General features: G+C 71.2%; 49 protein-coding genes, 1 pseudogene and 1 riboswitch (1 of these 51 cut by a window edge). Of the genes and pseudogenes, 25 read left to right on the top strand and 25 right to left on the bottom strand.

The window, feature by feature from the left end:
• The 3 genes in view from VF106_RS07115 to VF106_RS07105 are tightly spaced (at most 8 nt apart) and all read left to right on the top strand, a layout consistent with a single transcriptional unit that may run on beyond the window.
• Positions 1-399 carry the end of an AAA family ATPase gene (locus tag VF106_RS07115; RefSeq protein WP_330838775.1) on the top strand. Its footprint begins 588 nt before the window's first position, so the window shows 399 of its 987 coding nt (coding positions 589-987); the start codon falls outside the window, past its left edge; its stop codon occupies positions 397-399.
• 8 nt (positions 400-407) lie between these two features.
• Positions 408-1,544, top strand: a complete 1,137-nt coding sequence (locus tag VF106_RS07110; protein ID WP_330838774.1) for a DUF58 domain-containing protein — start codon at positions 408-410, stop codon at positions 1,542-1,544.
• Positions 1,541-3,604 carry a transglutaminase TgpA family protein gene (locus tag VF106_RS07105; RefSeq protein ID WP_330838773.1) on the top strand — a complete coding sequence of 688 codons (2,064 nt, stop codon included), beginning with the start codon at positions 1,541-1,543 and terminating at the stop codon, positions 3,602-3,604. Before VF106_RS07110 ends, VF106_RS07105 begins: the two co-directional genes overlap by 4 nt.
• A 170-nt stretch (positions 3,605-3,774) precedes the next feature.
• Here VF106_RS07105 and VF106_RS07100 read toward each other — a convergent pair whose 3' ends face one another.
• Positions 3,775-5,475, bottom strand: a complete 1,701-nt coding sequence (locus VF106_RS07100) for a serine/threonine-protein kinase (protein ID WP_330838772.1) — start codon at positions 5,473-5,475, stop codon at positions 3,775-3,777.
• 117 nt (positions 5,476-5,592) lie between these two features.
• Between VF106_RS07100 and VF106_RS07095 the strand changes: the two genes are divergently transcribed.
• The 3 genes from VF106_RS07095 to VF106_RS07085 are packed head-to-tail and all read left to right on the top strand — an operon-like array spanning position 5,593 to position 8,897.
• The gene (locus VF106_RS07095; RefSeq protein WP_330838771.1) at positions 5,593-6,243 is read left to right on the top strand and encodes a PadR family transcriptional regulator; all 651 of its coding nucleotides are present in this window, start codon (positions 5,593-5,595) and stop codon (positions 6,241-6,243) included.
• Complete coding sequence (locus VF106_RS07090; RefSeq protein ID WP_330838770.1) at positions 6,236-7,432, top strand: FAD-dependent oxidoreductase; 1,197 nt, start codon at positions 6,236-6,238, stop codon at positions 7,430-7,432. The genes VF106_RS07095 and VF106_RS07090 overlap by 8 nt, the downstream gene beginning before the upstream one ends.
• Positions 7,433-7,436: 4 nt before the next feature.
• The gene (locus VF106_RS07085; RefSeq protein WP_330838769.1) at positions 7,437-8,897 is read left to right on the top strand and encodes a DUF7782 domain-containing protein; all 1,461 of its coding nucleotides are present in this window, start codon (positions 7,437-7,439) and stop codon (positions 8,895-8,897) included.
• A 498-nt stretch (positions 8,898-9,395) separates the two neighbouring features.
• On the opposite strand, the gene ligD is transcribed toward VF106_RS07085, so the two are convergent.
• Positions 9,396-10,406: a non-homologous end-joining DNA ligase gene (gene ligD / locus VF106_RS07080; RefSeq protein WP_330838768.1), complete on the bottom strand. Its 1,011-nt coding sequence runs from the start codon at positions 10,404-10,406 to the stop codon at positions 9,396-9,398.
• Positions 10,407-10,501: 95 nt separating this feature from the next.
• On the opposite strand from ligD, the gene VF106_RS07075 reads away from it, so the two are divergent.
• Positions 10,502-10,768 (top strand): hypothetical protein, encoded by a 267-nt coding sequence (locus VF106_RS07075; RefSeq protein WP_330838767.1) that lies wholly within the window; start codon positions 10,502-10,504, stop codon positions 10,766-10,768.
• Positions 10,769-10,828: 60 nt separating this feature from the next.
• Here VF106_RS07075 and VF106_RS07070 read toward each other — a convergent pair whose 3' ends face one another.
• Both VF106_RS07070 and VF106_RS07065 read right to left on the bottom strand, forming a co-directional pair.
• Positions 10,829-11,764 carry a pectate lyase family protein gene (locus VF106_RS07070; protein WP_330838766.1) on the bottom strand — a complete coding sequence of 312 codons (936 nt, stop codon included), beginning with the start codon at positions 11,762-11,764 and terminating at the stop codon, positions 10,829-10,831.
• Positions 11,765-11,816: 52 nt separating this feature from the next.
• Positions 11,817-15,842 (bottom strand): rhamnogalacturonan lyase family protein, encoded by a 4,026-nt coding sequence (locus tag VF106_RS07065; protein ID WP_330838765.1) that lies wholly within the window; start codon positions 15,840-15,842, stop codon positions 11,817-11,819.
• Positions 15,843-16,248: 406 nt separating this feature from the next.
• On the opposite strand from VF106_RS07065, the gene VF106_RS07060 reads away from it, so the two are divergent.
• From VF106_RS07060 to VF106_RS07050, 3 genes are all read left to right on the top strand, one after another.
• On the top strand, positions 16,249-17,097 hold the full coding sequence (locus VF106_RS07060; protein WP_330838764.1) for a family 16 glycosylhydrolase: 849 nt from the start codon (positions 16,249-16,251) through the stop codon (positions 17,095-17,097).
• 20 nt (positions 17,098-17,117) lie between these two features.
• Positions 17,118-17,894 carry an SMI1/KNR4 family protein gene (locus VF106_RS07055; protein WP_330838763.1) on the top strand — a complete coding sequence of 259 codons (777 nt, stop codon included), beginning with the start codon at positions 17,118-17,120 and terminating at the stop codon, positions 17,892-17,894.
• A gap of 96 nt (positions 17,895-17,990) precedes the next feature.
• Positions 17,991-19,292 (top strand): cation:proton antiporter domain-containing protein, encoded by a 1,302-nt coding sequence (locus VF106_RS07050; protein ID WP_330838762.1) that lies wholly within the window; start codon positions 17,991-17,993, stop codon positions 19,290-19,292.
• On the opposite strand, the gene VF106_RS07045 is transcribed toward VF106_RS07050, so the two are convergent.
• On the bottom strand, positions 19,243-19,824 hold the full coding sequence (locus VF106_RS07045; protein ID WP_330838761.1) for a histidine phosphatase family protein: 582 nt from the start codon (positions 19,822-19,824) through the stop codon (positions 19,243-19,245). The two genes, VF106_RS07050 and VF106_RS07045, sit on opposite strands and share 50 nt — an antisense overlap.
• 161 nt (positions 19,825-19,985) lie before the next feature.
• Between VF106_RS07045 and VF106_RS07040 the strand changes: the two genes are divergently transcribed.
• The gene (locus tag VF106_RS07040; RefSeq protein WP_330838760.1) at positions 19,986-20,198 is read left to right on the top strand and encodes a CbtB domain-containing protein; all 213 of its coding nucleotides are present in this window, start codon (positions 19,986-19,988) and stop codon (positions 20,196-20,198) included.
• Positions 20,199-20,201: 3 nt separating this feature from the next.
• Positions 20,202-20,816, top strand: a pseudogene (locus tag VF106_RS07035) (CbtA family protein); the annotation flags it as partial.
• Here VF106_RS07035 and VF106_RS07030 read toward each other — a convergent pair.
• The 3 genes from VF106_RS07030 to VF106_RS07020 form a co-directional block, all read right to left on the bottom strand.
• Positions 20,786-22,174 carry a cobyrinic acid a,c-diamide synthase CobB gene (locus VF106_RS07030; RefSeq protein ID WP_330838759.1) on the bottom strand — a complete coding sequence of 463 codons (1,389 nt, stop codon included), beginning with the start codon at positions 22,172-22,174 and terminating at the stop codon, positions 20,786-20,788. The pseudogene VF106_RS07035 and the gene VF106_RS07030 overlap by 31 nt on opposite strands.
• 79 nt (positions 22,175-22,253) lie before the next feature.
• The gene (gene cobO / locus VF106_RS07025) at positions 22,254-22,868 is read right to left on the bottom strand and encodes a cob(I)yrinic acid a,c-diamide adenosyltransferase (RefSeq protein WP_330838758.1); all 615 of its coding nucleotides are present in this window, start codon (positions 22,866-22,868) and stop codon (positions 22,254-22,256) included.
• The gene (locus VF106_RS07020) at positions 22,868-24,811 is read right to left on the bottom strand and encodes a putative cobaltochelatase (RefSeq protein WP_330838757.1); all 1,944 of its coding nucleotides are present in this window, start codon (positions 24,809-24,811) and stop codon (positions 22,868-22,870) included. Before VF106_RS07020 ends, cobO begins: the two co-directional genes overlap by 1 nt.
• Before the next feature lie 29 nt (positions 24,812-24,840).
• A riboswitch (cobalamin riboswitch) is annotated at positions 24,841-24,992 on the bottom strand.
• 12 nt (positions 24,993-25,004) lie between these two features.
• Here VF106_RS07020 and cbiE point away from each other — a divergent pair.
• Positions 25,005-26,201 (top strand): precorrin-6y C5,15-methyltransferase (decarboxylating) subunit CbiE, encoded by a 1,197-nt coding sequence (cbiE, locus tag VF106_RS07015; protein ID WP_330838756.1) that lies wholly within the window; start codon positions 25,005-25,007, stop codon positions 26,199-26,201.
• Positions 26,198-26,959, top strand: coding sequence for a precorrin-4 C(11)-methyltransferase (cobM, locus tag VF106_RS07010; RefSeq protein WP_330838755.1), 762 nt, complete (start codon positions 26,198-26,200; stop codon positions 26,957-26,959). The genes cbiE and cobM overlap by 4 nt, the downstream gene beginning before the upstream one ends.
• On the opposite strand, the gene VF106_RS07005 is transcribed toward cobM, so the two are convergent.
• The gene (locus VF106_RS07005) at positions 26,883-27,953 is read right to left on the bottom strand and encodes a cobalt-precorrin-5B (C(1))-methyltransferase (RefSeq protein ID WP_330838754.1); all 1,071 of its coding nucleotides are present in this window, start codon (positions 27,951-27,953) and stop codon (positions 26,883-26,885) included. The two genes, cobM and VF106_RS07005, sit on opposite strands and share 77 nt — an antisense overlap.
• A 181-nt stretch (positions 27,954-28,134) precedes the next feature.
• Between VF106_RS07005 and VF106_RS07000 the strand changes: the two genes are divergently transcribed.
• Entirely contained in the window at positions 28,135-28,863 is a 729-nt protein-coding gene (locus tag VF106_RS07000; protein ID WP_330838753.1) for a cobalt-precorrin-6A reductase, read from the top strand.
• Here the strand turns inward: VF106_RS07000 and VF106_RS06995 are convergent.
• The 3 genes from VF106_RS06995 to VF106_RS06985 form a co-directional block, all read right to left on the bottom strand.
• Positions 28,835-30,340 (bottom strand): precorrin-2 C(20)-methyltransferase, encoded by a 1,506-nt coding sequence (locus tag VF106_RS06995; RefSeq protein WP_330838752.1) that lies wholly within the window; start codon positions 30,338-30,340, stop codon positions 28,835-28,837. The genes VF106_RS07000 and VF106_RS06995 overlap by 29 nt on opposite strands.
• Entirely contained in the window at positions 30,337-30,954 is a 618-nt protein-coding gene (locus VF106_RS06990; protein ID WP_330838751.1) for a precorrin-8X methylmutase, read from the bottom strand. The genes VF106_RS06995 and VF106_RS06990 overlap by 4 nt, the downstream gene beginning before the upstream one ends.
• 115 nt (positions 30,955-31,069) lie before the next feature.
• A complete protein-coding gene (locus VF106_RS06985; RefSeq protein WP_330838750.1) occupies positions 31,070-32,197 on the bottom strand; it encodes a ferredoxin-like domain-containing protein in 1,128 nt (375 codons plus the stop codon).
• Between the two features lie 24 nt (positions 32,198-32,221).
• Between VF106_RS06985 and cobN the strand changes: the two genes are divergently transcribed.
• Complete coding sequence (gene cobN, locus VF106_RS06980) at positions 32,222-35,788, top strand: cobaltochelatase subunit CobN (protein ID WP_330838749.1); 3,567 nt, start codon at positions 32,222-32,224, stop codon at positions 35,786-35,788.
• A 12-nt stretch (positions 35,789-35,800) separates the two neighbouring features.
• On the opposite strand, the gene VF106_RS06975 is transcribed toward cobN, so the two are convergent.
• Positions 35,801-36,382 carry an O-methyltransferase gene (locus VF106_RS06975; RefSeq protein ID WP_330838748.1) on the bottom strand — a complete coding sequence of 194 codons (582 nt, stop codon included), beginning with the start codon at positions 36,380-36,382 and terminating at the stop codon, positions 35,801-35,803.
• Between the two features lie 34 nt (positions 36,383-36,416).
• On the opposite strand from VF106_RS06975, the gene VF106_RS06970 reads away from it, so the two are divergent.
• Positions 36,417-36,737, top strand: coding sequence for a hypothetical protein (locus VF106_RS06970; protein ID WP_330838747.1), 321 nt, complete (start codon positions 36,417-36,419; stop codon positions 36,735-36,737).
• 29 nt (positions 36,738-36,766) lie between these two features.
• Here the strand turns inward: VF106_RS06970 and VF106_RS06965 are convergent, their stop codons facing one another.
• From VF106_RS06965 to VF106_RS06955, 3 genes are all read right to left on the bottom strand, one after another.
• The gene (locus VF106_RS06965) at positions 36,767-38,572 is read right to left on the bottom strand and encodes an ABC transporter ATP-binding protein (RefSeq protein WP_330838746.1); all 1,806 of its coding nucleotides are present in this window, start codon (positions 38,570-38,572) and stop codon (positions 36,767-36,769) included.
• A gap of 106 nt (positions 38,573-38,678) precedes the next feature.
• Complete coding sequence (gene pcaB, locus VF106_RS06960) at positions 38,679-40,004, bottom strand: 3-carboxy-cis,cis-muconate cycloisomerase (protein ID WP_414638888.1); 1,326 nt, start codon at positions 40,002-40,004, stop codon at positions 38,679-38,681.
• Positions 40,005-40,055: 51 nt separating this feature from the next.
• The gene (locus VF106_RS06955; RefSeq protein ID WP_330838744.1) at positions 40,056-42,107 is read right to left on the bottom strand and encodes an amylo-alpha-1,6-glucosidase; all 2,052 of its coding nucleotides are present in this window, start codon (positions 42,105-42,107) and stop codon (positions 40,056-40,058) included.
• 173 nt (positions 42,108-42,280) lie between these two features.
• On the opposite strand from VF106_RS06955, the gene VF106_RS06950 reads away from it, so the two are divergent.
• On the top strand, positions 42,281-43,357 hold the full coding sequence (locus VF106_RS06950; protein ID WP_330838743.1) for a sugar ABC transporter substrate-binding protein: 1,077 nt from the start codon (positions 42,281-42,283) through the stop codon (positions 43,355-43,357).
• A 47-nt stretch (positions 43,358-43,404) separates the two neighbouring features.
• Here VF106_RS06950 and VF106_RS06945 read toward each other — a convergent pair whose 3' ends face one another.
• A complete protein-coding gene (locus VF106_RS06945) occupies positions 43,405-44,424 on the bottom strand; it encodes a hypothetical protein (RefSeq protein WP_330838742.1) in 1,020 nt (339 codons plus the stop codon).
• Between the two features lie 331 nt (positions 44,425-44,755).
• On the opposite strand from VF106_RS06945, the gene VF106_RS06940 reads away from it, so the two are divergent.
• The 4 genes from VF106_RS06940 to VF106_RS06925 are packed head-to-tail and all read left to right on the top strand — an operon-like array spanning position 44,756 to position 49,400.
• Positions 44,756-45,874: a serine/threonine-protein kinase gene (locus tag VF106_RS06940; RefSeq protein WP_330838741.1), complete on the top strand. Its 1,119-nt coding sequence runs from the start codon at positions 44,756-44,758 to the stop codon at positions 45,872-45,874.
• A gap of 42 nt (positions 45,875-45,916) precedes the next feature.
• On the top strand, positions 45,917-46,711 hold the full coding sequence (locus VF106_RS06935; RefSeq protein WP_330838740.1) for an FHA domain-containing protein: 795 nt from the start codon (positions 45,917-45,919) through the stop codon (positions 46,709-46,711).
• Complete coding sequence (locus VF106_RS06930; RefSeq protein ID WP_330838739.1) at positions 46,711-47,811, top strand: hypothetical protein; 1,101 nt, start codon at positions 46,711-46,713, stop codon at positions 47,809-47,811. Before VF106_RS06935 ends, VF106_RS06930 begins: the two co-directional genes overlap by 1 nt.
• Positions 47,808-49,400, top strand: coding sequence for a substrate-binding domain-containing protein (locus VF106_RS06925; protein WP_330838738.1), 1,593 nt, complete (start codon positions 47,808-47,810; stop codon positions 49,398-49,400). The genes VF106_RS06930 and VF106_RS06925 overlap by 4 nt, the downstream gene beginning before the upstream one ends.
• Before the next feature lie 18 nt (positions 49,401-49,418).
• Here VF106_RS06925 and VF106_RS06920 read toward each other — a convergent pair whose 3' ends face one another.
• The 3 genes from VF106_RS06920 to VF106_RS06910 form a co-directional block, all read right to left on the bottom strand.
• Complete coding sequence (locus tag VF106_RS06920) at positions 49,419-49,901, bottom strand: GNAT family N-acetyltransferase (protein ID WP_330838737.1); 483 nt, start codon at positions 49,899-49,901, stop codon at positions 49,419-49,421.
• 5 nt (positions 49,902-49,906) lie between these two features.
• Complete coding sequence (locus VF106_RS06915; protein WP_330838736.1) at positions 49,907-51,007, bottom strand: WD40/YVTN/BNR-like repeat-containing protein; 1,101 nt, start codon at positions 51,005-51,007, stop codon at positions 49,907-49,909.
• An 83-nt stretch (positions 51,008-51,090) separates the two neighbouring features.
• Complete coding sequence (locus VF106_RS06910) at positions 51,091-51,666, bottom strand: TetR/AcrR family transcriptional regulator (protein ID WP_330838735.1); 576 nt, start codon at positions 51,664-51,666, stop codon at positions 51,091-51,093.
• Between the two features lie 97 nt (positions 51,667-51,763).
• Between VF106_RS06910 and VF106_RS06905 the strand changes: the two genes are divergently transcribed.
• Positions 51,764-52,474 carry an SDR family NAD(P)-dependent oxidoreductase gene (locus tag VF106_RS06905; protein WP_330838734.1) on the top strand — a complete coding sequence of 237 codons (711 nt, stop codon included), beginning with the start codon at positions 51,764-51,766 and terminating at the stop codon, positions 52,472-52,474.
• A gap of 3 nt (positions 52,475-52,477) precedes the next feature.
• On the opposite strand, the gene VF106_RS06900 is transcribed toward VF106_RS06905, so the two are convergent.
• Complete coding sequence (locus tag VF106_RS06900; RefSeq protein ID WP_330838733.1) at positions 52,478-53,008, bottom strand: GntR family transcriptional regulator; 531 nt, start codon at positions 53,006-53,008, stop codon at positions 52,478-52,480.
• A 74-nt stretch (positions 53,009-53,082) separates the two neighbouring features.
• Between VF106_RS06900 and VF106_RS06895 the strand changes: the two genes are divergently transcribed.
• Positions 53,083-53,325 carry an MDR/zinc-dependent alcohol dehydrogenase-like family protein gene (locus tag VF106_RS06895; protein ID WP_330838732.1) on the top strand — a complete coding sequence of 81 codons (243 nt, stop codon included), beginning with the start codon at positions 53,083-53,085 and terminating at the stop codon, positions 53,323-53,325.
• Here the strand turns inward: VF106_RS06895 and VF106_RS06890 are convergent.
• From VF106_RS06890 to VF106_RS06875, 4 genes are read right to left on the bottom strand one after another with little or no spacing between them, the layout of a single operon-like run.
• On the bottom strand, positions 53,315-54,505 hold the full coding sequence (locus VF106_RS06890; RefSeq protein WP_414638887.1) for an ABC transporter permease: 1,191 nt from the start codon (positions 54,503-54,505) through the stop codon (positions 53,315-53,317). The genes VF106_RS06895 and VF106_RS06890 overlap by 11 nt on opposite strands.
• On the bottom strand, positions 54,498-55,175 hold the full coding sequence (locus VF106_RS06885) for an ABC transporter ATP-binding protein (protein ID WP_330838730.1): 678 nt from the start codon (positions 55,173-55,175) through the stop codon (positions 54,498-54,500). The genes VF106_RS06890 and VF106_RS06885 overlap by 8 nt, the downstream gene beginning before the upstream one ends.
• Positions 55,172-56,230, bottom strand: coding sequence for a peptidoglycan-binding protein (locus VF106_RS06880; protein ID WP_330838729.1), 1,059 nt, complete (start codon positions 56,228-56,230; stop codon positions 55,172-55,174). Before VF106_RS06880 ends, VF106_RS06885 begins: the two co-directional genes overlap by 4 nt.
• Positions 56,227-56,742, bottom strand: coding sequence for a hypothetical protein (locus VF106_RS06875; protein ID WP_330838728.1), 516 nt, complete (start codon positions 56,740-56,742; stop codon positions 56,227-56,229). The genes VF106_RS06880 and VF106_RS06875 overlap by 4 nt, the downstream gene beginning before the upstream one ends.
• An 82-nt stretch (positions 56,743-56,824) precedes the next feature.
• Here VF106_RS06875 and VF106_RS06870 point away from each other — a divergent pair.
• Positions 56,825-57,253 (top strand): response regulator transcription factor (locus VF106_RS06870; RefSeq protein WP_330838727.1); only part of this gene is annotated, 429 nt, incomplete at its 3' end.

Here is a 57,253-nt window from a genome sequence, read left to right as displayed (position 1 = left end):
TTGCGACCCGGCAGCAGCGCCGGCCGGGTCGGACAGGTGCCAACCGTGACCAGTCCGGCCGTCGTGGCCCAATACGGTCGACTTCTCTCCACACTGCATGTGGCCGAGCCGATCCTGCGTTACATCAGTGACCTGGGCATCGCGACGCGCGAGAACCCGAAGCTGCGACTCGGTGCCAGCACCCGCGGCCTGCGGGCGCTGGTGCGGGCCGTGCAGGTCTACGCCGCCGCGCAGGGCCGGCACTTCGTGGTGCCCAGCGACGTCCAGCGCCTCGTCGGCCCGGTCCTCGCTCACCGGTTGGTGCTCACCAGGGAGGCGTTGCTGGCCGGCGCGACCACCGAGGACGTGGTGGCGGAGGTCGTCGACCGCGTGCCGGTGCCGCGCCCACAGGGACAGTGAGCGGCCGCGTGCGCCTCACCCCGCGCGGGGTGAGCGCCCTCGTGCTCGGCATGCTGCTGACCGGGCTCGGGCTGTGGTGGCGATATCCCGGTTTGACGGGGTTCGGCGCCGCGCTCGTGCTCATGGTCGTGGCGGCCGTCGCGACGGTGATCGTGCCGGCGCCCGTGCGGGCGGCACGCACCGTCCGGCCCCGCACCGTGCACCGGCTCGGCCGGTGCGCCGGCACCCTGGTGCTGACCAGCACGAGTCGTCGTTTCCCTGTCCGGCTCGACGCCGTGGACCTGATCGGTGGCACCCCGATCGGGATCGACGTGCCGGTGCTGCGGCCCGGTGCGGAGTCGTCGGTCGAGTATCCGGTTCCGACCACACGCCGGGGTGTCCTGCCGATCGGGCCGCTCGAACTGCGGCGCCCGGGGTTGGCCGGGCTGGCCGGCTCCCGGGTGTCGCTCGGGGACGTGACCGACGTGCGGGTGGTGCCGAGGGTGCTGCCGGTACGCGGGCTGCCGTCCGGGGTGCGGCGTGGACACGTCGGCGCCGACGAGCGGGTCGAGCGTGGCGGCACCGACCTGGTGGGGCTGCGGGAGTACGTGCCGGGTGACGACCTTCGCCGGCTGCACTGGGCGACGAGCGCCAAGACCGGTGTGCTGATGGTGCGGGAGGACGCCGATCCGGCCCGCCCGCACCTCGCGGTCCTGCTCGACGACCGCGCGGGCAGCCACCCGGACGAGGACGGGTTCGAGGACGCCGTCGAGACGGCCGCGTCGCTACTGACGGCCGCGGTCGCGGGCGGACACCCGGTGCGGTTGATGTCGGCGTCCGGCGGGGTCGACGTGGAGGTGCCCGCCGGTGTGCTCGAGGACGACTCCGCGCTGGCCGCGCTGGCCGACATCCAGCCGGTGTCCGATGTGGACGCGATGCTGTCGGTGCCGCAACGGGATCTGGACGTCGTGGCGGTGATCTCCGGCGGCGGCGCGGACCAGGCGTCGCTCCTGCTGGAGGCCGGCCGCGCGTCCGTCGGCGTGGTCCTGGTCGTCGACCGGGAGGCGGACACACCGTCGACGCACGCCGTCGGCGGCGCGCTGATCCTGACCGGACCGCGGGTGGAGGACCTCGTTTCGTTGTGGGACACGGTGGTGGCGCGATGAGCGAGCTTGCGAGCGAATCATCGGCCGTGAAGGTGCCATGGTCGATCGTCGTGCTCGTGGTCGGGGCTGTCCAGCTCGCCGCCGGCTGGGCGGACATGACGGCCGCCGCGGTCTTCGGCGGCGCGGTCCTTCTCACCTATGGCGTCGTGTTCGGTGCGAAGGCGGTGCGGGTGCCGGCGAGCTTCATCGTGCTGGCCGTGCTCACCGCCTCGGTCGTTGGCGCCTACTACGCGGCACCGGCGTCCGGGCCGATGCAGGCGGTGATCGACTCCGTGCCGCGGCTGCTGACCGCGCCACGGCCCGCGCCGGTCACCGCGGGACTGCTGGTGCCCGGTGTGCTCCTGGTCGTCGTCGTGGCGCTGGTGAGTGCACTTTCCATGCAGGGTAAGGGAAAGGCGCTGGTGGTTCCCGCGGCCGGCGGGGCGGTGCTGTACGTGGCGGCGGCGTTGCTGACGGCGGGCCGGGCGGACCCGCGCGGGTTCGGCGCGCTGGCACTGCTCGCGGTGACCGGCCTCGGCTGGGTGGTCATCGACCGCGGTCGGCGGCGCGCACCCGTTGTGCCGCAAGCCGTTCTGGTCACGGCGCTGGCCGCCGCCGCGCTGGCGGCCACGCTGCTGCCCGCCGGAAGGCCGTTCGAGCCGCGTGAGCTGGTGGAGCCGCCGGTGAACGACCTGCCGGTGACGAGCCCACTGCCGCAGCTGGCGTCGTGGGCGGCGGCCGGCGACACCGAGCTGTTCCGCTTGATCGGCAAGGAAACACCGATGCGGCTGGTGGCGCTCGCCGACTACAACGGCGCCACCTGGCAGGCATCCACCTTGTACGGTCCACTCGGCACGGTCGCGGCGGCGGACCTGCCCTCCGGCGCCCGGCAGGTCTCGACCGAGGTCGAGGTCACGATCGGCAAGCTGACCGGACCGTGGCTCCCGGCCCCCGGCCGGCCGACGGCGACGGACGTCGCCGACGCCGTGGTCGACGTGAGCTCCGGGTCGATGGTCCTGCCGAGCGGCGCCCGGCAGGGCTTCACCTACAGCGTCAAGTCCACTGTGGACGCTCCGGAGGATGCCGACCTGCTCGCCGCGACCGTGCCGACCGATGGCGCGGCGCAGAAGTACCTCGCACTGCCGAAACTGCCGTTCTCGCTGGCCGAGTACGCCCGCCGCACCGTCGCCGACGCGCGTACCCCGTTCGAGAAGGCGGTGGCCATCGAGGAGGTGGTCCGCGCGGGGCGGCAGCCGGACGCCGAGGCTCCGGTCGGGTCGTCGTACGCGCGGCTGGAGGAGTTCCTGTTCGGCGCGCCGGGCACGTCCGGGGCGCAGGAGGGCACCGCGGAGCAGTTCGCGTCGGCGTACGCCGTGCTGGGGAGGGCGGTCGGGCTGCCGACCCGCGTGGTGGTCGGGTTCCAGCCTGTGCGGCCGGGTCCGGACGGCACGGCGGTGGTGCGTGCCGTGGACGCGACGGCGTGGCCGGAGGTGTACTTCGCCGGATGGGGCTGGGTGCCGTTCGACCCGGTGTCGGGCACGGACGACGGGGCCGGCTCGGCGTCCCGGCGCGAGGTGATCAACCGCCTCGCCACCCCGACGCCCACTCCGTCCACACCGGCCGCGAGCGGGCCACCGCTGCCGTCGACGCCCCGGACGCCTGACGCGGCCGCGGCGCCCCCGGTGCCCGCCTCGAAGCCGTGGTACCTGGTGCTGTTCGCGTTGCCGATACTCGTGTTCGGACTGTTGGGCGGGTTGCGTGCCGGTCGGCGGGCGCGGCTGCGCCGGGCCGGGGCGACCGGGGCGTGGGCGTACGTGCTGGACTCGTTGCTGCTGGCCGGTCGCACGCCGGTGCGTAGCTCGCCGGCGCCGGAGATCGCCGGAGAGCTGGCGAATCCGGCCGCGACGCGGCTCGCCGTGCTCGCGGACCGGGCGGCCTTCGCACCCGAACCCGCGCCGGGCGAGCTGGGACGCACCGCGTGGCCGCTCGCGCTACAGGTCCGCGCCGCTCTGCGGCGGCGGGTTCCCTGGTACCGCAGGCTTTTCTGGGCCGTGGACCCGCGCCCACTCTGGCGCCGCTGACGCGGTGGGGCGGCCTCCGGCCCCCGGTTGCCAGCGTACCGGGGGGCACCGACATTTTCGGGGGCCGTGCGCGGGGGCTGTGGACAACCGCGGAAGCCCTGCTCCAGCATGACGCGCGGGCCGGCCCTGTCCGCTGTCGCGCGTTGTTCCGGCTCGGTGGGAGTGCCCGGTCAGCGGTCCGTGCAGACGGACTCCGACGCGCCGCGTTGGATGTCCGGGCGGTCGAGGCCGATGCCGATGATCTGGAAGCAGTACTGGTCGGCGCTCGGGTCGAGGTCGTTCACCGTGTAGGTCGTCTCGTCGACCACCGTCGCCAGCGCGACCCGTTCGGTGTCGGTCACGTCCACGACGACGAACTGGGCGTTGCCCTCGGTCGGGTCCGTCCACGTCAGCGTGATGCTGTCGCCGTCGTCCCGCAGCGGGGCGAGGGTGGGCGCGAAGGCGGGGTCGCTGCCCGTGGGGGGCGGCGGGGTCGTCGTCTGCGGCGGTGGCGCCGCCGTCGTGGTCGTGGTCGTCGCGGTGGTGGTTTTCGGCGGCTCCGCCTGGTTGTCCTGGCGTTCGAGGAAGGTCGGGACCAGCAGGCCTATCGCGCCGCCGAGGAGCACCGCGGCGATGCCGATCCCCAGCATCCGCCGGCCTTTCCGCCGCCGTTTCGGGCGGGCGATGGTCGTGGTCGGGTCCGGGTCGTGGTGCGGCTGCGGCGGGTACCAGGGCGCCGGCGCGGGCAGGATCGCGACCGGCGGCGGCTCCTCCGGTTGGTACGTGGGTTGGTAGTTCGCCGGTGTGGGGCCGAAGTCCGGGATGGACTGCCGGTCCGAGATGCGCACGGTCAGCCCGGCCAGGTGGCTGTTCGGCCCGGCGATCGTGAGGTCGCGGTCCGCTGTGGACGGCTGGGGCGGCGGGGGAGGTTCGGGTGGCGGCGCGGTTGGGCGCGGACCGAAGTCCGCGATCGGTGGGGCCGGTGTCCAGCCCGGCCCTCCGGTCCGCACCGCGGCCAGAGCCGCACGCAGGGCGCCCGCGTCCGGGAACCGGTCCTCGCGGTTCTTGCTCAGGCAGCGAGTGATGATCGCGACGAGGTCGTCGGGCACGTCGGAGCGGCGGATCGGGCGCGGCTCGTTCGACCGGACCCGGTCCAGGTAGGACAGCACCGTGTCCTCGTCCGGGTTGTCCGACGAGAACGGGGGTGCGCCGTCCAGCAACGTGAACAAGGTCGAACCCAGCGACCACTGGTCGTCCGCGGGGGAGGGGTCGGTGCCATTGATCATCTGGGGTGCGGCGTGGCGGTAGCTGACCATCTGCAGTGACGTGGTGTGCCCGGCGTCGGTCATCCTGGCGATCCCGAAGTCGGCGAGCACGTACGACGTCGGCAGCACGAGGATGTTCTGCGGTTTGACGTCCCGGTGCAGGAACCCTTGCACGTGCGCGAAAGCGAGCGCGTCGGCCACCGCGGTCCCGGCGGCGACCGTGTCCTCGACGGGCAGCGGGCCGCGTTCCTTCAGCCGGTCCTGCAGCGACCCGTTGTCGTAGTACTCCATGACGATGCACGGCCGGCCGTCCGGCGTGGTGCCGGTGTCGATCACCGTGACGATGTGCGGGTGCTGGCGACCGAGCCGCACGGTGATTTCCAGCTCTCGGCGGAACCGGGCCAGCCGCGAGGGATCGCTGACGTTGATCACCTTGACCGCCACGAACCGGTCGAGACCGTCCTGCCGCGCCCGGTAGACGGTGCCCTCACCGCCCTGGGCGATCTGCTGGAAGTCGCTGTAACCGGGCAGCCGCATCACACCGGTTTGTTCGTCACGCGAGGGCTGGTCGGTTTGCTCGCCGGGTCTTGGTCCCCACGCGCGAAGTTCGGCGTCCGGGTCGGTCACCGGCCCAGTCTAGGGATGCTCGTCCATCCGTCGAGGCCGACCGTCGAAAACGACCGTTGCGGCCGATGCTCGCGTACGTATACTCGCCTGCAAGTAATCGCGAACGAGGAGAGATCGATGCCGCGGAAAGTGGCGAACCTGCTGGCACTCGCCGTGCTCGGCACCGTGGTCCAGCGCCCCATGCACCCTTACGAGATCGCGTCGTTCCTGCGTGCCCGCGGCAAGGGCGCCGACATGGAGATCAAGTGGGGATCGCTCTACACCGTGGTGCGCAACCTGGCCAAGCACGAGTTCATCGAGGTCGTCGACAGTCAACGGGCGGGAGCGCGGCCGGAACGCACGATCTACCGGATCACCGACGCCGGCCGCGCCGAGCTGCGGGACTGGACCCGCGAGCTCGTGGCCACGGCACCGCCCGAGCACCCGCGCTTCAAGGCCGGGCTGTCCATGTTGTCCGTGCTGCCGCCGGAGGAGGCCGCGGCCGCCCTGCGGGAGCGGCTCGACGAGCTGGACCAGGCGACTGCCGCGCAGCGTGCCCTGCTGGCCGAGCACGCGGACGTACCCAGGCTGTTCCTGGTCGAGATCGAGTACGAGCTGGCCGTCCGCGAGGCCGAGGTGACCTGGGTGCGCGGGCTGCTGGCCGAGTTGACCACGGAGACCTTCCCCGGCCTGGCGGCCTGGCGGACATGGCACGCCACCGGGGAGATCGCACCAGAGCACGCCGAACTGGCGGAACGAGGAGCACACAGGGAGGAACCAGATGAGTAGGACAAGAAGCGCGCTGGTGATCGGCGGCGGGGTGGCGGGCCCGGTCGCGGCGCTGGCACTGCGCAAGGCCGGCATCGACGCGACCGTGTACGAGGCGTACCCGAGCACGGCGGACGGGATCGGCGGCACGCTCGCGATCGCGCCCAACGGTCTGGCCGCGCTCGACCTGGTCGGTGCCCGCGAGGCCGCCACGGCCGGCGGGTTACCCATCACCAGAACCGCGATGTCCTTCGGCGGCAAGGAAGTCGAGTTACCGAGGCTGGACGGCCTGCCGCCCATGCGGCTCGTCCACCGCGCGGACCTGTACCGGGCGCTGTACGACGTCGCGGTGGCCGAGGGCATCCGGTTCGAACATGGCAAACGGCTGGTGGCGTTCGATGACGACGGCAGCGCCAGCTTCGCCGACGGCACCACCGCGACGGCCGATGTGTTGGTCGGCGCGGACGGCGTGCACTCGACCGTGCGACGCCTGATCGACCCGGCCGCCCCCGGCGCCGGCTACACGGGCATGGTGGGCTTCGAGTCCGTCGTCGACCGGCCGGTGCCCACCGAGGTCGGCACCATGTACTTCGCGTTCGGCAGGCGGGCGTACTACCTGTACTGGCGGCGCCCGGACGGTCGTACCGGCTTCGGTGCCAACCTGCCGTGGGAGCGGCCGATGAGCCTGACCGAGGCCAGAGCGGTGCCGGCCGACGACTGGCTCCGCCGGCTGCGGGAGGTCTACGCCGACGATCCCGGTGGCGACCTGGTCCGGGCCATCACCCCCGACCAGCTCACGGTGACAGGGTCGTTGCACATCATGCCGAGCGTGCCGCGCTGGCACCGCGGCCGTGCCGTGCTGGTCGGCGACGCCGTGCACGCGCCGTCCAACAGCTCGGGGCAGGGCGCCTCGCTCGCCATCGAGAGCGCGGTCGAGCTGGCCCGCTGCCTGCGTGACCTGCCGGACGCCGCCTCGGCGTTCGCCGCGTACGAGCGGCTGCGCCGGTCCAGAGTGGAACGGATTGCCGCCAACGCGGCGAAGGTCAACCGCGCGAAGGCACCCGGCCGGCTCGCCAGGGCCGCGATGCCGCTGTTGATGCGGGTGCTGATGAAGACGGCCATGCGCCCGGAGAAGGCGTTCGGCCCGGTGCAGCGACACCGCATCGACTGGGCGGTGCCGGTTGCCGATGCGGCGGTACCGACCGCGTGAAAGCATGCCGTCCGTGGTCCCTGATCTTTCGGACGATCTGTGCGCGCGCCTCCGCGACGCGTTTCTCACCGCCGGCTACACCGCCGACGGCGTCGTCGAGGTGCTCGGTGCGCAGGCCCATGCCGCGCTCGGGCGGGGTGAGCCGGAGCCGGCCCGCCGCGCCAGCCTGGACGCCGGCCCGGTCGGCACGCTGATCCGGCTGTTCCTGCTCGGCGACGTCGAGCCCGAGACCGCCATCCACCGGGCGCTCGGTCCGGTGGGCCTCGACGAGGCGATCGCCGCGCGGATCGTCACGCCGGACGGGCGCGCCGGCCTGGACATCCGGCCGTACGAGGCCAACTGGTGGGTCGTGGCGGACCTCGACGCCGACCTGCGGGGTGGCGCCGTACCCGCGGACCACGTGCTCGGCGTCGGGCACGCGTCGATCAACCTCGCCCGCGCGACGACCCGCCGGCCCGTCGGCACGCTGCTCGACCTCGGCACCGGATGTGGCGTCCAGGCTTTGCACGCGAGCACCCACGCGTCGACGATCACCGCCACCGACGTGTCCGCGAGGGCGCTCGCACTCGCGCGGGCCACGTTCCGGCTCAACGAGCTGGACGTCGAGCTGGCCCGCGGTGAGTGGTTCGAGCCGGTCCAGGGGCGCCGGTTCGACCAGGTGGTGTGCAACCCGCCGTTCGTCGTCGGGCCGGCGCGGGTCGACTACACCTACCGCGACTCGGGCCTCGCGGGCGACGGTGCCAGCGCGATGATCGTGCGGGAGCTGCCGTCCTATCTCAACGAGGGCGGGGTGGGACAGCTGCTCGCGTCGTGGCTGCACCGCCGCGGCGAGGACTGGGCCGACCGGGTGCGGTCGTGGCTCCCGGGCGGGGTGGACGCCTGGTTCGTGCAGCGGGACATCGCCGACCCCGGGCTGTACGTCGGCACCTGGCTGCGGGACGCGGGCATCGACCCGCGCTCGGCGGAGGGCCGGACGAAGGCGAACGCGTGGCTGGACTGGTTCGCGGCGAACGACGTCGAGGGCGTCGGTTTCGGCTACGTCACGCTGCGCCGCACCGACGGGGACACCGAGGTGGTGTGCGAGGACCTGCGGCACGCCTACGACGACCCGCTGGGCCCGGAGGCCGGGCGGTGGCTCGACAACGTGGCATGGCTGCGCGACCACGACAAGGAACTGCTGGCGACTCGCTTCGCCGTGCCGCCGACGGTGGTGCTGGAGGAGGTGTCGTCCCCGGGCGAGGACGGCTGGGCACCCGTGGTGCGGCGGCTGCACCGCATGGACGGCCCCGGCTGGCAACACGAGGTGGACGAACCGACGGCGAAGCTCCTCGCCGGCTGCCAGGGCGCGCTCCCACTCGAGGACCTGATCGCGTTGCTGGAGTACGCGTACGGCGAGATCGACGTCGACGCCGCACTGCCCGTCATTCGCGACCTCGTGCTGCACGGGATGCTGACGCCCGCCTAGCCGCTGCGGACGGCGTGGTCGGCGCAGATGCCGACGTCCTGCGACGGGGGTTTGGCCCCGCCATCGCGCCGCGCTGCTTCCGGTGCAGCACAAGGCAACCGGCCGGGTGCTCGTGCCGGGTGTGATCGCGCGGCTCGGGGCGGCCCGCCACCGCGGGTTCGGCCAGGCTGAGCCGGTCGCGGTAGGTCCAACCTTGCCGTGCGGCTCCTCCTCGTGAGGAAGCCCGCGACGGTGTACGCGCGCACACAGCTCCACGGCAGGTGGGCGGCGAATCCGCGATCGTTGATCAACGCCAACACAGATGGTTGCGTAGGCATCCCCCACCCATACCCGGGGGGCCACCCCGAGGCCATCGTACCAAGCGACACAGACAAAACCCCTGGTCGCGAGGACCTGTGGACAACTTTCGGTGGCCAGTGCGGGCGAATGGGACATTCGCACCTTGCCGTGCACCGGGGCGCGCGCGACGCTGCCGGCTCTGCGGCGCGGCGTGGGTGATTACTCGTGCCTGGCTCTGCTGGGTTGGACCCGAGGTGGTTCGCCCGGCATCTTTGGGTAGACCGGTGGCCATGGGGCGTCCGGTAGGCCGTCCGCTCGGTCGTGTTCGTGGAGGTCGAGCAGGGGCGCGAGGTCCTGGGCGGTCATGGCGGCCCACGCGTCGCCGCGTTCGGACAGGCGGGTCGGTACCGTTTCGATGGTCAGCTCGCGTGGCTCGATGGTCGCCAGTTCGTCCCATGTGAACGGTGTGGAGACCTGGGCGTGTGGGTTGGCCCGGACGCTCCACGCGCCGAACACGGTCTTGTGCGGTGCGTTCTGGTTGAAGTCGATGAAGACGCGGCTGCCGCGTTCCTCCTTCCACCAGGCGGCGGTCAGCAGGTCGGGCCGGCGTCGCTCCAGCGCGCGGGCCACCGCCACCGCCGCGGCACGCACCGTGTAGCCGTCCCAGTGGGGGAGCAGGCGGGCGTAGACGTGGATGCCTCTGTTGCCGGTGGTCTTGGGGAGGCTCGCCACGCCCAGCTCGTCGAGGAGGGCCTTCGTCTCGGCGGCCGCCTCCTGGATCATGGGGAACGTGACGCCCGGGCTCGGGTCCAGGTCGATGCGGAGCTCGTCGGCGTGTGCGGGGTCGGCGGCCGTGTTGGGCCACACGTGGAAGCCGAGGCACCCCATGTTGACCGCCCAGAGCACGTGGGCGAGGTCGACGGCCACGAGTGCGTTGGACGTGGTGCCGTTCGGCGTGGACACGACGGTCGTGGTGAGCCACGGGTCGGCCTTCGTGGGGGTCACGCGTTTCTGGAAGAACGACGACCCCGTCACCCCGTTGGGGAAGCGCTGCAGCAGGACCGGCCGGCCACCCATCGCCGCCATCAGCGGCTCGGCGACCGCCAGGTAGTACCGGGCGAGGTCCAGTTTGGTGTTACCGCGCTCGGGGAAGAACACCTTGCCCGGGTTGGTGATCCGGACCGAATGCCCGGCCACCTCCAGGACCTCGACGTCGTCACCTTTGGCCACGAGGTGACCGTACTCCCCGGGTATGACAATCGCGTGGGATGACGGCCGCCGGTCGGCGGTCCTCCACGCCGGACGAAGGTCCTACCGTCGGGTGCGTGTTGAGACGAGTGACCGCCGGCCTCGCGGCCGCCGGGTTCCTGCTCGCCGGCGCGACGCCGGCCGCGGCGGAGAGCTACACCAACCAGTTCCGCGGCGACGGGTCGAGCGACTTCGGGCTCGCCTGGATGCACGCCCGGTGGCAGGCCGAGGACAAGGCGATCGCCGACGGCTTCACCGATCCGGACAACCAGTGCGAGGAGATCTTCTCCTTCGGTGACTACTACACGGCCATGGTCATCTGGGACTGCACCCGCGAGGTGTGACACACCGCGTGGACGGCTCCCCGAGTGCAGGGTCGGGAGCCGCCCACGCGGTCGCGCCGGTCAGGCGACCTTGCCGGCTCCGGCGCCGTTCGTGACGCTGCCCTTGACGCTGCCCGAGGACTCGAGCGAGTACGAGTACGGGATGCCGTTCACGCCGCTGCCGTTGTTCGCGCAGGCGCCCGAGTTGACCAACGTGTTGTTGCGCTGCACCAGCCGGCCGGCGGGCGAGTCGCCCTGGCCGAGGTCACACGCGCGGTTGGTGTTCTCGAAGTAGTTGCCCTCGACGAGAACGCCGGCCTCCATCGTGGACGCGACACCGTACGAGGTGACGCCCTGGTAGTAGTTGTTGTACACGTGTACCGGGTTGCCGAACCGCACGCGCGGGTGACGCTGGGTGCTGCCGGCGAACCAGTTGTGGTGGTAGCTGACCCGCAGGTGCCCGCGGTCCTGGCTGCCGTTGTCGTCGCTGTGTCCGAGCAGGAACGACTTGTCGTGGTTCTGGACCTTGTTCCACGACACCGTGATGAAGTCCGAGCCTCGCTTGATGTCGAGCGCGCCGTCACTGCTGTCGTAGAAGGTGTTGTGGTCGATCCAGATCCGCGTCGAGCCGTCCTGGACGTTGACCAGGTCGTCGCTCCCACCGCGGAAGTTCAGGTTCTGGATGATCACGTTGCTCGCGCCGTCGATGTCCAGACCGCCGCCGCCCTGGATGCCGGAGTTGGCGCCGACGCCGATGATCGTCTTGTTCGACGTGACGTCCTGCATGCCGGTGAACGACACCATGCCCTGGACCCGGATGACGGCGGAACCGCTCGCCTTCATCGCGTTGACCAGTGCCGAGCCGGTGGTCACGGTGATCGGCGATGCGTTGCCGCCACCGGTGGTGCCGGCGCCGAAGCCGGTCGGCGAACCAACCGCCGCCGCGGTGCCCGCCGTGGCCATGGTGAGCGCCGATGCCGCTGCCACCGTGGCCAACCCGGCCAGCCCTCGTTTCATGATTTTCCTACGCATGACGGGTGTCTCTCTGTTAGCAGGGGATCCTCGTTGATCAACCGATCGCGAAGCTCGGGTGCGGCGGTTGGTTGTACGCCGTGTTCTGCCACGCGATCGCCACCCGGTACTGCCGGTCCTGCATCAGTGATGGGCGGCTGATGTTCGTGCTGTCAGTCGTCGAATAGATCCGCAGTGCGCGGTTGTCCGACGTCCGCCAGATCACCTCCTCTCGCCAGTCGCCGAGGATGTCGGCGGAGAGTGCCGGGGTTGCCTTCGTTCCGTTGTTCGACGCGACGCCCGAACCCGTCAGCAGCCGGGTGTCCGCGCTCGTGCCGTACTTGTCGATGTGGGTGCCGTCCAACAGCTCGCGCTGGGCGTCGCCGTCCCACCAGATCACGAAGTTGGTGGAGCCGGGTTTGCGTGCGGCGACCTGGTTTCCGTTAGCAGCGCCGCGAAGTCCGGCCACGGCCGACGACCAGGCCTCGGCACCCGGGCTGCCGTTCCAGATGTCCGCGGCCACGCCACGGCCGTTGTCACAGCCGCAGGACGGTGCGCTCCAGATGATCTGGCCGGTGCGCGCGTCACCCATCCAGTGGGCCGGGTTCGACCCCGACTCCGACGGCTTGAACACCTCGAGGCCGGCGCGGGACGGGACGAGATCGCCGACGTGGTAGGCGTCGCCGTGCTGGGTGTTGTTCTGCCACAGGCCGAAGCCGTTGTCGTCGACCGCCATCGAGCCGTACATGATCTCGTCGCGGCCGTCACCGTCGACGTCCGCTATGGACAGTTGGTGGTTGCCCTTGCCCGTCCAGGCCGAGCCGTTGGTGGAGGAGTTGGAGTCGAACGTCCACCGCCGGGTCAGCTGGCCGTTGCGGAAGTCCCACGCGGCGATCACCGACCGGGTGTAGTAGCCGCGGGCCATGATGATGCTGGGCCGCGAACCGTCCACATAGGCCGTGCCGGCTAGGAACCGGTCGACGCGGTTGCCGTAGTTGTCGCCCCAGGACGACACGGTCCCGCGGGCGGGCACGTAGTCGGCGGTGGCCAGCACGGCGCCGTCCGTGCCGCGGAACACCGAGAGGAACTCGGGCCCGGCGAGGACGTAGCCGGAGGAGTTGCGGTGGTCGGCGCTCGCGTTGCCGATCACCTGGCCGGTGCCGGATCGGGTGCCGTCCGCGGTCTTCGTCGCCACCTCGGCCCGGCCGTCACCGTCGTAGTCGAACACCTGGAACTGCGTGTAGTGCGCGCCCGCCCGGATGTTGCGGCCGAGGTCGATGCGCCACAGCCGGGTGCCGTTCAGCCTGTACGCGTCGAGGTAGACGTTGCCGGTGTAGCCGGACTGCGAGTTGTCCTTGGCGTTGCTGGGATCCCACTTCAGGACGATCTCGTACTGGCCGTCGCCGTCGAGGTCGCCGACGCTCGCGTCGTTGGCGCTGTACGTGTAGCTCTCCCCGGACGGTGTGGTGCCGCCGGCCGGGATCTGCAGCGGCACGTCCATCGAGGTGGCGAACGGCGCCACCTCGTCGGCCGCCGCGGATCTCTGCTCGACGCCGTTCACCACCGGCCGCACGGAGTAGGTCGCCTTCTCGGCCGCGCCATCGTCGAGCCAGCTCGTCACGCCGGTGACCTGGGTGACCCGCGTGCCGTCGCGGTAGACGTTGAAGGCGACGCCGGTCGGGTCGGAGGTGAGCAGCCGCCAGCTGACGAAGTTCCCCTTGTCCGACCGCACACTGATCAGCCCTCGGTCGAGCTTCTCGGTGGTGGCGTTGGCGTTCGCGGCCGTCGCGGTGGTGCCGGTCCGGTCGCCGACGATGATGCCTCGGCCGTTGGTGCCCAGGTACACCCGCCCGTAGACGCGTGGGTCACCGGTGATGGCGTCGCCCGCGTTGCCGTACTGGTGCGCGTCGTCGTTGACCCGCACCCAGGTGACGCCGGTGTCGTCCGACCGGTACACACCGGTCACGCCGCCGACGGTCGCCATCGCGTACAGCGCGGGGTAGGTCCGCCCCGGCGCGGCGGCGCCGAAGCCCACGCTGACCGCCTTGGTGACCGAGGACACCTTGGTGAAGCTCGCGCCGGAGTTCGTGGAGTGGAAGATGCCGGTGTCGCCGGCGAGCCAGACGTCACCGTCCCTGCCCGCCACGGCCTTGAACTTCGCGGTCGCCGGCAGGCCGGTGGCCGCGGTCTGGGTGAAGGTCTGACCGCCGTTGGTGCTGACGTAGAACCGGCCGCCGTTGAAGCCGTAGAACTTGCTGGCGTTCACCCGGTCGGACTCCACAATGGACTCGGTGGGCAAGCCCTGTGACTGCGTCCAGGTGTTGCCGAAGCCGACGGAGAAGTGGACGGGCTGGCCGCGCGGCGCCCACACGAAGCGGCTGCCGTCGGCCGCGGCCGCCACGGTCCCGCCCTCGTTGATGCCGCCGGGTTCGGTGCCCTGGAACCAGTTCGCGCCGCCGTCGGTCGAGAACGCGACGTGGCTGTCGTTCGGCCGGTCCGCGTCGTTGAAGTTGCCCGCCCTGACCATCACGCCCGGGCTGCGTTCCGCGAAGTCCAGGCTCGTGGTCGAGGTGAACACGGGTTGCGTGAACATCTTCGACGGCACCGCGTTGAGGTTGTCGTGCCGGAAACCGCCGATGTCACCGAGTCCGGAGATCAGCGGCGCCCCGGACGGCGGGCTGATCAGGTCCAGCACCGCGGTCTCCTCGAGCCCGGCGGCCATCGGCCGGATGGTGATCTGCTGGTTCGAGTCCCACGCGGTCAGGTTGGTGGTGCCGTAGACGGTGGCGCCGGTGCCGTACATGAGGCGGTTGGAGTTGTGCGGGTCGATCTCCACCGACTCGTTCATCCAGCCCAGCTTCGGCGTCACCTCAGGGGGTTGCGGGTTGGTGCCGAAGTTCAGCCACGGCGACGTCGAGATGTTCATGCTGTAGCGGAAGGAGCGGTTGGGGTAGGAGCTCCAGTCCCAGATCCGGGTCCACGTCGTGCCGCCGTCGGTGCTGCGGAAGAAGATCGCGTCCGGCCACCACGACACCTGCGTGGCCACCATGATCGTGTTCGGGTTCCGCCGGTCGATCGTCAGTCCGCTGTAGCCGAAGTAGTCGTCACCACTGCTCGACGGGATCGGGCTGATCTGCGTCCACGCCCCGGTCGTCGTGTTGTACTTCCACACGTCGCCCTTGCTGCCGTCGTACGGCCCGCCGGTGTCGCTGGTCGCGATGTACAGCTGGTGGTTGACCTCGTCCAGCACACCCTTGTGCGCCATGTAGCCCGTCGGCTGGCCCGCGATCCGGGTCCACGTGGCACCCGCGTCCGTGCTGCGGTACACGGTGTTCTGCAGGTCGGCGACGCCGGCGTAGATGGCGCGGGTCGGGCTGCCCGCCGTGCCGCTCGACTTGTCGAACGTCACCCACACCACGCCCGGCCGGTGGGACAGATACCCGTTGGGGTCGCTGGGATCCTGTGCCCAGTTGCCCGGGTTGGGGAAGCTCGTCACCTTCGACCAGCTCACGCCCGAGTTCGTGCTGCGCCACAACCCGTTGCCGTCCGGGGCGCCCAGGTAGAGGACCCGGTTGTCGTTCGGGTCCACCGCGAGCCGTTCACCCATGCCCCGGCCCGGCATGTTGCCGCCCAGCTTGAACGGCAGCGTGGTGACCTGCCAGCTCGCGCCGCGGTTGGTCGAGCGAAGGATCGCGCCGTTGTTCGGGTCCCAGCTGTTGGTGTACATGCCGGCCGCCACGTACACCCGGTTCGGGTCGACGGGATCGCTGGCCAGGCTGACCACCCCGTTATAACCCCACCTGTCCCAGCCGAACGAGTCCAGCAGCGGCACCCATCTGCCGGTGGACTGGTTCCACCGGTACGCGCCGCCGATGTCGGTGCGCGCGTAGATCAGGTTGGGCTCGGTGCGGTTGAAGACGATGCCGGGGACGAACCCGCCGCCGGCGATCTCGGCGTTGCGCCACGAGTAGGTCTCGGCGGCCGGGGCGGCCGCCCGCGCCGGCGCCGCGGTGAGGTGGGGCGCCACGAGCGTCGCGGCGGTGAGCGCCACGGCCGCCAGAGCGCTGGCGAGGGGGATCCGCATGATCGACCACTTCCTTGTGGGGATCGTCCGCCGGGGTAGGGCGTACTGCCGGTCGGCGTGGGAGGGGGACCGCTCGATGTCCAGTGAGGATCATTCGGGAGGCGCGCTCCGGCGCAAGACTGGGAGCGCTCCCAGCCGGGGTGAACAAATTGTTAGCACCCGAGCGCGAGGCGTGTCAACGGGGAAGCGCTTTCCTGGAGACCGCAGTGTGCCACCGGAGTGTGAACGTTAACAAGTTTCCGCAGATGGGAGCGCTCTCAGAACTCAGGTTAACGATCGCGTCATGATCACCCGTTTTGCCAACTGTTGACGCGAAATGGTCAGCGGCCTTACCTTGCAAAGGCAAGCGCTTTCCTGGTGAAGGTTCTTCAGCTTCGAGCGAGGGGTGGCAACGATGCCTCGACCCATGGCTCCACGGGCAGGTGACGGCGACGGATCGCGTGGCGCGCCCGGCCGGTTCGATCGAAGAAAGCTGCTGGTGGCGGGCGCTGCCGGCGTCGCTGGGAGCGCTCTCGGGTGGGGTGGTGCGCAGGCCGCCGCCTGGGAGACGGTGCTCAGCGGCTCGTTCGCGAACCGGCAGACGCTGGAAGCGTCCTGGAACTACCGGTATCCCTGGGGGTCCGACCACAACGGCACCGCGCGGATGTACGCGAGCTCGACCGACATCAACCACGTGTACCTGGAGAGCTCGGGCGTGCTGGCGATCAAGGCCACCCGCATCACCTGGAACGAGGGCAACAGTTCGGCCGACCCGTACCTGCCGATCCGCTACCACTCGGGCGCCATCCACGCGAAGCAGCACGTGACCGTCAACGACCAGTTTCCCAACTGGGAGGTCAAGGGTGAGTTCCAGGCGCCGTCGGCGCGGGGCACCTGGCCGGCCTTCTGGCTCACCGGCGTCAACAGCTGGCCGCCGGAGAGCGACATCCTGGAGTTCAAGGGCGACGGCAGGAACTGGTTCAACACGTACAGGAACGCGAGCGGCGCGTGGTCGAACACGATCGTCTCGGTGTCGAATCCCGGCGCCTGGCACGGTTACCGCGCCTGGATCACGAAGGTGAACGCCAACGACGTCGACATCCACTACTACCTCGACGGGAACTGGGTGGGGCAGCACCGCGGCGCGAACTTCGTCAACCGGCCGCTGTGGTTGATCATCAACCTGCAGATGGAGGGATCGTCCGGTTCTCCGGGGCCGACCTCGGACACGATCTACCGCGCGCGCAACGTCTACGTCGGACGAACCCGAGCCTGATCGCGTGCCACAATGCGCCGGTGGAACAGCACGCCGTGACCAGGTTCGCCGACGCGCTGGTGGCACTCGCGGAAGGGCGCACCGATCCGCAGGACTGGCTGGCGTGGTGGGGCGAGCATGCTGCCGAGGTGGAGGCGGTGTGTCCGCGCGGCTGGTTCCTCCGGCTGACCCCACGCGGCGGCGCGCCCGATGATCCACTGTGGATAGAGCAGGCCGTGGTGGCGAGCCAGGACGGCGCTTGTTATGTGCTGGACAAGATCGGGTTCCCGATCGAGCGGTCACCTCGGTACAGCGAGGCTTTCGAGACCGCGATGGCCCGCTGGATACGCGAGTGTCGTGCCGAGACCAAGCGGCGGGCCGCCGAGCTGAGGCCGCTCATCGATGGGCTCGCTGAGGATTTCCCCAAGATGGCCCGGTTTCTGCGCGTGAACCCGGACGAGGTCGAGTCCATGCTGCCCGGTGCGAGCGAGGCCGAGTTGCCGGCCATGGCACTGCCGGCCGCGTATCGCCGCTTCCTTGTCCGCACGAGAGAGTTGGTCATCGGCGACACGCTGCGGCTCACCAGGGACCACCCGTTCGTCCACACGTCGACGAAGGTCGTGCTGCCCACCGAGGGCATGCTGTGCTTCGGTGAGTACTGGTTCGAGGCCGACGGCGACCAGGTGCTGTTCGACCTCCGCGACGGCGTCGTCGACGACCCGCCGGTGCTCTACTACGCACACGGCCGGCGCACGGTCGAGCGGATCGGGAAGACGTTCACCGGGTGGATCGAGTCGCTGCCCCGCAAACTTGCCTGAGTCGGCCCGTTTCGGCCGAACTCCGGCGCGAGGTCGACGATAATGACACCGGTGGTCGAACGTGGTTCAGACAAAGGAACATCGCAGGGCGCGGTCGTGATCGATCGGCCACTGGCCCGGCTGTCGTGGCTCGGAGTCGCGGGCGGGCTCGTCGTCGTGGCCGGCGCCGCCGCGTTGTGGGGACCCGAGCTGTTCGACGGCCGGCGGAGCGACCCGGTCGCCCGGTTCCTGTTCTCGGTCGCCGTGATCCTGCTCGTGTGTCATCTGTTCGGCGCGCTGCTGCGCCGGTTCCGGCAGCCTGCCGTGCTCGGGGAGGTGATCGGCGGGCTGGTGCTCGGCCCGTCGGTGCTCGGGCTCGTGTGGCCGGCGTCCCAGGAGCTGCTGTTCCCCCGGCCGGTGCTCGACGCGCTCGGCTACGTTGCGCAGCTGGGACTGATCGTGTTCATGTTCCTGCTGGGCTGTGAGCTGCGGACGGACCGTCTCGGCGGCCGGAAGCTCGTCGGTGCCACCGTCGCCGGCGGGATGGGGCTGCCGTTCGTCGCCGGCGTCGGGGTCGCGCTGGCCGCGCCGGTGCTCGGCGTCGGCTCGGTCGCGTCCGTGCTGTTCTTCGGGCTGGCACTGGCGATCACCGCGATGCCCGTCCTGGCACGGATCCTCGTCGACCTGGGCCTCGGCGACACCCGCCTCGGCGCGACGGCGCTGTCGTCGGCCGCGGTCGGTGACGGGCTCGCGTGGCTGGTGCTGACCGTGATCCTGGCGGGTACCGGCGCGACCGGCACCGGTGACATCGCGACGACCGCCGGGCTCGGCGCCGCGCTCACGGTGGCGACGTTGCTGTGTGTGCGGCCGGCGCTGCGGCTGCTGGTCGAGCGCGTCACGTCGACGCAGCTGCTGCTCGGCGCCCTGGTCGTCGGTGCCATCGGGTACGCCGGGCTGACGCAGCTGATCGGGCTGCACTCGGTGATCGGCGCGTTCCTGTTCGGCGTGGCCGTGCCGAGGTCCGCGCCGGCGGTGGCCCGGTTGGGTGAGCAGCTGCACGGGTTCACGATCGCGATCCTGCTCCCGCTGTTCTTCGCCGGCGTGGGCCTGAGCACGTCGGTCGGTCTGCTGGGCGCGTCGGCCGGGAACTGGCTGCTGTTCCTGCTGGTGTTGCTGGTCGCGACGAGCACCAAGTTCGTCGGTGCGGGCGGTGCTGCCCGGCTGGCCGGCCTCCCGGGCCGGGAGGCGATGCGGCTCGGTGCGCTGATGAACTGCCGGGGCGTCACCGAACTGGTGATCGCGACGATCGGGCTGCAGCACGGGCTGCTCACCGATCTCGGCTTCACGATCCTGGTGCTCGTCGCGATCATCACGACCGCGGCGACGGGACCCCTGATCCGTGCCATGGAGCCGGCGTGAGGGGTGCCGCCAGCGTGCGCAGCGTCCAGCCACGGGAATGTCCTGAGAGGACGGTCTGCGACAGCGGCGGCACGTCGATCCGCCAGAACGACCGCGGCGTCGCGAGGATAGCGTGGACGACCGCCGCCTTCACCACGGCCGCGTGGGTGACCGCGACGATCTTGCGGTGATCCTTGGGGAACCCGTCGAGCCAGCCGCCGATTCGGTCGATGAGGTCCATCACGGACTCTCCGCCGTGAGGGGCCGCGGCGGGGTCGGTGAGCCACGCCGTCATCGCCGCCGGGTCGAGATCGTCCAGCGTCCGGCCGCGCCAGGCACCGTGGTCGCAGTCCCGGAGGGCGGGCTCGACGTCCGCCGTCAGGCCCAGCCCGGCCGCTGTTTGACGGCAACGGGTCTCCGGGGCCGTCAGGTAGCCGTTGGCTCGCAACGGCATCGGGTCGGGTGTTGTCTCGATCGGTTCGTCGGCCGGAAACGCTGCGCGGCGAGTCGCCGAGGTGGCGGCGTGACTAATCAGGACGAGACGGCTGGTCATTCGGCTCCCGCGGATGGTACGTTGCCTAGACCTGATGGTACGAGGAAGCCGGTGGGATTCCGGCACGGTCGCGCCGCTGTATGTGTCCCTCGGGGCATGAGTCAGACCCTCAACCGTCCTTCCGCTCCACCGACCGGACCGCACGAGTCCGAGGAGGCGACATGTCGCACGCTGTCAGTGCCCCGACTCCCTTGCACGTTCCGGCCATTCCGATTCGGCAGATCCTGCCGTGGGCCGTGTTCGCCGGGCTGCTCTTCGGCCTGGTGATGTACTTCGTGAGCACCGAACAGGGTGCGCTGTCGATGTTCGACGGCATGTCCGTGCACGAGCTCGTGCACGACGGTCGCCACCTGCTCGGCTTCCCCTGTCACTGAGCCATGTCCATGCGCTCCCTGCTGGTGTGGGGTCTGCTCGCGGGTCTGCTCGGCGGTGTTCTCGCCTTCGGGTTCGCGTCGGTGGTCGGTGAGCCGCCCGTCGAGGCGGCCATCGCGTTGGAGGAACACGACCACGCGACCGGTGAGCACGAGGAGGCTGCGGAGCCGGTTTCCCGTGGCGTGCAACGAACTCTTGGACTCGCCATCGCGACGTGTGCGTTCGGTGCCGCGCTCGGTGGTCTCGTCGCGCTCGCGTTCGCGTTCGCCTACGGTCGGTTCGGCACGTTGGGGCCTCGGGCCACCGCGTTCACGGTGGCCGCGGTCGGGTTCGTCGCCGTGGTGCTCGTGCCGTACGTGGTCTATCCGCCGAACCCGCCCGCCGTGGGCCGGGCCGAGACGATCGGTGACCGCACGGCCGCGTACTTCGGCATGATGGCGATCTCCGTGCTCCTCGCGATCGTGGCGGTCTACCTGGCCAGGGCGGGATGGCTCGCCGCGGTCGGGGCCGGGGTCGCCTACGTGGCGGCCGTGTCGGGTGCCGCAGCGCTGTTGCCGAGCTTCCACGAGGTGCCGGACGGGTTTCCCGCTCAGACGCTGTGGGATTTCCGGCTCGCCTCGCTCGGCACGCAGGCCGTGTTGTGGGTGACGATCGGTGTCGCGTTCGCCGCGTTGCTGCAGCGCTCGACGAACCGGGCGATGGCGGTCGGCGCCGCCGCCGGGTGAATGTGCACATAGGACGCGTGGACGCGGTCGGTGACGAAGCCGTCCGAGCCGGTGCGCCAGCGCCAGGCAGGCGGCTCGCCGTGCGTCGGGGTGATCGTCGTGCGGTGGAACTCGTGCCCCGTCAGCCGGGTGCCCTCCTGGTACAGCACTGAGTCCGCGGTCGCGACGACGTCCCGGTAGCCGAGGGTGAGCCGGTCGGTCATGGTGGCGTGCGCGTCGAGCACCCCGCACATCGGGTGACCGTCCAGAGACCGTGCCAGGTAGAGAAGTCCGGCGCACTCGGCGTGCACGGGCACGCGGGCGTTCGCCACCGCCTGGCGCAGCTCGGTGTTGGCGGACAGCTCGCTCGCGTACTGCTCGGGAAACCCGCCGGGGAGCACGATCCCGGCGGTGTCGGCCGGCAACACGGTGTCCCGCAACGGATCCACGACCACCACGGCCGCGCCGGCCGCGCGGAGCAGCTCGGCGTGTTCCGCGTAGCCGAACGTGAACGCGGGCCCGCCGGCGATCGCCACGACCGGACGGCCGGGCACCGGTGTCAGCTCCGGCGTCCACGGCGTGAACTCGGGTCCGCCCCTGGCCAGTGCCGCGACCGCCGCGAGATCGACGCCGCCCGCGACGAGCTCGGCCATCGCGTCGACCGCTCTCACCGCGGCGGCGCCGTGTTCCGCCGCGGTGACCAGCCCGAGATGGCGGGACGGCACCTCGACCGGCGCGTGCCGACGCAACACCCCGACCACGTCGAGACCGACGTCGGCGCAGGCGTTCCTGAGGACGGCCTCGTGCCGGTCGGACCCGACCTGGTTGAGGATCACCCCGGCGAGGCGGACTTCCGGTTTCCAGGTGCGGAACCCGTGGAGCAACGCGGCGAGGCTGGTGCTGTGGCCGCGTGTGTCGACGACCAGGAGCACGGGCGCGCCGAGCAGCTCGGCGACGTGGGCGGTCGAACCCACACCGTTGTCCACGCGGCCGTCGAACAACCCCATGACGCCTTCGACGACCGCGATGTCGGCACCCGCGCAACCGTGCGCGAACAGCGGCCCGACGAGCGACTCGCCCACCAGCACGGGATCGAGGTTGCGTCCGGGCCGGCCGGCGGCGAGCGTGTGGTATCCGGGATCGATGTAGTCGGGCCCGACCTTGAACGGCGCCACCACGTGCCCCGCCCGCCGCAGAGCGGCCATGAGCCCGGTGGCCACCACGGTCTTGCCGCTCCCGGAGGCCGGGGCCGCGATGACGACGCGGCCTACCATGCGGCCCCTGTTCCCGAAAACGTCACTCGCGGGGGCTGAACGCGCGACTCGCGGGGGCCGAACGCGCGACTCGCGGGGGTTACCACTCGATGCCCTTCTGGCCCTTGGCGCCCGTGTCCATCGGGTGTTTGATCTTTGTCATCTCCACCACCAGGTCCGCCGCCGCCACCAGCTCCTCGGGTGCGTTGCGGCCGGTGATCACCACGTGTTGGTGGCCTGGGCGGGACGTGAGCGTCGTGACCACCTCGTCCACGGTTATCCACCCCCATTTCAGCGGGTACGTGAACTCGTCGAGCACGTACAGGGTGTGTCGTTCCTCAGCGAGGCGACGGGTGATCTCCCGCCAGCCCTCGCGGGCGGCCTCCGCGTGGTCCTCCTCGTCGCCCTGCTTGCGGGACCACGACCAGCCCGCGCCCATCTTGTGCCACTCGACCGGGCCGCCCTGGCCTGTACGGTCGTGTGTCTCGCCGAGCGCCAGCAACGCGTTCTCCTCGCCGACCTTCCACTTCGCGGACTTCACGAACTGGAACACCGCGATCGGCCAACCCTGGTTCCACGCACGCAGCGCCAACCCGAACGCGGCCGTCGACTTGCCCTTCATCTCTCCCGTGTGGACGATCAGCAGGGGGCGGTTGCGGCGCTGCCGCGTGGTGAGCCCGTCCGCCGGCACCGTCTCCGGTTTACCCTGAGGCATCAGGCAGCGCCCCGTGCGGCGCGGACCACGCCCGTCACGACGTCGCTCGACAGTTCGTCCAGCCGCACGCACGTGCCACCGAGCGCCGTCGCGAGCCGGGCGGGCAGCCCGAGCCGCACAGGCCCACGCTCGCAGTCGACCACCACGCTCGCCACGCCGTCCGCGGCCAGCAAACCCGCCACCCGCATGGAATCCTCGACGGGATCATGGCGCAGCGGCACGGTGGCCCGGCCGTCGGTGACCACCACGAGCAGCGGTCGCCGGCGTGGGTCCCGCAGTCGTTCTGTGGTCAGGGTTCGGTGGGCACGCAGCAGCCCCTCGGCCAGCGGTGTCCGACCGCCCGTGCCCAGCCGCCGCAGCCGGGCGACCGCCGCCTCCACCGAGGAGGTCGGTGGGAGCACCAGATCGGCCGCCGTGCCGCGGAACGTGACCAGCCCGACCTTGTCGCGGCGCTGGTAGGCGTCGAGCAGCAGTGACACCACAGCGCCGGTGACCGCGGACATCCGCTTGCGTGCGGCCATCGACCCGGACGCGTCCACCGCGAACAACACCAGGTTGCTTTCCCGGCCCTCGCGCACGGCGTGCCGGATGTCCGTGCGGCGCAACAGAATCCCGGCGCCCGTCCGACCTCGGGTCGTCTGGTGTGGCGCGGCCGCGGTGAGCGTGCCGACGAGGTGGACGCCGTGCCCACCCGACTGCGTGGCCCGCAGTGTCCTGCCGAAGCCGGCGCGGGCACGGGAGCGACGTCCCGGCGCGCCCTCACCGACCCCGTCGACGGCCAGCAGTCGCGCCCGGAACGCCGGATCAGGCACGGCCGCAGGCTGGCTCTGCCCGCCGGAGCCGTTACCGTCCACACTGGACTCGGTGGGAGGTGGCTCGCCACCCGGGCCGTCGGTGCCGTCCGGGTCGTCGTCCGGGAGTGGCGGTTCGGCGCTGTCTGCCGCGTCCCGCAACGCCTGCTGCAACTGCTCCTCGTCGAGGCCGGGCTCGTCGAACGGGTCGCGTCGCCGCCGGTGGGGTAGCGCCAGCCGGGCGGCCGCCTCGACGTCCTGTTCCTCGACGGCCTCGCCGCCCCGCCACGCCGCGTGCGCCATCGCCGTGCGGGCCACCACGAGGTCCGCGCGCATGCCGTCCACTCCGAACGAAGCGCAGAGCGCCGCGATCCGGCGCAACTCCTTGTCAGGCAACCGAACGGACGGCAGGGCCCGCTGTGCCGCGACGATCCGGTCCGCAAGCTCCCGGTCCGCCGCGGCCCACTCGGCGGCGAAACCGGCCGGGTCGGCCTCGAACGCGAGCCGCCGGCGGATCACCTCGGTACGGACGTCCACATCGCGGGCCGCCGCCACCTCGACGGTGAGCCCGAACCGGTCGAGCAGCTGCGGTCGCAGCTCGCCCTCCTCCGGGTTCATCGTGCCGACCAGCAGGAACGACGCGGCATGCGAGACCGAGACACCCTCGCGCTCGACGTGTGCGCGGCCCATGGCGGCGGCGTCCAGCAGGAGGTCGACGAGGTGGTCGTGGAGCAGGTTGACCTCGTCGACGTAGAGCACGCCCCGGTGCGCCGCGCACAGCAGCCCGGGCTGGTAGGCACGCACTCCTTCGGTCAGCGCGCGTTCCAGGTCAAGGGAACCGATGAGTCGGTCCTCAGTGGCCCCGACGGGCAGCTCGACGAGCCGGGCGGCACGAGTGCTGTCGACGAGATCATGGGGGGCGTCCGGACAGTTCGGATCCGGCGCGCCCGGGTCGCAGCTGAACCGGCAGCCCTCCACCACCCGAACGGCGGGCAGCAACGCGGCGAGCCCACGAACCACAGTGGACTTCGCGGTGCCCTTCTCGCCTCGTACGAGAACCCCACCGATGGTGGGATGGACGGCGTTGAGCAGGAGAGCCAGGCGGAGGTCGTCATGCCCGACGACAGCCGAGAACGGGTAACCGGCGGACATCGCCCATCCTTCCCCGGGTCCGCGCCCGAGTCGGTGCATCAGCTGGGGCCAAGTGTCTGGCTTCCCCGGATCGCTCCAGGTCACAGTGGCGGGACCGCACCAGATTCACACTGGTTTCCTCGGGCACCCTGCTGCAAGGTCTTCTGGCATCGTGTCAGACATCCGGGCGGCTGTCGATTACCGTGCTGGTCTCGTGGCAACCATCACCGTGGTCGGGATCGGGGCGGACGGCTGGCGCGGCCTGTCCGCCGCCGCCCAGGAGGCACTGTCCGCCGCCGAGGTCGTGATCGGCAGTTCGCGGCAGCTCGGGCTCCTGCCGGACTCGGACGCGACGCGGGTGGCGTGGCCGTCACCCATGCTGCCGGCCGTCGAGCCGCTGATGGCCGAGCACGACGGGCGGCACGTGTGCGTGCTCGCGAGCGGAGACCCGATGTTCTTCGGCGTCGGCGGCACGCTCGCGCGCCTGCTGGGCGCCGGCGCCCTGCGGGTGATCCCACACCCGTCGTCGGTGTCGCTCGCGTGTGCCCGGCTCGGCTGGCTGGTCGAGGACGTCGAGGTCGTGAGCCTGGTCGGCCGGCCCGTGGAGTCGCTGCTTGTGCTGCCGAACCGGCGGGTGCTGGTGCTCAGCGCCGGCGCGGAGACGCCGACGAAGGTGGCGGAACTGTTGCGGTCGAGGGGGTTCGGCCCCACCCCGATGACCGTGCTCGAGGATCTCGGCGGGCCGGGGGAGAGGCGCCACGACGGCACGGCCGCGACCTGGTCCGGCCAGGCCGGTGCACTGAACGTGATCGCGCTCGACTGCCGTGCCGCACCCGGTGTGACCCCACTCGGTCGCACCCCCGGACTGCCCGACGACGCGTTCGACCACGACGGACAGCTCACCAAGCGTGAGGTGCGGGCGATCACCCTGGCCGCCCTGGCCCCGCTGCCCGGGCAGTTGCTGTGGGATGTCGGCGCCGGCTCGGGCAGCGTCGCGATCGAGTGGCTGCGGACCCATCCGAGCTGCGCGGCGGTGGCGGTGGAGTCCAGGCCAGAGCGGGCCGCCCGGATCACGGCGAACGCCCAGGCGCTCGGGGTGCCGGGCCTGACCGTGGTGCACGGTCGGGCACCGGAGGCACTCGCCGACCTGCCGTCCCCGGACGCGGTCTTCGTCGGCGGTGGCGTGTCCGGGGACGGTGTGGTGGCCGCGTGCTGGGCGGCGTTGCGGGTCGGTGGACGGCTCGTCGCGAACGCGGTGACCTTGGAGTCGGAGGCCGTGTTGACCCGATGGCAGGCGAGCGTGGGCGGCACACTCACCAGGATCGAGGTCAGCAGAGCGGCCCCGGTCGGCGGCTTCACAGGATGGAAGCCGATGATGCCGGTGACACAGTGGGAGGTTGTACGAACGTGACGGTGCACTTTGTTGGTGCTGGGCCGGGAGCGGCCGATCTGATCACCGTGCGGGCGCAGCGGTTGATCGAGACGACACCCGTGTGCCTGTATGCCGGGAGCCTGGTGCCGACCGAGTTGCTGGCGTCGTGTCCGCCGGACGCGCGGCTGGTGGACACCGCGGATCTGACACTCGACGAGATCATCGCGGAACTGGTCGCGGCGCACGAGCGCGGCCAGGACGTGGTGCGGCTGCACTCGGGTGATCCGTCGGTGTTCAGCGCGGTGGCCGAGCAGTCACGGCGACTCGACGCGGCGGGTGTGCCGTGGGAGATCGTGCCCGGGGTGCCGGCGTTCGCGGCGGCCGCGGCGTCGCTGCGACGTGAGCTGACGGTGCCCGGCGTGGGGCAGACGGTGGTGCTGACCAGGGTGTCGGCGCGGGCCACGCCGATGCCGCAGGGGGAGGACCTGGCTTCGCTCGGCCGGTCGCGCGCCACGCTGGTGCTGCACCTGGCCGTGCAGCGGATCGACCAGGTCGTCGAGGAACTGCTGCCGAACTACGGGCCGGAGTGCCCGGTCGCGGTGGTGGCGTACGCGTCGCGGCCGGACGAGGTGGTGCTGCGTGGCACACTGTCGACGATCGCCGCACAGGTGCACGAGGCCGGCGTGCGGCGCACGGCGGTGATCGTCGTGGGGTCGGTGCTCACGGCGTCGGAGTTCCCGGACAGTCACCTGTATTCCGTGGCGCGTGACCGACAGGGCGCCCAGTCCGGTCGATGACCAGGACGTCGACCTCGATCTCGGCTGTGCCGAGCACGTCCTGTGCCTGGCGGCGTGCGGCGTCGGCGACCCGGTCCGCGAGTGGGACGCCGGCCGTCGCTGCCAGCTGCAGAGCCTCGAGTGCCGTGTTGGCGGCGGCGATCTCCGGCATGCCGGCCCGGCTGGCGAGGCTGTCGAGGTCCACTTGGGACCGTCCGGAGTGGAGGTCGAGGTGACCGTCGGCGAGCTTGGACAGCTTGGCGAAACCACCCGCGATCGTGAGGCGTGGGACGGGGTGGCGGCGCAGGTACTTGAGCACGGCGCCGGCGAAGTCACCCATGTCGAGCAGGGCGTCGTCGGGCAGGCCGTACAGCTCGGTGACGGTCTTCTCCGACGTGCTGCCGGTGCAGGCGGCGACGTGCCGGTGCCCGGCGGCGCGGGCGACGTCCACGCCGCGGCGGATGCTGTCGATCCACGCGGAACAGGAATACGGGACAACGACGCCCGTTGTGCCCAGAATGGACAGTCCACCGAGGATGCCGAGGCGCGGGTTCCAGGTGCGGCGGGCGAGTTCCTCGCCGCCGTCGACGGAGATCTCGATCACGATGTCGGTGACACCGGCCTCCGCGACCACCGCCCGCATGAGCTGCCGCGGCACGGGGTTGATGGCGGGCTCGCCGACGGGGAGCGGCAGCCCCGGCTTGGTGACGGTGCCGACCCCGGGTCCGGCGCGGAAGACGATGCCCGCGCCGGGCTCGCCACGCCGGACCGTCGAGCGAATGGTGGCGCCGTGCGTGACGTCGGGATCGTCCCCGGCGTCCTTGACGATCGCGGCCATGGCCTCGGTGGCGCTGAGCGAGGTCTGGGTGAGCGCGAAGGAGGGCGTGTGTCCCTTGGGCAGTGTGATCTGGACGGGATCGGGAAAATCGCCGGTGAGCAGCGCGGTGACGGCGGCCTTGGTGGCCGCCGTGGCACAGGCGCCGGTCGTCCAACCGCGGCGCAGGCTCTCGCTCACGGCCCCAGCCTGCCATGCCGGTGCCGCTGGGTCCCGATGTCTCGAAAGACGCGCTGATGACGTTCAACGACCCGAAAGCGTCTTTCGGGACATCGCCGGTGGCGCGAACACGGCGTTCGCAGCACGGGGTTCTGTGGTGAACGCGCCTCTCACGGCGCGTGGCCGGGGGAGTCGGCGCTGCGTGGTGGTTCTCGGTGGGACGGGGGAGGCTCGGGAGCTTGCCGCGCGTCTGGTCGGCGTGCCTGGGCTGCGTGTGATCTCCACGCTCGCCGGGCGGGTGCGGGAGCCCAGGCTGCCCGCCGGTGAGGTGCGGGTCGGTGGGTTCGGCGGGCCCGAGCGCATGGCCGAGTGGCTGCGGGCCGAGCACGTCGACGCCGTCGTCGACGCCACCCACCCCTTCGCCGAGCGGATCAGTACGTCCGCCGCCACGGCCACGCGGCTCGCCGGGGTGCCGCTTCTCCTGTTGCGACGGCCGGGGTGGACAGCCGTCGACGGGGACGACTGGCGGTGGGTGGCCTCCCTCGCCGAGGCCGCCGCACTCCTGCCGGATCTCGGCACCCGGGTCTTCCTCACCACCGGACGGCAAGGGCTCGCCGCCTTCGCGGCGTCAGACCGATGGTTCCTCGTCCGGTGCGTGGATCCACCCGAGCCGCCGCTCCCCGTCCACATGCGACTCCTCCTCGACCGAGGGCCCTACTCGCTCGACGGCGAACTGGCCCTCATGCGCGAACACCGGATCGACGTGCTCGTCACCAAGGACAGCGGCGGCACGCTCACCGCGGCGAAGCTCACGGCGGCGCGGGAACTGCGGATTCCCGTCGTGGTCGTCCGGCGGCCCGATCCACCCGACGTCGCCATCGTCGCGACCGTCGGCGAGGCGCTCAGCTGGCTGGGTAGTGCCGTGGGGTGAACACCTGCCTGGTCCCGTCCTGCCGGGTCACCACCCGCGTTCGCGACGAGCCCACGATCAGCAGGCACCGCATGTCCACTGTGGACACGTCAAGCTCGGCGAGCCCCACCACGGACACCGACTCGTTCGGGCCGCCGACGTCCCGGCCCACCACGACCGGCGTGTCCGGAGCACGGTGGGACAGCAGCAGTTCCTTCGCCGCCTCGAGCTGTGTGCGGCGGGTCTTCGACGCCGGGTTGTAGATCGCGATCACGAAGTCGGCCGCCGCCGCGGCGGTCAGCCGGGACGCGATCACGTCCCACGGCTTCAGCCGGTCGGACAGCGACATCGTGCAGAAGTCGTGGCCCAGCGGGGCACCCGCCTTGCTGGCCACCGCCTGCGCCGCGGTCAGTCCCGGCACCACCCGGACCGGCACGTCCGTCCACTCCTGAGCGACCTCGAGCACCGCGCTCGCCATGGCGAACACGCCCGGGTCGCCCGACGAGACCACGGCGACGCGCCGGCCCGCCCTGGCCAGTTCCAGCGCGAGCGCGGCACGGTCGGCCTCCACCGTGTTGCCCGACGGGTGTCGGCGCTGCCTCGGGTTCGGCGGGACGCGGTCCAGGTAAGGGCCGTAGCCGACCAGGTCGTCCGCCCACGCCAGGGCTTCCTGCGCCTCAGGGGTCAACCATGGCCGGCCTGCTGGCCCAAGACCCACGATCACGACCTCACCGGTGACCTGGCGTTGTTCCGGCCCGGTCGCGTTGGCGGTCGCGGTGTCCGCCGCACGTCTGCTTGGCAGCAGCGCGAGGGAGAAGTACGGCACCGTGTCGGGGTCCACTTCGGACAGAGTCTCGACCCGTTGGGTGTCCCACGTCGCGCGCTCGACATAGAGTGCCTCGTCGAGCCGGCCGGCGTCGGTGAGTGCCTTGCGTACCTTCTCGAACGTGCGACCCAGCTTGAGCACGGCGGCGGAGTCCGTCGCGGCCAGCCGTGCCGCCAGTTCCTCGGGCGGCAGCGTGCCGGGCAGGACGGTCAGGACCTCCTCCCCTTCGACGAGCGGACGCCCGGTGACGGCGGCGGCCGCGCTCACCGACGTCACGCCCGGCACGACCTCCGTCCGGTAGCGGCCGGACAGCCGGGTGTGCATGTGCATGTAGGACCCGTAGAACAGGGGGTCACCCTCGCACAGCAGCACGACGTCCCGGCCGGCGTCGAGGTGGGCGGCCAGCTTCGCGGCGCTCTCGGTGTAGAAGTCGGCCAGCGCGCCGCGGTAGCCGCCGGGGTGGTCGGTCGTCTCCACGGTCAGCGGATAGACCAGCGGCTCCTCGATCTGGTCACCCCGCAGGTACGGCTTCGCGACGCCCCGCGCGATGCTGCGGCCGTGCCGCGCGCTGTGGTAGGCGATCACATCGGCCGAACCGATGAGCCGCGCGGCCTTGATGGTGAGGAGTTCCGGATCCCCTGGCCCGAGCCCAACCCCGTAGAGGGTACTCATTCCACCTCGCTAGCGATCGCGTTGACGGCGGCGACGGCCATGGCGCTGCCGCCGCGCCGGCCGTGCACCACCAGGTACGGCAGGTCGGTCTCGGTCAAGGCCACTTTGGACTCCACGGCACCCACGAAACCCACCGGGAGCCCGAGAATCGCCGCGGGCCGCGGCGCACCGGCGTCGATCAGTTCGAGGAGCCGGAACAACGCGGTCGGCGCGTTGCCGATGGCCACGACCGCGCCCGCGAGCCGGTCACCCCACAGTTCGAGCGCGGCCGCGCTGCGTGTGGTGCCGAGGGACTCCGCGAGCGCCGGCACGCGCGGGTCGGCGAGGGTGCAGAGCACCTCGTTGTCCTTCGGCAGCCGCCGCCGGGTGACCCCCGACGCGATCATCTGCGCGTCACACAGGACCGGCGCCCCGGCGGCCAGCGCTGCGTGTGCCTTGGCCACGACGTCGGGGGAGTAGGCGAGATCGTCGACGAGGTCAACCATCCCGCACGCGTGGATCATGCGCACCGCCACCCGCTCCACGTCCGGGGCGAGCCCGGCGAGTTCGGCCTCGGCACGGATGGTCGCGAACGACTGCCGGTAGATCGCGGCACCGTCCTTTATGTAGCTCATGACGCCGCCGCTCCCGCTCCGTGGCGCCGGAACGTTCCGCAGGCTCCGCTACACCGGCGCCCTCCGCGGGCTCGGCGGCGTCCTGGATGGCAATGATTCGCTCCGCAAGCTTCGCTCATGAGTCTCCCACCGTTGTCGTGTAACCGTTCCCGGTCGCGATCACGTCGACCACCCTGCCGCGCGGCCGTCCGCACCGACGTGCGCAGCCGGACCAGTGGACGGGCAACGTGGTGTCGGGGACGGGTGCGGCGTCGGCTCGAACGTCGGCGAGTGCCTTCGCGCACCCGGGTCGTCCGGTGCAGGCGGTGACGCGGGCGAGGGGCGCGTCCGGATCGAGCAGCAGCCCGGTTTCCCGCAGCCGGCCGGCCATCTCGTCGGCGCGCGCCGGCGTGAGGTCGGCGACCACGATGCCGCGCCATGGCGTGACCACCAGCGGCGCGGCGGTGTCGACGAGAGCGGCGGCCTGGGCACGGTCGAGCCATCCCAGCGGCGCACCGGCGACGAGCGACACAAGCCCGTCGGCCTGCCCGACCCGGCCGGGCCCCATGCCATGAAGGTGCCCCTCGGGACACTCAACGTCCTGAAGGTGCCCTTCAGGACAGGCCAGCGCGGCGATGCGGTCGGGGCCGTTCGTCAGCTCCGCTACCCGCCATTCGGTGGTGCGGAATGTGAGAAATGCCTCGGCGCAGGCCAGCATCGTGTCCACGACGCCGTCGAGCGGTGTCCGTAGCCCGCGATCCTGCCCGCCAAGCAGGATCGCGGCACTGTCTTCGCTGGTCAGCAGGGCAGACACGTCCGCGCCCAGCCACGCGACGTCACCCCGGCCGTCGTCGATCGCGAACAGGAACCGGCCCGGCAGGTCGGCCAGCCGCGGGCGTGCGCACAGTGTTCGGTCCAGTGTGGTCACCAGCGGGCGGACGTCCGTGGAGCCGTCGCGGCCGGTCAGCGGGGACGCGAGGATGTTGCGCACCCGCTCGTGCGTTGCCGACGGCAGCAGGCCCGCGTCGCCGAGCCGCGTGCTGAGCGCTGCACCGTCCGACAAGCCGCGGACCTGCAGGTTTGCCCGTGACGTCAGCTCGATCGTGCCGTCGCCCAGCTCGGCGGCGCCCGCCGAGATCGTCGCGAAGGCGGCCGCCGTCAGCTGGCCGCCCGGCACGCGGACTCGGGCCACCGCGCCGTCGGCCGCCTGGTGGGTGGCGAGTACGCCGGGGCAGGCGTCGATCTCACGGTTCCGGGTTGGCACGAACTGAATATAGAGTCGAATCTCGTGATCCTGCTGCTCTCCACCTCCGACACGGACCTTCTCTCGGCACGCGCCAGCGGCGCGGGCTACCGGCTCGGCAATCCGGCGCGGCTTGGACTCGACGACCTGCCCGCGCTTCTCGACGGGGTCGACCTGGTCGTCGTCCGGCTGCTCGGTGGCCGGCGAGCCTGGGAGGACGGGCTCGACGCGTTGCTCGCCGGGCCGCGTCCGGTCGTGGTGCTCGGCGGGGAGCAGGCCCCCGACGCCGAGCTGATGGAGCTGTCCACAGTGCCCGGTGGAGTGGTCGCCGAAGCACACGCCTACCTCGCACACGGCGGCCGCGACAACCTCCAGCAGCTGGCGAACTTCCTGTCCGACACCGTGCTGCTCACGGGCAACGGCTTCGCCCCGCCAGCGGCGACGCCCGTCTGGGGACAACTGGAACGCGGTGCCCGCACCGGGAACGGGCCGGTCGTCGCCGTGCTCTACTACCGGGCGCACCACATGGCCGGCAACACGACGTTCGTCGAGGCCCTGTGTGACGCCATCGAGGACGCCGGTGGGCAGGCCATGCCGGTGTTCTGCGCGTCCCTGCGTACCGCGCCGGACGACCTCATCTCGTTGCTGGGCAAGGCGGACGCGCTCGTGGTGACCGTGCTCGCCGCGGGTGGCGCCACCCCGGCCGCGGCGTCGGCCGGTGGCGACGACGGCGCCTGGGACGTCGGCGCGCTGGCGGCTCTCGACGTGCCCATCATCCAGGGACTGTGCCTCACCTGGAGCCGGGAGGTATGGGCGGACAGCGACGAGGGACTGTCACCATTGGACACCGCGACCCAGGTGGCGGTGCCGGAGTTCGACGGCCGCCTGATCTCGGTTCCCTTCTCCTTCAAGGAACTCGACGCGGACGGGCTGTCGGTGTACGTGCCCGACCCGGAGCGGGCGGCGCGGGTCGCCGGCATCGCCGTCCGGCACGCGAGACTGCGGCACGTGCCGCCGGCGGAGCGCAAGGTCGCGGTCATACTGTCCGCGTACCCCACCAAGCACGCCCGGATCGGCAACGCCGTCGGCCTCGACACTCCCGCCAGCGCGGTCCGGCTCCTGAACACCATGCGCGCCAACGGATACACGGTCGACGAACTGCCGGGGCTCGACGCAGGGGACGGCGACGCGCTGATCCACGCCCTCATCGAGGCCGGCGGCCAGGATCCCGACTGGCTCACCGAGGACAAGCTCGCCGGCAACCCGGTGCGTATCGCGGCCGCCGACTACCGGGCCTGGTTCGCGACCCTCCCGGACGACCTTCGCGAGAACATCGAGCAGCACTGGGGTCCGGCGCCCGGTGAGCTGTACGTCGACCGTTCCCGCGACAAGGACGGCGAGATCGTCCTCGCGGCACTGGTCGCCGGCAACGTCGTCGTGATGGTGCAGCCGCCACGCGGTTTCGGCGAGAACCCGGTCGCGATCTACCACGACCCGGACCTGCCGCCCAGCCACCACTACCTGGCCGCCTACCGGTGGATCCGCGACACCTTCGGCGCGCACGCGATGGTCCACCTCGGCAAGCACGGCAACCTGGAGTGGTTGCCCGGCAAGAACCTCGGCATGTCCGCCTCCTGCGCGACGGACGCCGCGCTCGGCGACCTGCCGCTCATCTACCCGTTCCTGGTCAACGACCCCGGCGAGGGCACGCAGGCGAAGCGGCGCGCGCATGCCACCCTCGTCGACCATCTCGTGCCGCCGATGGCGCGAGCGGAGAGCTACGGCGACATGGCCAGGCTGGAGCAACTGCTCGACGAGCACGCCTCGATCGCCGCGATGGACCCCGCGAAGCTGCCGGCCATCCGCGCGCAGATCTGGACGCTCATCCAGGCCGCCAAGCTCGACCACGACCTCGGCGTCGGCGACCGGCCGCACGACGCGGAGTTCGACGACTTCCTGTTGCATGTGGACGGTTGGCTGTGTGAGGTGAAGGACGCGCAGATCCGCGACGGCCTGCACGTGCTCGGCGTCGCGCCGACCGGCGAGGCCAGGGTGAACCTGGTGTCCTCGATGCTGCGGGCACGTCAGGTGTGGGGCGGCGACGCCAACGCGCTGCCTGGTCTGCGTGAAGCGCTGGGCCTCGCGGAGGACGGCTCCGCCAGTCGGTCCACTGTGGATGAGATCGAGGAGACCGCGTTGGCTCTGGTGTCCACGATGGAGTCACAAGGATGGCGGCCGGAGGCAGTGGACGAGGACCTGCCGTCGGCGGTCAGGGACGTGCTTCGGTTCGCCGCCACCGAGATCGTGCCGAGGCTCGACCGCACGACCGACGAGTTGGACCACGTGCTGCACGCGCTCGCGGGCGGCTACGTCCCGGCAGGCCCGAGTGGTTCGCCGTTGCGTGGCCTGGTGAACGTGCTGCCGACCGGGCGGAACTTCTACTCCGTCGACCCCAAGGCGATCCCCAGCAGGCTCGCGTGGGAGACGGGCCAGGCCATGGCGGACTCGCTGCTGTCCCGCTACCGCGCCGACACCGGTGACTGGCCACGCTCCGTCGGCCTGTCGATCTGGGGCACCTCGGCGATGCGCACGTCGGGCGACGACATCGCGGAAGTGTTCGCACTGCTGGGAGTTCGGCCGGTCTGGGACGAGGCGTCCCGCCGGGTGAGCGGCCTGACCGTCGTTCCCCTCGACGAGCTGGGCCGCCCGAGGATCGACGTGACGGTCCGGATCTCCGGCTTCTTCCGGGACGCGTTCCCCCACGTGGTGCACCTGCTGGACGACGCGGCGCGGATGGTCGCCGCGCTGGAGGAGTCCGAAGAGGACAACTACGTGCGAGCCCACGTACGAGCGGATCTGACGGCACATGGCGACGAGCGGCGCGCCACCACACGCGTGTTCGGCTCGAAGCCAGGCTCGTACGGCGCCGGCCTGCTGCCGCTGATCGACAGCCACAACTGGCGCGACGACAAGGATCTCGCCGAGGTGTACGCGGTGTGGGGTGGTTTCGCGTACGGCCGTGGCCTGGACGGCAGGGCCGCCCGCGAGGACATGGAGGCCGCCTACCGCAGAATCGCCGTGGCCGCAAAGAACACCGACACCCGCGAGCACGACATCGCCGACTCCGACGACTACTTCCAGTACCACGGCGGCATGATCGCGACCGTCCGCGCGCTGACCGGCCGCACCCCGGCGGCCTACATCGGCGACAGCACCCGCCCGGACGCCGTACGCACCAGGTCGCTCACCGAGGAGACCGCCAGGGTTTTCCGTTCGAGGGTGGTGAACCCGCGCTGGATCGCCGCCATGCGCCGGCACGGCTACAAGGGCGCATTCGAGCTCGCGGCCACTGTGGACTATTTGTTCGGCTACGACGCCACCACCGGTGTGGTCACCGACTGGATGTACGAGCAGCTGGCCCAGACCTACCTGCTGGACGAGGAGAACCAGAAGTTCCTCGCCGAGTCCAACCCGTGGGCCATGCACGGCATCGCAGAACGCCTCCTCGAGGCGGCAGAACGCAAGATGTGGGCCACGCCGGACGAGAACACACTGAACGCCCTGCGAGCCCTGTACCTGCGGACGGAAGGCGACCTGGAGGCCGACACGTAGGAAGGGCGCTTCTCAGGGCTTGCGGGCGACGAGTTCGCCCTTGCCGACGGGGATCGTCGTCACCGCGGTCAGGTCCCTGACGAGGAGGTCGTGCAGTGGCGCGATCTCCTTGGGGTGGGACAGCGCGTTGTCGGCGACGAGCACACCGCCCGCACGGAGCACGCGGACGGGATGCGGCCACCACGACGGGTACTCGGTGCGTTCGGCGTCGAGGAAGAGCAGGTCCACCGTGCCGTCGTCGAGTGCGGCCAGGCCCGCGCCGCCGTCCTCGAGACGCATCTCCACGTGGTCGGACAGCCCGGCCTCGGCGACGGTGCGAGCGGCGTCCTCCTGGGCGGCCGGGTCGGTGTCGAAGCTCAGCACGCGACCGCCGGTCGCCCGTGCCGCGTCGGCGAGCCACAGTGTCGAAACGCCGCGGGAAGTGCCTATCTCCACGATGTTCCGCGCCCCGACCGCCTGCGCGAGGAACCACACGAAACGCCCGGCGTCCGGTTCGAGCACCCGCCACCGGTCGAGCCTGTCCTCCTGGGCGGCGTCGTGCCGCGCCGCGGCCTCGGTCACCCGATCGAGCACCGCGAGAACCACCTCGTCCATGACCTGATCATGGCACAGACAGCCGTGTCGGCTCGTGTTCGGTGGGGATCACACCGCGCTGGTTCGCCAGGCCGAGTTCGCCGAGGTGTCCGTGGCGATCAAGGAGTTCCGGGACAGGGCGTGGGTCCGCGTGCCGGGATTCGACGCCAGGAGCCTGCGTGGCTTCATCGCGGACGAGGAAGAGACGGAACCGCAGGAGTATTCACCAACCGGCGGCACGCAGCGGATCGTCGACCGGACGGAGGGTGGCGTCGGAATGCCGCGTCGACGGTTGGGTGCCGGGCGCACGGCACGGCCGCCGTACGTCCAAGGGCAGGCCGTCCACAGTGACGGCCAGCACGGCGACGGCGTGTGAGCTGAGCGGAGGCCGGGTGCCGGTCGCGACTACGCGTCGGCCGGCACCCGGCCCTCGGACGTGTTGGCTGTGTCGTCGAAGAAGCCGCCCGACTGGTGCTGCCACAGGCGGGCATAGGTGCCGTGCCGCGAGAGCAGTTCCTCGTGCGTGCCCTGTTCGACGATCTGGCCTCGGTCGAGCACCACCAGCTGGTCCATGCGGGCGACCGTGCTCAGGCGGTGTGCCACGACCAGCGCGGTGCGGCCGTCCATGATCCGCCAGAGTGCTTGCTGGATAAGGATCTCGCTTTCGGAGTCCAGCGCGCTGGTCGCCTCGTCGAGCAGCAGGATCGGCGCGTCCCGCAGGATTGCCCTGGCCAGGGCCACCCGTTGGCGCTGGCCACCGGACAGCTTGACGCCGCGTTCGCCGACGAGGGTGTCGAAGCCGTCCGGCAGGGTCTCGGCGAACTCGGTGACGTGTGCCGCCCGCGCGGCCGCCATGATCTCCGCGTCGGTGGCGTCGGGGCGGGCGAACGCGATGTTCTCGCGCAGTGTCCGGTGGAACATCGCCGGCTCCTGCGGGACGTACGCGATGAGGCTGCGTAAGTCGGCCTGCCGCAGGCTGGCGATGTCCTGGCCCCCGACGCGGATCGTGCCCGACTGGATGTCCATCATCCGCAGCAGCAGCTGGGTGATCGTGGACTTGCCGCCGCCGGACCGGCCGACGAGACCCACCTTCGTGCCGCTGCGCACCACCAGGTCCAGGCCGGTGAACAGCGGTGCCGCGCCCGCGTGCGCGAAGTGCACGTGCTCGAACCGGACGTCTTTCGAGGAAGGTCGCAACGGTTCCGGGGACGGCGGGTCGAGCACCGTCGGCGGGTCGAGCAGCAGCTCGGTGAACTGCGCGGCCTCGGTGAGCGCGCTCTCCAGGCGGCGGTAGATCTGGTTGAACTCGAACATGACCTTCGTCGCGCTGGTGAAGTACGTGAACGAGACGATGATCGCCTCGACGCCGAGCCGGCCGCCGGACAGACCGACGGCGATCAGCAGGCCGAGTGTGTTGGTGAGGATCGACAGCGGGGCGACCACCAAGTCGATGCGGAGGTTCCCGTAGTCCCACGAGCGGAGCGCGAGCCGGCGCAGGTGGCCGACGCGGTTGCGGTGCTCGGCCGCCTCACGTTCCTCCGCGGCGAAGGCCCTGATGGTCGCCATGTTGCTGAGGCTGTCGGCGACGTGGCCGGAGACCCGCGCCATGGCGGCTTCCCGCGCGTCGACCAGCGCCTGCCTGCGGCGGATGAGCGGTGCGATGACGAACCCGGTGAACGCGATGAGGCCGAGCAGCACGAGGACGAGCACCGGGTCGTAGCGCCACAGCACGACCGACGCGAAGATCAGCGGCATGACGTTCGCGCTCACCGAGAACGCCATCGTGTTGACGAACTCCTCGAACCGGGACGCGAAGCTCAGCACCCGCTTGGTCAGCGAGCCGGCGAAGTTGTCGTGGAAGAAGGCCGCGTCCTTGGCCAGCAGCTCTTTCATGCCGAGCTCGTAGAGGTGCTCGATGCCGTACCCGTCCGTCCTGTTGAGACAGTGCAGGCCGACCCGCCACAACACCTCGGCGAGCAACAACGTGCCGGCGAAGGTGAGCACCCAGGGCAGCACCGTCCCGAACTCGACCGGCATGCCGCCGGCGACCGCGCCCGCGAGGTCGGCGACGACCAGCGGTGCGAGGTAGTGGAGGCTGATGTTCCCCAGCGACGGCAACATGAGCGCCGGCCCGGAAAATCGCTTGCGGTCGGCCAACTCCCGCCAGTAGTAGCGCAGTGCCAACAACACCGCCGCCTTGCGACTGGACACGCGCGGCCGCCCCCTCTCCGCAACGCCGGATACGTCGCCGAGCCCCATGCTGCCGGAAGCACCTCGCGTGGCGCGATCGAATAACGCGCTGGTCGACCCAGAGCGTCTATTGTGGACGATCCCGTGTCACGGTCATGTGCCGCGCCAGCACCCGGTCCACCAGTTCGTCCGCGGCGCCGAGGTAGTTCTCCGGTGCGAGCAGGTCCTCGAGGTCCAACGCGTCTGTCAGCTCTGGGGCCGCGCGCACCAGGTCGGCGAACCTGCCTTCCCCGGCCGCCGCCTGCCTCGCGATCCGGCCCAGCAGTTCCTTGGCCGCCGCCTTGCCGAGCACCGGCGCCAGCACGACACCGAGCCGCTCCGACACGATCGTGCCGCCGCCCATGGCCAGGTTCTCGGCGAGCCGTTCGGGGAACACCCGCAGCCCGGACACCAGCTCGGCCGCGGTGTGCGCCGCGCCGCCCGCCAGCCGAAGCGTTTCCCGCAGCGGCTGCCACTCCGAATGCCAGCCGCCGGGGGAGCGCTCGTCCTCGGCCAGCATGCTCTGGCCCAGCATGGCGGCGTACGCGGGCGCCTGCCGTGCCGCGGACACGATCAACGTGGCGAGGACCGGGTTCTGCTTCTGCGGCATGGCCGACGACCCGCCACCCGACGCCTCGGCCACCTCGCCGACCTCCGTGCGGCTCGCCCCGAGCACGTCGACGGCCAGCTTGCCCAACGCCCCGGTGACCACAACGGACACCCAGCCCAGGTCGGCGATCGGGGTGCGCTGGGTGTGCCACGGCACGGCCGGTGCGCGCAGGCCCAGCTCGGCCGCCACCCCTTCGGTCAGCGCGGCCGCGTGCCCGCTCGCCGGCACCCCCGCGGCCCGCGCGTACTCGACGTACGCCGCCAGCGTGCCCGCCGCACCGCCCAGCTGCACGGGCAGGTCGGTGAGGGTGCGCCGCAGCCGTTCGGTCGCGTCGAGCACCAGCGTCAGCCAGCCGGCCGCCTTGAGGCCGAACGTCGTCGGCACCGCGTGCTGGGTGAGGGTGCGTGCGGCCATGGGGGTGTGCCGGTGCTCGTCGGCGAGCGTGGCCAGCGTGTCCGCGACGCGGGCCAGGCTCGCGTCGGTGTGCCGGAGCGCGCGGGCGGCGAGCACCATGGTGGCCGAGTCGAGGATGTCCTGGCTCGTGCCGCCACGATGCACGTAGTCCGCCGCGCCCTCGTCGGTCGCCGCGGTGAGCGCACGGACCAGTTCCACCACGGGGTTCCCCGCGCCGCGTGCCCGCCGTGCCAGCGCGGCGACGTCGATGTGCGTCGCCTTCGCGGCCTCGGCGATCGCGCCGGCGGCGGTCTCCGGGATCACGCCGAGCCGGGCCTGCGTGCGTGCCAGCGCGACCTCGACCGACAACATGGCCTCGACCCACGCCTCGTCGGCCAGCAGAGTGTCCATTCCGGAGCCCGGCCACACCAGGCTCAGCAGTCCCGCGTTCACCTGGCCACCTTAGGTCGTCCAGCCCTCCGGAAGGCCCGTCACCTCGGCCTTCTCGCCTGTCGCGGTGAGGTTCACCGTGACCGGGCCCAGTTTCAGCCCCGACAGCGTGACCTCGCCCCACCGGTGCGGGAGGTGCGGGTCGGTGACCAGCGTGCGGCCCGGCACGTGCGGCCGCAGACCGAGGAACGCACGGACCAGCAGCAGCGGCGCGGCGCTCGCCCACGCCTGCGGCGAGCACGACGTCGGGAACGGTACCGGCGGGCTGAACTCGTCCCGGGGAAAGCCGCAGTACAGCTCCGGCAGCCGCCCGCCGAACGCGGTGGCCGCGTCGAGCAGGCCGTCGGCGAGCCGGTGCGCGAGTCGCACGGCGCCGGGCACGTGCGCGTACCGCAGCAGGCCCGCCACCGCGATGGCCGTGTCGTGCGGCCACACCGAGCCGTCGTGGTAGCTCATCGGGTTGTAGGCGCCCATGGACGACGCGAGCGTGCGCAGCCCGTATCCGGTGTCCATGTCCGGTGTGGACAGTCGCTCGACCAGTGTCGCGGCGTGCTCGTCGGTGGCGATGCCGGTCCACAGACAGTGGGCGGCGTTGCTGGTGAGCGCGTCGAGCGGACGCTTCTCGGCGTCGAGCCCGACCGCGTACCAGCCGCGCTCGGGCAGCCAGAACGCCTCGGCGAACCGCTGCCGAAACCCGTCGGCACGCTCCAGCAGCCGGGCCGCGGTGGCCGCGTCGCCGAACCCCTCGGCCAACTCGGCACGGGCCAGCCACGCGGCGTACACGTAGCCCTGCACCTCGCACAGCGCGACCGGCGGGGTCGCGAGCCGGCCGACCGCGTCGTTGATCCCGTCGAGGCTGTCCTTCCAGCCCTGGTTGACGATGCCGCGGTCGGTGGCCCGCCGGTACTCGACGAACCCGTCGCCGTCGCGGTCGCCGTAGCCGTCCACCCAGGCCAGCGCGGCGTCGGCGGCCGGCAGCAGCGACCGCACCACGTCCTCGTCCGCGCCCCAGCGCCAGCACTCGGCCAGCAGCATGACGAACAGCGGGGTGGCGTCGACCGTGCCGTAGTAGTGGTTGCCGCCGAGCACGGCCGCGCTGTCCGGGCCGCGGCGCAGCTCGTGCATGACGCGGCCGGGTTCCTCCTCGGTCAGCGGGTCGACCGAACGGCCCTGTTTCTCGGCGAGGGTTCGCAGCGTGCCGAGCGCGAGCCCGGCGTCGAGCGGCAGCGCCATCCACGCGGTGAGCAGGCTGTCGCGGCCGAACAGCGTCATGAACCACGGCGCGCCCGCGGCCACGAACGGCCACCCGCCCTCCTCGAGCCGCAGCGCGCCCAGGTCGCTCACGGTCTGGCGCAGCACGCTCGTCAGCTCCGGGTCGGTCGCGGTGACAGCCGTGCAGGCCTCCCGCCACTCCCGGAGCCCGCGGCCCGTCGTCGGCTCCACCCGATCGGTGGGACGCACCACGACCTCGGTGCTCCAGCGCTGTCGAGCGGGCACCACGACCCGCCAGCTCAACACACCCGGAACCGTCGTCGGCTCGGCGGTCGCGCTGACCGAGACACCTCGCGAGCCGTGCCGCAGCACGAGTTCCCCACCCGCCACGGACACCTGCGCGCCACCGTCCACACCGCGACCCTCCTTGACCGCGAACAGGTCGGCGAAATCGGCCGCCACGTGCAGGTCGAGCCGCACCACCGTGGCCTCACGCCCCAGGTTGTGGACCGTGATGGTCTCCCGCATGCCGTCGGCGACGTGCCGTTCCCGCACCAGCAGCAGCGTGCTGTCCCCCTGTCCGGCGGCGGGCGGTCGCCGCGACACGAACCGCGCGGCGAACGCCTCCGAGTGCGCGGTGGACAGTGCGTGAGGCACGTTCCCGTCGAGCCGCAGCTCCCACCGCGACAGCACCCGCGCGTCGGAGAAGAACAACCCGTGCGCGGTGCCGGGCACGACGTCGCCGGTCGAGTCGGACAGGCAGAACGTGCTCCCGTCGAGCAGCGTCACGGTGCCACCCGCACCCGAGGTCAGCGCGGGCTCACCGGTGGCGTTGAACGGATCGGACGTCATGCCGACAGGCTCTCACGGTTGCGCGGCCGCTCCAGCGCACGGCCTGGCCGGGCCGCGTCGGATGTCGAATACCCGGTCAGCGGGATGGCAGGAGTTTGTACTGTCTTCTACCGCCTGTGTCATATTCGTCTGAATATCGTCCAGGATGACCAAGAATCCCACAGGGAGTGTCGATGGCGTGGCTTGATCGGGATCGAACGCCGGTGCGGTTCACCGTGACGACCTCAGTGGCCAGCGGCCTGATCCTCGCTGCGATCTTGAATGCGTTCCGGGGTGGCATCACCGACAGCATCGGGTTGCTATGGCTGGTCCTGACGTTTGCCGGCAGCGCGACCGCGACGTGGCTCGCGACCTCGACATACTATCGTGTTCGTAAACAATCCAGAGCTTTCCTGGTCACTTCGGCTTTCAGTCAGAAATATCACATAGCCGCGTTCGTGCAGCGCCTGCACAGCGCGTTGGACCGCGACGGGATCGACCTCGTGCTCAAGGTGCCTGACCGGGACTACGACGCCTCCGCCCAGTCCCACCACCTGAACCGGCTTCTGAGCAGGCGCCGCGACTACCTCGGCGGGGTGGTCGTCGTCACCGAGGCGAACCGCAGCCGCGAGGACCTTCTCACGTTCTCTCGACGCTCGCGGCTGCCAGTCGTGTTCACCGACTGCGAGCCGTTCGAGAAGGAGGTGGAATACCCGCCGAACACCGCGTTCGTCGGATATGACACCGGAGAAATCGGTGAGTTGGCCGGCAGATGGTTGGTCGAAAGGCTACGTGGTAGGGAACACCCGCGCGTCCTCATTGTCGCCAGTCGTGAACACGCGGCCCGACAAGAGCGCTGTGAACAAGCGTTGCGTGCCGGGCTGGAAAATGTGGCGGTGACCATCGACGACCGGTGCGAGTTCACCCGATCTCGCTCCTACGCGGCCGTGCGCACTCATGTCCGGCAACTCGACGCCGGGCAATGTTTGGCCGCCATCTTCTGCACCAACGACGAGATGGCCCTGGGGGCCGTGGACGCCCTCAGGTCGGCATCGCTTCCCGCCACGAAGGAGACGCTGGTCGTTGGTGTGGACGGTGTGCTGGAAGCCACGACACTGATCGACACCGCCGACAGTCCTCTGCGGGCGACCGTCGTCCAGGACACCCACCGCCTCGCGGTCAGCATCGTCGACTTCCTGCAGAAGATGCGGCGCGGAAGCGACGTCCCCAAGCGGGTCATCCTTCCGGCTGAAATCCACGAGGCCACCTGAGGTGACGGCGCGTGTGGCCAGGTGCGAGCCACACGCGCGGCACCGTGTCAGCAGCCGATCCAGCGCACCGCCTGGCCGTTGAACTGGGCGGTCGCGCCGGCCGCGACGCCCCTGTCGTCCACCGTGTTCACCATGGCTCCGTCGCCGACGGACGACACGCGGCCGTCGGCGTGCACGAGAGCGCCGCCAACACCGATGGTTCCGTCGCGGTTGACCGACAGGGCGCCGGCCTGCACGTTCTTGTGCAGCGTGAGGCTCCCGGTGCGCGCGTTCCACAGGGTCGGCACGGTCGCGTACGTCGGTGCGTCGTAGACGTTGCCGGCGACCATGCCTGCCTGGATGGCGACCGCGTTGCCGCCGATGCTGCCCGTCGGCAGCGACAGCGGGCGGGGCTTGCCCTTGGCGGGCCACAGGTAGGGGGCGCCGGGCGGGTAGGGCGACAGGTAGCCGACCACGGAGCCGTCCTCGTCGATACCCACGGCTTTGCCGTCACCCTGGTGTCCCGAGGGCATGGGGAGAACCCGAACGGTGCCGGGCCGGTTCGCCGGCCACACGACCGGGGTCCAGCCGTCGCCGCTGCTGTTGCCGACCACGTCGCCCCGCGAGTTGATGCCCAGCGCCTGGGTCGAGTCGCCGGGGCGAAGAGCGGGAAGGAACGTGAACTTCCCGTCACGGTAGGTGAACGCGTCCGTGTGGAAGGTCTGGTGGTCCGTCATACGTTCGCCGACGACGACACCGTGGCGGTTGACGTCGTGGTAGTCCATCTGAGCGTTCGGGATCGACGAGGCGTCGATCGCGGTGTGCTGGCCGTTGTTCCACAACGCGCCGACCCGGCTTGACCCGTTCGGTTCGCGCACGTGGCCGACCAGGTACCGGCCCGTGGGATCACCGCCGGTCACCTCCGACGATGTCCCGGCGGGCACCGGCAACGGGATCGACTGACAGGCCACGCCCGGCGGAGGCGGCTGGTCCGCCTGAGCCGCCGCGGCCGTCAGCGGCGCGAGCAGCGCAACGGCGCCCGCCGCGACGAGCACCTGCCGCCGGGTGCGGACGAGTCGACGGTCCATGAGGGACTCCTTCGCCAGAAACGTGTCGATGCTCTACAAGACACCGTTGCCGGGGTCGACGTTGAGACGGCGGCGGTAAAAGCTAGCGCACGAAACCGGAGACGCCCGGGTCTCGGGGCCGACACCGTCCCGAGACCCGAGCAGGCCCACCCAGCCACCGAGTCTCCCGGCCTCGCTGGTCGCGGCGCGGGATCCCTCCCGTCGCCACGTCGATAGGGTCGAATTCGGTGATGATGAAGAATTGCTACCGAAATTCCCGACCGGGGCCGGGACCGTGGCCTGGTGCGTACCATTTCGGCGTCCTGACCTGTGGGATGCGATGAGGTGATCGGTGACCGATCTGGTTGGCCCATATCAACTCGCCCAGCTGATCGGGCGCGGCGGTATGGGCGAGGTGTGGCTCGCGCTGGACACGCGCAACGACCGCGAGGTCGCGATCAAACTGCTGGCCAGGCAGGCGCTCACCGACCCTGAGCTGCAGGAACGGTTTCGCCGGGAATGCAAGCTCGCCGGGCAGATCCGGCATCCGCACATCCTGCCGGTGTGGGATTTCTCGGTCGAGGGGCGGCCGTACATCGTCATGCCGTTTATCGAGGACGGCACCGACCTCGCGACAATTCTGAATAAAGGCCCAATTGAACCTGAACGTGCGGTGAACATTGTGCGCCAGGTGGCGTCGGCGCTCGACGCGGCACACCGGAAGGGACTCCGCCACCGCGACGTCAAGCCGTCGAACATCATGGTCGAGCCGGACGGCGACGAGGAGCAGGTGCTGCTGTTCGACTGGGGCATCGCGCAACCCATCGACACCAGCGGCGCGTCGCCGGTCACCCGCCTGGACCAACTCGTCGGCACCCCCGCGTACATCGCGCCGGAACGGCTCGGCGACAAGGTCACCCCGGATCATCGGGCCGACGTCTACTCACTGGCCGTGGTGCTGTTCGAGTGCCTGGCCGGGTGCAAGCCCTTCGACGGCGAGGACATGGCGGTGCTGACCGCCCAGGTGCTGCGCGACCCGCCGCCGCTGCCCGACCACCTGCCGGTCGCGCTGCGTGACGTGGTGGCGAAGGGCCTGGCGAAGAACCCCGACGACCGCTGGCAGTCGGCGGCCGAGATGGGGGCCGCGGCGCGGAACGCCCTCGCGTCGCCGTCGACGTCCCCCCTGCCGGCACCGCTGCTCAACCTCAGCCCGTCCCACCGGCCACCGTCTCCAGGGCCGGCGTCCAACGGGCCCCGGATCGCCGCCACCGGGTTGGCCGGGATGTCGCTCGCCCTGCTGCTCCTCGTGCTGAACGTGGTCGACGCGACGACGTTCTGGATCCTCCTGCCACTGCTCGCACTGGGCGGATCGCTGGTCGCGCTGGGCGTGTGGGGTCCGCGCCGCCCGGCACACGTGCGTCCCGACGACCCGACCATCAACCCGGGAGGGTTCCCGCCGATCGGCCCGTAGCGTCGGAACCATCAGAAAACGGTGTCACACAAGAAGGTCGCCATGACACAGGGCATGTATCCACTCGGCCGCCTCACTCCGAGCCTCGTCCGGCAGGAACCGCTCTTCGCGGGCGCCGCCGCGCCGGCCGGCACGCTGTTCGTGCTCGGCGACGACGGCGGGTACGCGGCGGCGGCCATCACCGGGCGGGAGCTGCACGTCGGGCGGAACACCCCCGACGTGCACGTCGCCGTCGGGCGCGACGACGCCTACGTGAGCCGCCAGCACGCCACGCTCCGCTGCGTCGACTACGGCGCCGAAACCCGGTGGTTGCTCCGCAATGGGGGCACGCTGCCGCTCCGGATCCCGGACACCGCGCCCATCCTGCGGACCCAGGAGGTGCTCGTGCCCGCCGGCTACACCCCGCTCTACATCCAGGGTGCTCAGCTGCACGTGGTGGAGCTGCTGGTCAGCGACGGGTGCCGGCAGCGCGGCACGGTCCGCCCCGACACGAACACCGGCAACCTGCGGCTGCCGCTCACCCGGCGCGAGTGGCTGGTGCTCGTCGCGATGTTCCGGGACGTTCTGACCCGGGAGGACCAGGCGCTGCCGCTCACCTGGAACGAGACGGCCAAGGTGCTGAACGGCGTGCCCGGCCAGTGCGGATGGACCGACCGCAAGGCGGAGAACGTCGTCGACGGCGTCCGTCAGCGGCTCACCGCGGCCGGGATCGACCGCCTGACGAGGGAGACCGCGCCGTCCGAGGCGCTCAAGGCGAACCTGCAGCGGGTGCTCGTCGACACCGGCACCCTGCTGCCCGACGACCTGAAGGTTCTGACGACGGGCATCGGTGACTGATGGCGAGATCGAAAGCGGGGTGGACGGGCGCGCGGATCATCGCGCTCGTCGCCGGGGTCGTGCTGATCGTCGTGGCGGCGGTCGTCGTCACCCAGCGCGGGAAGAGCGAAGCGAACGGCTGCGCGACGCCGGTCACCGTGCGCGGCGTGATCGGCTCGGAGAAGGAGGCGTTCTTCGACGACCAGCGAGTGACCGGCCGGCTCGCCTGCCTCGGTTTCACGGTCGAGGTCGACTCCCGTGGCTCGCGGGACATGCTCGACACGCTCAACTCCGACCACGGCTACGCGTTCGCGTTCCCGTCGAGCACGCCCGCCGCCCAGAAGATCATGGACTCCCTCGGTGTCGGTGACCCGATTCCGCTGTTCTCCACACCGATGGTGGTGGCGACCTTCCGGCCCATCGCCGACGTGCTCACCCGGGCGGGTGTCATACAGAAGGCGGCGAACGGCAAGGACGTGGTCGACATCGCCGCACTGCTCGACCTCGCCAGGGCCGGCACGACCTGGGACGAGCTGGAGGGCAACACCGTCTACCCGGCCCACAAGACGGTCCTGCTGTCCACCACCGACCCGCAGGACTCCAACTCCGCGATCATGTACCTGTCGATCGCCGCGCAGGTCGCGAACGGCGGCGCGATCGTCACCACAGAGGAGCGGACGGCCACGGTGCTGCCCGACCTGTGCCGGCTGATCTTCGACCAGGGGCAGAAGCCCGAGACCAGCCAGGTCCTGTTCGACAACTACCTCGTCGAGGGCATGGGCCGCACGCCGATGGCGCTGGTGTACGAGGCACAGTACGTGACCAGCGCGCCGAGACCGCCGCTCACCGACGACAACGTGATGCTGTTCCCGCGCCCGACCGTCTACTCGCGACACACGCTGATCCCGCTCACCCCGGACGGTGCCGCGGTCGGGAAGGCGTTGCGGGACGACCCGGAGCTCGTGCGGCTCGCCGTCGAGCACGGCTATCGCCCGGAGAAACCGTTGCCCGGGCAGAAGGTCGCCGACCGGCCGGTGGACGTGGTCGAGTCGCCGTCCTTCGAGGTGCTGGAAAGCATGCTGGCCGCGCTCGCGCCGGCTGCCGGGAGGTGCGCGCTGTGAGACGTCTACTCGTCGCCGCCCTCGGTGTGGCGCTGCTGAGCGGTTGCACCGAAGCCGAACCCGAGACCACGCCCGCGGTCCAGGGGCCACCGGTGACCCTGCGGGTGCTCGCCGGGTCGGAGCTCGCGGACATGAAGCCGATCCTCGACGAGGCCGCCAAGGCCACCGGCGTGACCGTGACCATGACGTTCACCGGCACACTGGAGGGCGCCGACACCGTGGCGAGCGGCAAGGCCGATGGCCAGTTCGACGCGGTGTGGTTCTCCTCGACCCGGTACATGCAGACGGTGCCGGAGGCCAAGCGGCGGCTCGGCACCGCCACCCGGATCATGGGGTCGCCCGTGGTGCTCGGCGTGCGCACGCCGGTCGCCCGGGAGCTGGGGTGGGACCGCACGGCCCCTGCCTGGTCGGACATCGCGGCGGCGGCCGAGGACGGCCGGCTCACCTACGCCATGACCGACCCGGCCGCCTCCAACACCGGGTTCTCCGCGCTGGTCGCGGTCGCCGCCGCGCTCGACGGGAGCGGCCGGGCGCTCGACGCGGCCGCCATCGACCGGATCTCGCCCCAGCTGATCGACTTCTTCTCCGGTCAACAGGTGACCGCCGGTTCCACCGACTGGCTCACGGAGGCGTTCGTCCGCCGCGACACCGGCGCCGAACCGGGCGAGAAGCTCGGCGGGCTGGTGAGCTACGAGGCGTCGCTGCGCTCGCTGAACCGCTCCGGCCGGCTGTCCGAACCACTGACCGTGGTGTATCCGAAGGACGGCGTGGTCAGCGCCGACTACCCACTCACCCTGCTCGCGGGCGCCTCCGAGGACGTGCGTGCCGGGTACCGCAGGCTGGTCGACCACCTGCGCACCCCGGCAACCCAGCGGTCCATTGTGGACAAGACGCAGCGGCGGTCGGCGGTGGCCGGCGTCCCGCTGCCGGACCGCGCGCCGAGGGGACTGGTCGAGCTGCCGTTCCCGGATACCCGAGCCGCCATCGACGCGCTGCTGACCGCCTACTTCGACCGCCTGCGCAAACCCGCGCGCACGGTCTATGTGCTCGACGTGTCCGGCTCGATGGAAGGCGAGCGGCTCACCGCGCTGAAGGCCGCGCTGTCGGGGTTGACCGGTGTCGACACCTCGCTTTCCGGGCAGTACTGCCGGTTCCGCAGCCGCGAGGAGGTGATCCTGCTGCCGTTCAGCACGGAACCCGGCGCGCCGCGAACGTTCACCGTGTCCGCGGAGTCCCCGCAGGCGTCCCGCGACCAGATCCGCGCCGCGATCGACGGGTTGGCCACGGCAGGTGACACCGCCGTGTACGACAGCCTGGTCGCGGCGTACGGGTTGTTCGGTGGCGCGGAGGACCGGTTCCTGAGCATCGTGTTGATGACCGACGGGGAGAGCAACACCGGGCGGGCGCTGAACGACTTCACGACGTTCGTGCCGACCGCGCCGCGACAGGTACGGGTGTTCCCGATCCTGTTCGGCGAGGCGGCCGAACAGGAGATGCGGATGGTGGCGTCCACGACCGGCGGCGAACTGTTCGACGCGCGGCAGGGCGACCTGGGCCGGGCGTTCTGCCAGATCCGCGGCTACCAGTAGGCCTCGGTCAGAGCTGGGTCAGAGCTGCCGGTAGTAGACCGTGACCGGGAGCGCGGTGCAGCCGAGCCTCTCGTAGAGGGCTCGGGCCGGTGCGTGGAAGGCGTCGCCGCCCGTGCCTATTTCGACCACCTCGGCGCCCTCGGCTCGCAGTTGTGCGAAGGCGTGCTCACACAGTGCGGTTCCGGCGTGGTGGCGCCGGTGAGCGGCGTCGACGGCGAGCATCGTGATGGTCCCGTTCCGTCGGGCCGGATCGACACTCCAGGCCACGTAGCCGGCGACGGCGTCACCGGTCTCGGCGACCGCGACGTGCTTGTGCTGGGCGGGATCGTGCAGCCCGGCGACCAGAACGTGGTAGTCGGCGCGCCAGTCACCGTGCTGGTTGGCGAACACGACCTCACCTACCAGGGGACGGAAGGACTCCTCGTAGAACGGCCGGAACGCGTCGATGGTCAACTCGATGAGCCGGGCCAGGTCATCCGGCACGAACGGTCGAATACGCACGTGTCTCACCCTCCTGCGCGTTCGACGGCGAAGCCCAGGTACATCACCCGAGGGTCGCGGGGGTTGAACGCGATCGACTTGATGCCGTCATAGTCGTTGTGCCACAACGACAACCGGTCGCGGTGGGCGTCGTAGCGGAACAGGTCGGTGCCGTAGTTCGCGAACGAGGTGCCGAAGACGAAGTACAGGACGTTCGGGTCCGGGCCCGGTGCGAGAAGTGTGCCGTTGACGAGCGTGACCTGGCCAGGCTTGTGGTCCACGGCGACGCGGAACGTCCGGCCGCCGTCGGTGGAGCGGTAGATGTGCCTGCCCTCGGACGGCACGCCCGCCGCGTTCTCGGCGAGGTCGATGCCCTGCACCCACACGACCAGCGGGTTGGTGGGCGACATGGCCACCGAGAACGCGTTGACCCGCGCGCCGAGCGATGCCTGCCGCCACTGCCGGCCGCCGGTCCAGGTCGTGTAGACGCCCTCGCTCATCGTGCCGATCGTGATGTGCCACGGGTTCAGCGGGTCGATCGCGGCGCTGTACACGAACAGGTCGGGGCGGACCGGGGCGGCCGTGGTGCGGAACGACCGGCCGGCGTCGTGGGAGTCGCGGACCGTGCCGTCGGTGAGCACCACCCGGACGTGGCGGGGGAGGTAGGGGTCGACCGCGAGCGCCGCGACCCCCGCGCCGGTGTCGTCGACCGGCGGCAGGGCCGTGACGGCCGTACCGTCGACCCGGTACAGCGCGGGCCCGTTCTGATCCCATACGTACGCCTCGGCACCGGGGCCCGCGGTGAGGCGGGGCACGTCGAGTCCGGTCACCCGGCCGAGCACCCGCCAGGAGCAGCCCGCGTCCGCCGAGGTCTGCACCGTGCCACGGCTGTCGACGGCAAGCAGCGTGTTCGCCTTCGCCTGTGGCACCACGCCGAACACGTACTGGAGCGGCCGCGGGTCGTTCGTCGTCGGCGTGATCGTGCGCCCGGCGTCCCTGGTGAAGCTGATGGCGCCGTCGCCGTCGACGACACCGCAGCGCGGCGGCTGCCAGTGTGCACGCGTCTCGGCGTCGGCCGGTGCGGCCAGTCCCAGCACGAGCGCGATGGCGATCGCGATGTGTCTCATAGAGAAGTTGATACCGACGAACCGGACACGCGGCCATGGGAAAAGCATGGCGGGATATCGCCATGACATGTATCAGCCAGCGGTCAGGGGCCGTTCTCGGCGCGCAGGCCGGCCACGTAGAACGCCAGGAACCGGCGCCACTCGTCCGGCGCCGAGTCGACCGACTCGCGGATCACCTGGGACATGGCCCACGTGAGTGTGGTCATGTCCGTCATCGTGAAGTCGGCGCGCAGTTGCCCGCTCAGCTTGGCCCGGTCGATGAGTTCCGCCACGTGCCCGGCGCCGCGGTGGCAGGACTCGATGACCGCTGAGGCCTGTGGCACCTGCCGCGCGAGTATGTCGTTGAGACCGCGGTCCTTCGCGTGCTGGGCGAACAGGCCCTCGAGATAGCCGACGAACCCGTGCCACGGATCTGGGTCGGCCCGTGCCTTCTCCCCGAGCGCGTCCAGTGCCGCCAGCCGTTCCGGGAAGATCGCGCCGAAGAACGCCTCCTTCGTGGGGAAGTGGGCGTACAGCGTGCCGATGCTGACCTCCGCCCGGCGCGCGATGTGCTCCATCGGCACGTCGAGGCCGCGTTCCCCGAACAGCTGCGTGGCCGCGGCCAGCAGCTTCTCGCGGTTGCGTGCCGCGTCGGCACGCAACGGCCGGGAACTCGCCATGACCGCAATCCTAACCAAGTCGAGGGCACTCTCGACTTGTGGTAGCGTCCGTAAATCGAGGGCACCCTCGATTTAATCTACGGAAAGGCACTGCTTCATGACCACCGCTCGCACGGCCGCCGTCATCGGGGTCGGTCCAGGCCTCGGCATGTCGATCGCACACCGCCTCGGGCGCGAGGGCTACTCCGTGGCCCTCGTGTCCCGCTCGGACCGTCGGCACGCGGACTACGTGTCCGCGCTGGCAGACGCCGGGGTGAAGGCCGAGGCGTTCGTCGCGGACGTCGGGAACCGCGACCAACTACTGTCCACACTGGACGCGATCGGGCCTGTGGACCTGCTGTACTACGGGCCGGGCGCCGCCGACCTGGACGCGCCGAGGTCGTCGATCACCGAGGCCACCGCCGACGAGGTGCGGCAGGCGATGACCGGCGTCTACCCGGCGATGGACATCGTCAACCAGGTGCTGCCCGGCATGCTCGAGCGCGGCGAGGGCGGGCTGCTGTTCGCCGGCGGCCTGAGCGCCGTACAGCCGATCCCCTTCCTCGGCGCGTTCGCGGTCAGCTCGGCCGCCCTGCGCAACTACGTCCTCACCCTCAACGCCGGCCTCACCGGTACGGGTGTCTACGCGGGCACCCTCACGATCGGCGGTCTCATCGAACGCGGCGACATCCACCAGCTCGTGCTGTCCCAGCCGGAGAAGTTCGGCGGCGTGCCCTCGCGGACGCTCGACCCCGACGAGATCGCCGAGACCGCGTGGCGGCTCTACACCGAGCGGGACCGGGCCGAGGCGGTCGTCAGCGTGTTCTGACCATCACTCCCAGACGACCACGTTCCGGCGCGTCGGGACGGTCGTCGGGTCGCTGGAGAACAGTTCGGGGGAGCGGGCACGGATGCGTTCGATGTCCGCGAAGACGGCACGCAGGTGGGTTCGCATGGCGGCGCGTGCCGAGGTGAGGTCACCGCTTGTCACCGCGTCGAAGATCTCCACGTGCTGGGCCGCGAAGACGTCCGGGGACTGCGCGTCGTAGAGGCCGAGCCGTCGCGCACGGTCGAGATGGCCCTTCGCCGACGCGACGGTCGTCCACGCGTTCGCGTGGCCGGCCAGTTTCAACAGTCCCTGGTGGAAGTCCTCGTCGAGGCTGAAGAAGTCCTCGATGCTGATGCCTGCCCGCCGCTGTTCGTCCAGGTTCGCCCGCAGGTCCTCGACCAGGTCGGGGTCGAGGACCGCGGGTAGGTCGTCGAGGGAGGCCAGCTCGACCGCCTCCCGCACGAACTGCGCGTCGGCCACCCTCACGGGGTCCACGCGCGACACGAACGACCCGATCTGCGGGAACACCTGCACCAGGCCCTCGTCCGCCAGCAGGATCAGGCTTTCCCGGACGGGTGTCCTCCGCCCGCGGCGGCACCCTCGTGCAGGTGGGAAACCTGCCCGGCGCCGCCGCCCCGGCCGTCCTCGGCACGCTGGTGACCCGCGAGATCACGTGGGTCGGCGCCTACCGCTTCGTCGAGGAGATCACCGACGCCGTGTCGGCCCTGCACGACGGCCTGGACGTCGAACCACTGATCACCCACGAGTTCGGCATCGCCGCCGCGGCGGAGGCGTTCACCGCGGCGGCGGCACCGGACAGCAGCAAGGTGCTGCTGAGGTTCACGGGGTAGCCAGTGCCTCCGTGGGGGAGAGGCGGCTCGCGCGGATGGCCGGGTACAGGCCGGCCACCATGCCGATCACCATCGTCGCGGCGAGGCCGCCTGTGGTTGCCCACGGCGGTACCACCGATGGCCAGCCCTGGTAGGTCGCGTACAGGGCCGTGACGGCCACCCCCAGCACCACGCCGCCCGCACCGCCAAGTGCGGACAGCAGCAGTGACTCCGCGAGGAACTGCGTGCGGATCTGGCCTCGGGTCGCGCCAAGTGAGCGGCGCAGCCCGATCTCCGGGCGGCGCTCCAGGACCGAGATCACCATCGTGTTCGCCACGCCGACACCGCCGACCAGCAGTGCCACCGCACCCAGGCCCAGCAGCAGCCCGTTCAGGGTGGTCTCCGTCGCCTGCTTGGCGGCCAGCGCGTCCGACGGGCGGGACACGTCCACCTCGTTCGGCGCCGCCGGGTTCGCCGTTCGCGCCAGCACCGCCTGCACAGCCTCGACCGACTGCTCGTCCGCTCGCGTGTAGACGGTCGTGGCGTAGCCGTCGAAGTCCAGTGTGGACTCGGCGACCGGCCAGCCGATCAGCGCGGCGCTGTCCAGTTCCGGTGCCAGCGGGACCGGGTGCAGCACGCCGACCACGCTGAACCACCGCCCGCCCAGGTACACGGGTTCGCCGGTGGCGGCGCCCAGCCGGGCGGCCGCTCCCGCGCCGAGGACGACCGCCGGGTACCGGGCCGTCGCCGTGTTGAGGAACGTGCCGCTCTCGACGGTCGCGCCGACCGTGCCCAGCAGGTCGGTCCTGCTGGCCAGCACGGCGATCCCACCCGACTGCGACGCCGGGATCCTGTCGCTGCGGTACACCTTGGCCCCCGCCACCCGCCCGGTCGCGGTCACCGACTCCACCGGGCCGATCCGGTCGATCATCCCGATCGCCTCGTCGGGCAGGTGGCTGTTCTCGCCGAACAGGCTCTGCCCGGGGCCCACGGTGAGCAGGTTCGTGCCCAGCGCGGCCAGCTGCCGGTCGAGGTCCTCCCGGCTGGACGTGGAGATGCCCACCACCGCGATCATCGCGGCGATCCCGATCGCGATGCCCACCGCGGACAGCACGACCCGCAGCGGCCTGGCCCGCAGCCCCGCACCACCGACCCGCAACACGTCCCGCACCCGCAGCCGCGACGGCCTGAGTTCACCCAGCACGGGTCACCTCGACGATCTCCCCGTCCCGCATGCGCACCTGTCGCGGCAGGCTCGCGGCCAGCTCCCGGTCGTGTGTGATGATCACGACGGTCGTGCCGGCGGAACGTAGCTCCCGCAACAGGTTCAGCACCTCGGCGCCGGACTGCGAGTCCAGGTTGCCGGTCGGCTCGTCGGCGAGCAGCAGCGCCGGCTCGCCGACCACGGCCCGCGCGATCGCCACCCGCTGCCGCTCACCACCGGACAGCTCGTGCGGCCGGTGCGCGTACCGGTGCGCCAGGCCGACCCGGTCCAGCGCCGCGGCTGCCCGCCGACGCCGTTCGCCCACGCTGACTCCCATGTACAGCAACCCTTCCGCCACATTGTCCACAGCGGACACGCCGGCGGCGAGGTGGAACTGCTGGAACACGAACCCGATCACCCGGCCACGCAGCGCCGACACCTGCCGGTCGGACAGCGTGTGCACGTCGTGGCCGTCGACCCGCACGGTGCCGGCGGTCGGCCGGTCCAGTGTGCCGATCATGTTCAGCATGGTCGACTTCCCCGACCCGGACGGCCCGACGATGCCGACCAGCTCACCCCGCTCGATCGCCAGGGTCACCCCGCGCAGCGCGGTGACCCCGCCGGCATAGGTCTTGCCCACCTCGGCCAGCTCGACGACCGGCGTCACGTCGGCACCCCCACGACCGTGCCTTCCCCGACACCGGTGACCTCGACGAGACCGTCGGCGAACAGGCCCGTCTCCACGGCCACGTAGCTGGTCCGGCCACCGTCGACGACCTGCACGCCGTAGCCGCCCTCGGCGAGGGCGACCAGCGCGCCGACCGGGACGGCGACCACGTTCTCCCGCCGCTCGGACACCAGCGTCACGTCCACGGGCGCGGAGTCGAGGGCGCCGAGCGCGGTCTGGTCCGCGACGCTCACGACGACCTCGATCGTGGCGGGCTCCTGTGGCCCGTTGTTGGCCGCCGGCGGCGCGGAGGCGACGGTCCCGACGCTGGTCACCGTGCCGGCGACGGTTTTCCCGTCCGGCAAGGTGATCGTCGCCTCGATGCCCACCCGCACGAGGTGCTGCTTCGCCACGTCGAGGTCGACGGTGACGGCACGGGTGACGCCCGTGTGGGTCAGCAGCGGCGCTCCGGCCGGGTCACCTGGCACGGCGAGGATGCTCGCGACCCGCACGTCACCCGCGAACACCACCACGTCGGCCGGTTCGACGACGCCGGTGTCCGCCCGCGAAAGGTCGGACTGCCAGGCCGCCACCGCGTCCGCGGTGGCCTCGGTGTACTCGTCGTCGACGGTGAACCCGCCGTAGCCGAGTGCGGTGAGGTTCTCCTCGAGCTGCCGGACGTCCTCCCCGGTGACGCCTGGCGCGAGTGCCCGGTACGGCGGAATGGTGCCGTGCAGTACCGCCACCGGTTGGAGGTCGACGGAGTAGATGGGTTGGCCGCGGCCGACCACCGTGCCCGGCGCGGGCAGCCAGGTCAGCGTGCCCTTGCCGTGCCCGGTCAACGTGGTGGCGGTGCCGTAGCCGAGCGTGCCGGACACCTTCTCGGTCGCGGTCAGCGTCGTCCGCGTGGCCTTCGCGGTGGCCGGTGGCAGCGTGCTGGACCGCGGTGCGGGTTCCGCTGTCCCGCCGAAGCCGAACGCGGCCGCCGCGCCGGCACCACCCACCACGGCCACCGCGCCGGTGCCGAGCACGAAGGCGCGTCTGTTCAGCGTCACTGGCCACCCCGTTGCGGCAGCTTGTCCTGACACGCCTCCAGCGCGGCACGGACCGCCGGGTCGTTGGGGTCGATGTCGGCGAACCCGCCGAACCCGCCGCCCGGTTCCGGGTCGGGCACGTCGACGCCGTTGTCCCGCATGCACTGGGCGAACTCCCGCAGCTGTTCCTGCAGTTCGGGATCGTCCAGGTCGAGGTCGCCACCGCCGGGGAGCTTGTCACGGCACGCCTGGATGGCCTCCCGGAACGCGGGGGAGGTGCGGTCGACGTCGGCGTCGGCCATGCCGAAGTCGAAGCCGCCGTTGCCGTCCGGTTCGGGGTCGGGCAGGTCGATCCCGTTGTCCCGCATGCAGTCGACGAACTCCTGCGCCTGCTCCTCGTCGCTGGCCTGCTTGGTGTTCGACGTGGTGGCGGCGCCACCCGCGGACGGGATCTCCTCGCTCTGGCCCGACGAACAGCCGGCGAGCGCGAGCGCCACGAGCGCCGCGAACGCCGTGATTCGTAGTCGGTTCATGGCGCTCAGTCCACGGACGGGCCCATAACCACGGCGTAACCGTTTACGTCGACGTTATGACCACCCGGTCGATGATGGGCACGTGCGGATACTGGTGGTGGAGGACGAGCGGATCCTGGCGGACGCCATCGCGGAGTGGCTGCGCCGCGAGGCGTTCGCCGTCGACGTGGTCGGTGACGGGGACGCCGCGCTGGAACGGTTGGGCGTCAACGACTACGACGTCCTGGTGCTCGACAGGGACATCCCGGTGGTGCACGGCGACGAGGTCTGCCGGGCCGTCGTCGAGTCCGGCGCGGACACCAGGGTCCTCATGCTGACCGCGGCGGCCGCCGTGCGGGACCGGGTGGCCGGGCTCGCGCTCGGCGCCGACGACTACCTGCCCAAGCCGTTCGCGTTCGTCGAGCTGTCCGCGCGGGTGCACGCGTTGCTGCGCCGCGCCCGGCCCGCGACGCCGCCGGTGCTGAACCGCGCCGGCATCCGGCTGGACCCCGCCCGCCGCGAGGTGAGCCGC

The organism is Actinophytocola sp. (assembly GCF_036378875.1).
In the GTDB taxonomy this organism is placed as follows: Bacteria; Actinomycetota; Actinomycetes; order Mycobacteriales; family Pseudonocardiaceae; genus Actinophytocola.
The sequence above is the reverse complement of the archived record's forward strand: the minus strand, read 5'-3'. Positions and strand labels throughout refer to the sequence as shown.

What these genes read in the sequence shown, in the direction of transcription:
- VF106_RS07085 (WP_330838769.1), top strand. Translation starts at nt 7,437, where the DNA reads ATGCCGTCCGTGGTCCCTGATCTTTCGGACGATCTGTGCGCGCGCCTC.
- cobO (WP_330838758.1), bottom strand. Translation starts at nt 22,868, where the DNA reads ATGCCTCAGGGTAAACCGGAGACGGTGCCGGCGGACGGGCTCACCACG.
- VF106_RS07060 (WP_330838764.1), top strand. Translation starts at nt 16,249, where the DNA reads ATGGCTCCACGGGCAGGTGACGGCGACGGATCGCGTGGCGCGCCCGGC.
- VF106_RS06955 (WP_330838744.1), bottom strand. Translation starts at nt 42,107, where the DNA reads ATGACGTCCGATCCGTTCAACGCCACCGGTGAGCCCGCGCTGACCTCG.
- VF106_RS06935 (WP_330838740.1), top strand. Translation starts at nt 45,917, where the DNA reads ATGACACAGGGCATGTATCCACTCGGCCGCCTCACTCCGAGCCTCGTC.
- VF106_RS07090 (WP_330838770.1), top strand. Translation starts at nt 6,236, where the DNA reads ATGAGTAGGACAAGAAGCGCGCTGGTGATCGGCGGCGGGGTGGCGGGC.
- VF106_RS06975 (WP_330838748.1), bottom strand. Translation starts at nt 36,382, where the DNA reads ATGGACGAGGTGGTTCTCGCGGTGCTCGATCGGGTGACCGAGGCCGCG.
- VF106_RS06915 (WP_330838736.1), bottom strand. Translation starts at nt 51,007, where the DNA reads ATGAGACACATCGCGATCGCCATCGCGCTCGTGCTGGGACTGGCCGCA.
- VF106_RS07020 (WP_330838757.1), bottom strand. Translation starts at nt 24,811, where the DNA reads ATGTCCGCCGGTTACCCGTTCTCGGCTGTCGTCGGGCATGACGACCTC.
- VF106_RS07065 (WP_330838765.1), bottom strand. Translation starts at nt 15,842, where the DNA reads ATGCGGATCCCCCTCGCCAGCGCTCTGGCGGCCGTGGCGCTCACCGCC.
- VF106_RS07095 (WP_330838771.1), top strand. Translation starts at nt 5,593, where the DNA reads ATGCCGCGGAAAGTGGCGAACCTGCTGGCACTCGCCGTGCTCGGCACC.
- pcaB (WP_414638888.1), bottom strand. Translation starts at nt 40,004, where the DNA reads ATGGACACTCTGCTGGCCGACGAGGCGTGGGTCGAGGCCATGTTGTCG.
- VF106_RS06930 (WP_330838739.1), top strand. Translation starts at nt 46,711, where the DNA reads ATGGCGAGATCGAAAGCGGGGTGGACGGGCGCGCGGATCATCGCGCTC.
- VF106_RS07105 (WP_330838773.1), top strand. Translation starts at nt 1,541, where the DNA reads ATGAGCGAGCTTGCGAGCGAATCATCGGCCGTGAAGGTGCCATGGTCG.
- VF106_RS06990 (WP_330838751.1), bottom strand. Translation starts at nt 30,954, where the DNA reads ATGAGCTACATAAAGGACGGTGCCGCGATCTACCGGCAGTCGTTCGCG.
- VF106_RS06910 (WP_330838735.1), bottom strand. Translation starts at nt 51,666, where the DNA reads ATGGCGAGTTCCCGGCCGTTGCGTGCCGACGCGGCACGCAACCGCGAG.
- VF106_RS06905 (WP_330838734.1), top strand. Translation starts at nt 51,764, where the DNA reads ATGACCACCGCTCGCACGGCCGCCGTCATCGGGGTCGGTCCAGGCCTC.
- VF106_RS07030 (WP_330838759.1), bottom strand. Translation starts at nt 22,174, where the DNA reads ATGGTAGGCCGCGTCGTCATCGCGGCCCCGGCCTCCGGGAGCGGCAAG.
- VF106_RS06950 (WP_330838743.1), top strand. Translation starts at nt 42,281, where the DNA reads ATGGCGTGGCTTGATCGGGATCGAACGCCGGTGCGGTTCACCGTGACG.
- VF106_RS06875 (WP_330838728.1), bottom strand. Translation starts at nt 56,742, where the DNA reads ATGAACCGACTACGAATCACGGCGTTCGCGGCGCTCGTGGCGCTCGCG.
- VF106_RS07045 (WP_330838761.1), bottom strand. Translation starts at nt 19,824, where the DNA reads ATGACCAGCCGTCTCGTCCTGATTAGTCACGCCGCCACCTCGGCGACT.
- VF106_RS06945 (WP_330838742.1), bottom strand. Translation starts at nt 44,424, where the DNA reads ATGGACCGTCGACTCGTCCGCACCCGGCGGCAGGTGCTCGTCGCGGCG.
- VF106_RS07070 (WP_330838766.1), bottom strand. Translation starts at nt 11,764, where the DNA reads ATGAAACGAGGGCTGGCCGGGTTGGCCACGGTGGCAGCGGCATCGGCG.
- VF106_RS06995 (WP_330838752.1), bottom strand. Translation starts at nt 30,340, where the DNA reads ATGAGTACCCTCTACGGGGTTGGGCTCGGGCCAGGGGATCCGGAACTC.
- VF106_RS07040 (WP_330838760.1), top strand. Translation starts at nt 19,986, where the DNA reads ATGTCGCACGCTGTCAGTGCCCCGACTCCCTTGCACGTTCCGGCCATT.